This is a genomic window from Paenibacillus kribbensis, from assembly GCF_002240415.1.
Lineage (GTDB): Bacteria > Bacillota > Bacilli > Paenibacillales > Paenibacillaceae > Paenibacillus > Paenibacillus kribbensis.
This window is the reverse complement of sequence record NZ_CP020028.1, coordinates 5,018,472-5,076,142: the sequence shown is the minus strand read 5'-3', so window position 1 is coordinate 5,076,142 and position 57,671 is coordinate 5,018,472. Positions and strand designations below refer to the sequence as shown.

General features: G+C 47.0%; 54 protein-coding genes and 1 pseudogene (2 of these 55 cut by a window edge). 43 read left to right on the top strand and 12 right to left on the bottom strand.

The genetic code is table 11. The features are described from left to right. From B4V02_RS22600 to B4V02_RS26830, 4 genes and pseudogenes are all read left to right on the top strand, one after another. Window positions 1–797, top strand: the 3' portion of a protein-coding gene (locus B4V02_RS22600) for an IS3 family transposase (RefSeq protein ID WP_094156508.1). It extends 67 nt beyond the left edge of the window; the window shows 797 of its 864 coding nt (coding positions 68–864); the start codon falls outside the window, past its left edge; it ends in the stop codon at window positions 795–797. Window positions 798–914: 117 nt separating this feature from the next. Beyond that, a pseudogene (locus tag B4V02_RS26835) lies at window positions 915–1,055 on the top strand (fibronectin type III domain-containing protein); the annotation flags it as partial. A 351-nt stretch (window positions 1,056–1,406) separates the two neighbouring features. Beyond that, entirely contained in the window at window positions 1,407–2,288 is an 882-nt protein-coding gene (locus B4V02_RS22590) for a glycosyltransferase family 2 protein (protein WP_094156507.1), read from the top strand. Between the two features lie 272 nt (window positions 2,289–2,560). Next, window positions 2,561–2,935 (top strand): acyltransferase family protein, encoded by a 375-nt coding sequence (locus B4V02_RS26830; RefSeq protein WP_244188388.1) that lies wholly within the window; start codon window positions 2,561–2,563, stop codon window positions 2,933–2,935. Window positions 2,936–3,884: 949 nt separating this feature from the next. Here B4V02_RS26830 and B4V02_RS22580 read toward each other — a convergent pair. The 3 genes from B4V02_RS22580 to B4V02_RS22570 all read right to left on the bottom strand — a co-directional run bounded on the left by B4V02_RS22580 (window position 3,885) and on the right by B4V02_RS22570 (window position 7,714). Beyond that, window positions 3,885–4,745 (bottom strand): ran-binding protein 10, encoded by an 861-nt coding sequence (locus B4V02_RS22580; protein ID WP_167383778.1) that lies wholly within the window; start codon window positions 4,743–4,745, stop codon window positions 3,885–3,887. A 174-nt stretch (window positions 4,746–4,919) separates the two neighbouring features. Continuing rightward, window positions 4,920–6,116 (bottom strand): SPRY domain-containing protein, encoded by a 1,197-nt coding sequence (locus tag B4V02_RS22575; RefSeq protein ID WP_094156506.1) that lies wholly within the window; start codon window positions 6,114–6,116, stop codon window positions 4,920–4,922. A 521-nt stretch (window positions 6,117–6,637) separates the two neighbouring features. Further along, window positions 6,638–7,714: an SPRY domain-containing protein gene (locus B4V02_RS22570; protein WP_094156505.1), complete on the bottom strand. Its 1,077-nt coding sequence runs from the start codon at window positions 7,712–7,714 to the stop codon at window positions 6,638–6,640. A gap of 246 nt (window positions 7,715–7,960) precedes the next feature. Between B4V02_RS22570 and B4V02_RS22565 the strand changes: the two genes are divergently transcribed. From B4V02_RS22565 to B4V02_RS22515, 11 genes are all read left to right on the top strand, one after another. Then, the gene (locus B4V02_RS22565; RefSeq protein ID WP_425270778.1) at window positions 7,961–8,203 is read left to right on the top strand and encodes a hypothetical protein; all 243 of its coding nucleotides are present in this window, start codon (window positions 7,961–7,963) and stop codon (window positions 8,201–8,203) included. A gap of 300 nt (window positions 8,204–8,503) precedes the next feature. Beyond that, entirely contained in the window at window positions 8,504–9,115 is a 612-nt protein-coding gene (locus B4V02_RS22560; RefSeq protein WP_094156504.1) for a dienelactone hydrolase family protein, read from the top strand. A 68-nt stretch (window positions 9,116–9,183) separates the two neighbouring features. Beyond that, entirely contained in the window at window positions 9,184–10,923 is a 1,740-nt protein-coding gene (locus B4V02_RS22555; protein ID WP_244188387.1) for a sigma-54-dependent transcriptional regulator, read from the top strand. Between the two features lie 237 nt (window positions 10,924–11,160). Continuing rightward, entirely contained in the window at window positions 11,161–12,048 is an 888-nt protein-coding gene (dapA, locus tag B4V02_RS22550) for a 4-hydroxy-tetrahydrodipicolinate synthase (RefSeq protein ID WP_094156502.1), read from the top strand. A gap of 10 nt (window positions 12,049–12,058) precedes the next feature. Next, window positions 12,059–13,228: an iron-containing alcohol dehydrogenase gene (locus tag B4V02_RS22545; RefSeq protein ID WP_094156501.1), complete on the top strand. Its 1,170-nt coding sequence runs from the start codon at window positions 12,059–12,061 to the stop codon at window positions 13,226–13,228. 237 nt (window positions 13,229–13,465) lie between these two features. Next, the gene (locus tag B4V02_RS22540) at window positions 13,466–14,743 is read left to right on the top strand and encodes a four-carbon acid sugar kinase family protein (RefSeq protein ID WP_094156500.1); all 1,278 of its coding nucleotides are present in this window, start codon (window positions 13,466–13,468) and stop codon (window positions 14,741–14,743) included. A gap of 2 nt (window positions 14,744–14,745) precedes the next feature. Further along, on the top strand, window positions 14,746–15,741 hold the full coding sequence (pdxA, locus tag B4V02_RS22535; protein ID WP_094156499.1) for a 4-hydroxythreonine-4-phosphate dehydrogenase PdxA: 996 nt from the start codon (window positions 14,746–14,748) through the stop codon (window positions 15,739–15,741). A gap of 119 nt (window positions 15,742–15,860) precedes the next feature. Then, entirely contained in the window at window positions 15,861–17,279 is a 1,419-nt protein-coding gene (locus B4V02_RS22530; protein WP_094156498.1) for a sodium:solute symporter family protein, read from the top strand. Window positions 17,280–17,297: 18 nt separating this feature from the next. Continuing rightward, window positions 17,298–18,485: a sialidase family protein gene (locus B4V02_RS22525; RefSeq protein ID WP_094156497.1), complete on the top strand. Its 1,188-nt coding sequence runs from the start codon at window positions 17,298–17,300 to the stop codon at window positions 18,483–18,485. A gap of 27 nt (window positions 18,486–18,512) precedes the next feature. Then, window positions 18,513–18,971: a NanQ anomerase/TabA/YiaL family protein gene (locus B4V02_RS22520; RefSeq protein ID WP_094156496.1), complete on the top strand. Its 459-nt coding sequence runs from the start codon at window positions 18,513–18,515 to the stop codon at window positions 18,969–18,971. Between the two features lie 39 nt (window positions 18,972–19,010). Continuing rightward, window positions 19,011–19,760 carry an SDR family NAD(P)-dependent oxidoreductase gene (locus tag B4V02_RS22515; protein WP_094156495.1) on the top strand — a complete coding sequence of 250 codons (750 nt, stop codon included), beginning with the start codon at window positions 19,011–19,013 and terminating at the stop codon, window positions 19,758–19,760. Window positions 19,761–19,786: 26 nt separating this feature from the next. Here the strand turns inward: B4V02_RS22515 and B4V02_RS22510 are convergent, their stop codons facing one another. Then, entirely contained in the window at window positions 19,787–20,476 is a 690-nt protein-coding gene (locus B4V02_RS22510) for an ArsR/SmtB family transcription factor (RefSeq protein WP_094156494.1), read from the bottom strand. A 113-nt stretch (window positions 20,477–20,589) separates the two neighbouring features. Between B4V02_RS22510 and B4V02_RS22505 the strand changes: the two genes are divergently transcribed. From B4V02_RS22505 to B4V02_RS22495, 3 genes are all read left to right on the top strand, one after another. Further along, window positions 20,590–21,210, top strand: a complete 621-nt coding sequence (locus B4V02_RS22505) for a flavin reductase family protein (protein WP_094156493.1) — start codon at window positions 20,590–20,592, stop codon at window positions 21,208–21,210. 154 nt (window positions 21,211–21,364) lie between these two features. After that, entirely contained in the window at window positions 21,365–22,657 is a 1,293-nt protein-coding gene (locus tag B4V02_RS22500; protein ID WP_094156492.1) for a homocysteine synthase, read from the top strand. A gap of 157 nt (window positions 22,658–22,814) precedes the next feature. After that, window positions 22,815–24,482, top strand: a complete 1,668-nt coding sequence (locus B4V02_RS22495) for a CoA-disulfide reductase (protein WP_094156491.1) — start codon at window positions 22,815–22,817, stop codon at window positions 24,480–24,482. On the opposite strand, the gene B4V02_RS22490 is transcribed toward B4V02_RS22495, so the two are convergent. Further along, window positions 24,467–24,835, bottom strand: coding sequence for a VOC family protein (locus B4V02_RS22490; protein ID WP_007428547.1), 369 nt, complete (start codon window positions 24,833–24,835; stop codon window positions 24,467–24,469). The two genes, B4V02_RS22495 and B4V02_RS22490, sit on opposite strands and share 16 nt — an antisense overlap. Before the next feature lie 148 nt (window positions 24,836–24,983). Between B4V02_RS22490 and B4V02_RS22485 the strand changes: the two genes are divergently transcribed. From B4V02_RS22485 to B4V02_RS22460, 7 genes are all read left to right on the top strand, one after another. Beyond that, window positions 24,984–25,313: a hypothetical protein gene (locus B4V02_RS22485; RefSeq protein WP_043890715.1), complete on the top strand. Its 330-nt coding sequence runs from the start codon at window positions 24,984–24,986 to the stop codon at window positions 25,311–25,313. A 173-nt stretch (window positions 25,314–25,486) separates the two neighbouring features. Then, window positions 25,487–25,609, top strand: a complete 123-nt coding sequence (locus B4V02_RS27035; RefSeq protein WP_279628250.1) for a hypothetical protein — start codon at window positions 25,487–25,489, stop codon at window positions 25,607–25,609. A gap of 137 nt (window positions 25,610–25,746) precedes the next feature. Then, complete coding sequence (locus B4V02_RS22480) at window positions 25,747–26,055, top strand: hypothetical protein (protein WP_094156490.1); 309 nt, start codon at window positions 25,747–25,749, stop codon at window positions 26,053–26,055. 724 nt (window positions 26,056–26,779) lie between these two features. Continuing rightward, on the top strand, window positions 26,780–28,282 hold the full coding sequence (locus B4V02_RS22475) for an HD-GYP domain-containing protein (RefSeq protein ID WP_094156489.1): 1,503 nt from the start codon (window positions 26,780–26,782) through the stop codon (window positions 28,280–28,282). A 174-nt stretch (window positions 28,283–28,456) separates the two neighbouring features. After that, window positions 28,457–29,902 carry an ATP-binding protein gene (locus tag B4V02_RS22470; RefSeq protein WP_094156488.1) on the top strand — a complete coding sequence of 482 codons (1,446 nt, stop codon included), beginning with the start codon at window positions 28,457–28,459 and terminating at the stop codon, window positions 29,900–29,902. 43 nt (window positions 29,903–29,945) lie between these two features. Next, window positions 29,946–30,620, top strand: coding sequence for an NAD(P)H-binding protein (locus tag B4V02_RS22465; RefSeq protein ID WP_094156487.1), 675 nt, complete (start codon window positions 29,946–29,948; stop codon window positions 30,618–30,620). 115 nt (window positions 30,621–30,735) lie between these two features. Then, the gene (locus tag B4V02_RS22460; RefSeq protein ID WP_007428554.1) at window positions 30,736–31,116 is read left to right on the top strand and encodes a RidA family protein; all 381 of its coding nucleotides are present in this window, start codon (window positions 30,736–30,738) and stop codon (window positions 31,114–31,116) included. A gap of 96 nt (window positions 31,117–31,212) precedes the next feature. Here the strand turns inward: B4V02_RS22460 and B4V02_RS22455 are convergent, their stop codons facing one another. Next, the gene (locus B4V02_RS22455) at window positions 31,213–31,968 is read right to left on the bottom strand and encodes a hypothetical protein (protein ID WP_094156486.1); all 756 of its coding nucleotides are present in this window, start codon (window positions 31,966–31,968) and stop codon (window positions 31,213–31,215) included. Window positions 31,969–32,215: 247 nt separating this feature from the next. On the opposite strand from B4V02_RS22455, the gene B4V02_RS22450 reads away from it, so the two are divergent. From B4V02_RS22450 to B4V02_RS22440, 3 genes are all read left to right on the top strand, one after another. Next, window positions 32,216–33,166, top strand: coding sequence for a bile acid:sodium symporter family protein (locus tag B4V02_RS22450; protein ID WP_007428556.1), 951 nt, complete (start codon window positions 32,216–32,218; stop codon window positions 33,164–33,166). A 189-nt stretch (window positions 33,167–33,355) separates the two neighbouring features. Then, entirely contained in the window at window positions 33,356–34,480 is a 1,125-nt protein-coding gene (locus tag B4V02_RS22445; RefSeq protein ID WP_094156485.1) for an NADH-dependent flavin oxidoreductase, read from the top strand. A gap of 113 nt (window positions 34,481–34,593) precedes the next feature. Beyond that, window positions 34,594–35,181 (top strand): GNAT family N-acetyltransferase, encoded by a 588-nt coding sequence (locus B4V02_RS22440; protein WP_094156484.1) that lies wholly within the window; start codon window positions 34,594–34,596, stop codon window positions 35,179–35,181. Here B4V02_RS22440 and B4V02_RS22435 read toward each other — a convergent pair. After that, complete coding sequence (locus B4V02_RS22435) at window positions 35,147–36,772, bottom strand: response regulator transcription factor (RefSeq protein ID WP_094156483.1); 1,626 nt, start codon at window positions 36,770–36,772, stop codon at window positions 35,147–35,149. The genes B4V02_RS22440 and B4V02_RS22435 overlap by 35 nt on opposite strands. Window positions 36,773–36,778: 6 nt before the next feature. Next, window positions 36,779–38,593, bottom strand: a complete 1,815-nt coding sequence (locus tag B4V02_RS22430) for a sensor histidine kinase (RefSeq protein ID WP_094156482.1) — start codon at window positions 38,591–38,593, stop codon at window positions 36,779–36,781. Between the two features lie 206 nt (window positions 38,594–38,799). On the opposite strand from B4V02_RS22430, the gene B4V02_RS22425 reads away from it, so the two are divergent. The 3 genes from B4V02_RS22425 to B4V02_RS22415 are packed head-to-tail and all read left to right on the top strand — an operon-like array spanning window position 38,800 to window position 41,859. Further along, window positions 38,800–39,681 carry a carbohydrate ABC transporter permease gene (locus tag B4V02_RS22425; RefSeq protein ID WP_094156481.1) on the top strand — a complete coding sequence of 294 codons (882 nt, stop codon included), beginning with the start codon at window positions 38,800–38,802 and terminating at the stop codon, window positions 39,679–39,681. Then, complete coding sequence (locus B4V02_RS22420; protein ID WP_094156480.1) at window positions 39,682–40,518, top strand: carbohydrate ABC transporter permease; 837 nt, start codon at window positions 39,682–39,684, stop codon at window positions 40,516–40,518. Between the two features lie 42 nt (window positions 40,519–40,560). Continuing rightward, window positions 40,561–41,859 (top strand): ABC transporter substrate-binding protein, encoded by a 1,299-nt coding sequence (locus B4V02_RS22415; RefSeq protein ID WP_094156479.1) that lies wholly within the window; start codon window positions 40,561–40,563, stop codon window positions 41,857–41,859. Window positions 41,860–41,935: 76 nt separating this feature from the next. Here the strand turns inward: B4V02_RS22415 and B4V02_RS22410 are convergent, their stop codons facing one another. Continuing rightward, window positions 41,936–42,829 carry an AraC family transcriptional regulator gene (locus B4V02_RS22410; protein WP_094156478.1) on the bottom strand — a complete coding sequence of 298 codons (894 nt, stop codon included), beginning with the start codon at window positions 42,827–42,829 and terminating at the stop codon, window positions 41,936–41,938. A 156-nt stretch (window positions 42,830–42,985) separates the two neighbouring features. On the opposite strand from B4V02_RS22410, the gene B4V02_RS22405 reads away from it, so the two are divergent. After that, the gene (locus B4V02_RS22405) at window positions 42,986–43,918 is read left to right on the top strand and encodes a DMT family transporter (RefSeq protein ID WP_094156477.1); all 933 of its coding nucleotides are present in this window, start codon (window positions 42,986–42,988) and stop codon (window positions 43,916–43,918) included. A 12-nt stretch (window positions 43,919–43,930) separates the two neighbouring features. Continuing rightward, window positions 43,931–44,263 carry a chaperone CsaA gene (csaA, locus tag B4V02_RS22400; RefSeq protein WP_094156476.1) on the top strand — a complete coding sequence of 111 codons (333 nt, stop codon included), beginning with the start codon at window positions 43,931–43,933 and terminating at the stop codon, window positions 44,261–44,263. Between the two features lie 139 nt (window positions 44,264–44,402). Here csaA and B4V02_RS22395 read toward each other — a convergent pair whose 3' ends face one another. Further along, window positions 44,403–44,942 carry a dihydrofolate reductase family protein gene (locus B4V02_RS22395; RefSeq protein ID WP_094156475.1) on the bottom strand — a complete coding sequence of 180 codons (540 nt, stop codon included), beginning with the start codon at window positions 44,940–44,942 and terminating at the stop codon, window positions 44,403–44,405. A gap of 108 nt (window positions 44,943–45,050) precedes the next feature. On the opposite strand from B4V02_RS22395, the gene B4V02_RS22390 reads away from it, so the two are divergent. The 9 genes from B4V02_RS22390 to B4V02_RS22350 all read left to right on the top strand — a co-directional run bounded on the left by B4V02_RS22390 (window position 45,051) and on the right by B4V02_RS22350 (window position 55,354). Continuing rightward, window positions 45,051–45,995, top strand: a complete 945-nt coding sequence (locus B4V02_RS22390; protein WP_094156474.1) for a helix-turn-helix transcriptional regulator — start codon at window positions 45,051–45,053, stop codon at window positions 45,993–45,995. 143 nt (window positions 45,996–46,138) lie between these two features. Then, window positions 46,139–49,276 (top strand): DEAD/DEAH box helicase, encoded by a 3,138-nt coding sequence (locus B4V02_RS22385; RefSeq protein WP_094156473.1) that lies wholly within the window; start codon window positions 46,139–46,141, stop codon window positions 49,274–49,276. Between the two features lie 20 nt (window positions 49,277–49,296). Further along, on the top strand, window positions 49,297–50,010 hold the full coding sequence (locus B4V02_RS22380; RefSeq protein WP_094156472.1) for a phosphoribosylglycinamide synthetase: 714 nt from the start codon (window positions 49,297–49,299) through the stop codon (window positions 50,008–50,010). A 150-nt stretch (window positions 50,011–50,160) separates the two neighbouring features. Further along, the gene (locus B4V02_RS22375; RefSeq protein ID WP_094156471.1) at window positions 50,161–51,066 is read left to right on the top strand and encodes a M15 family metallopeptidase; all 906 of its coding nucleotides are present in this window, start codon (window positions 50,161–50,163) and stop codon (window positions 51,064–51,066) included. A 97-nt stretch (window positions 51,067–51,163) separates the two neighbouring features. After that, the gene (locus tag B4V02_RS26825; protein WP_244188385.1) at window positions 51,164–51,688 is read left to right on the top strand and encodes a hypothetical protein; all 525 of its coding nucleotides are present in this window, start codon (window positions 51,164–51,166) and stop codon (window positions 51,686–51,688) included. Continuing rightward, window positions 51,688–52,041 (top strand): hypothetical protein, encoded by a 354-nt coding sequence (locus tag B4V02_RS22365; RefSeq protein ID WP_094156470.1) that lies wholly within the window; start codon window positions 51,688–51,690, stop codon window positions 52,039–52,041. The genes B4V02_RS26825 and B4V02_RS22365 overlap by 1 nt, the downstream gene beginning before the upstream one ends. 1 nt (window position 52,042) lies before the next feature. Continuing rightward, window positions 52,043–53,503, top strand: a complete 1,461-nt coding sequence (locus B4V02_RS22360) for a glutathionylspermidine synthase family protein (protein WP_094156469.1) — start codon at window positions 52,043–52,045, stop codon at window positions 53,501–53,503. A 136-nt stretch (window positions 53,504–53,639) separates the two neighbouring features. Continuing rightward, the gene (locus tag B4V02_RS22355; protein ID WP_068504204.1) at window positions 53,640–54,053 is read left to right on the top strand and encodes a DUF350 domain-containing protein; all 414 of its coding nucleotides are present in this window, start codon (window positions 53,640–53,642) and stop codon (window positions 54,051–54,053) included. Window positions 54,054–54,277: 224 nt separating this feature from the next. Then, window positions 54,278–55,354, top strand: a complete 1,077-nt coding sequence (locus B4V02_RS22350) for a Gfo/Idh/MocA family protein (protein ID WP_094156468.1) — start codon at window positions 54,278–54,280, stop codon at window positions 55,352–55,354. Between the two features lie 16 nt (window positions 55,355–55,370). On the opposite strand, the gene B4V02_RS22345 is transcribed toward B4V02_RS22350, so the two are convergent. Next, window positions 55,371–56,837: an MFS transporter gene (locus tag B4V02_RS22345; RefSeq protein ID WP_094156467.1), complete on the bottom strand. Its 1,467-nt coding sequence runs from the start codon at window positions 56,835–56,837 to the stop codon at window positions 55,371–55,373. A gap of 163 nt (window positions 56,838–57,000) precedes the next feature. On the opposite strand from B4V02_RS22345, the gene B4V02_RS22340 reads away from it, so the two are divergent. After that, window positions 57,001–57,423: a MarR family winged helix-turn-helix transcriptional regulator gene (locus tag B4V02_RS22340; RefSeq protein ID WP_094156466.1), complete on the top strand. Its 423-nt coding sequence runs from the start codon at window positions 57,001–57,003 to the stop codon at window positions 57,421–57,423. 225 nt (window positions 57,424–57,648) lie between these two features. Here B4V02_RS22340 and B4V02_RS22335 read toward each other — a convergent pair whose 3' ends face one another. After that, window positions 57,649–57,671, bottom strand: the final stretch of a protein-coding gene (locus B4V02_RS22335) for a fibronectin type III domain-containing protein (RefSeq protein WP_157739768.1). Its footprint extends 3,127 nt past the window's final position; the window shows 23 of its 3,150 coding nt (coding positions 3,128–3,150); its start codon lies beyond the right edge, outside the window — the gene reads right to left on this strand; the stop codon is at window positions 57,649–57,651.

The following is a 57,671-nucleotide window of genomic DNA, read 5'->3' as shown; positions in this document are numbered from 1 at the left end:
AAATTGATGGAATCCCACGGTCAAGCTATTACAAGTGGCTCCATCGCAAGCCCGGTTCTCGTGAGCAGGAGAATGAGCAGCTTACGCATGTTATGATGTCTATTTATGAGAAAGTGGAGCGTACCTTTGGGTACCGTCAATTAACCCTGCATATGCGGGAGCAGACGAGAAAAACCATTAACCTCAAGCGCGTGTACCGTCTGATGAAGGTGAAAGGAATCCAGTCTGTCATCCGCAGGAAGAAAAAGAGATATGTACATTCCACTCCACAACAGGTAGCTGAGAACCTGTTAGACCGTAACTTCCATGCAGCCGCATCAAATGAGAAGTGGGTAACTGATGTGACTGAATTCAAGTATGGCAATGGTCAGAAAGCGTATTTAAGCGCGATTCTCGATCTTTATGATAAGTCCATTGTCTCCTATGTATTCGGGCACTCCAATAACAATCCGCTTGTGTTCCAGACGTTAAAACGGGCCTTGCAAGTGGCCCCAGGAAGCAAACCTATGCTTCATAGCGATCGTGGTTTCCAGTATACCTCGCTGGATTTCAAAACGATGCTCGATAAGTATAGAATGACCCAGAGCATGTCCCGGGTGGGACGGTGCATTGACAATGGTCCCATGGAATCTTTCTGGGGAACCTTAAAATGCGAAAAGTATTATTTGCATACATACCACACCTTTGAGGATCTCAAAAGGGATATCGAGGACTACATCCACTTTTATAATTACGAGCGTTTACAAGCGAAACTAAACGGCCTCAGTCCAATGAAATTCAGGAGCAAGGCCGCTTAACTCATTTTTATTTTTTGTACTGTCTACTTGACGGGGAGCAGTTCAAATTCTGGTTAGTCTTATAATACGAATAGACCGCTCTAGCGAGGATACGGTCTATTTCTGGATCAAACCTCAAATGCTAAAGATGCTGGTAGAGGCGCTTCATTCTTTGCCATTTACAATCATGACAACAATAAAGGCCCATTCAGCGGCCGCAAGGACTACATGCTGTATGATCGGATACTTACGTTTGAGGTGAGCGAATACTCTAAATAAAGCGAAATACGGATATCTGTAATACCTGACGGAACCTTATTTATTGTGGATAGGCTATAGGAGCCTTGTAAAACCCAGCAAAACTCTATTTCGACGCACTCGTAATGCGTAGCCCGGGGGGGTCAATTCCCTTCACCAGCATCCTTACAATCGTAAGCACAGCGCGGCTTCCAAGCTTATTGGAGGCCGCGCTTTTTTGTTACCGATTAGTCCTGTCTACCAGTAGTCCAAATACATATATTGTAGCGTGTCTAATAATATTTGTAGTTATCTTTCGCTAATGCGTAGAGACTTTTTCTCACAAATACTAAAATCGATCGTTATAAAATTACTAACTAGAGGGGGATTTTTATGCCACGAGCTTCAGTTATACTGCCAGTTTATAATAATGCGGCATTTGTTTTGGAGGCGATACACAGTATATTAATTCAAACCTATTCGGATTTCGAATTAATTCTGATTGATGATGGTTCCACAGATGGATCTGCTCATCTTATTTCACAAATAACAGATCCTAGGGTAATTAAGATCTTCCATAGTCCAAATAGAGGGTTGGTAGCCACGCTAAACGAAGGTTTAAATATGGCAACAGGCGATTACATCGTTCGAATGGATAGTGATGATATTTCTACGCCAGATCGGCTAGCTGTGCAAATATCATTTATGGATCAAAACCCCTCGATTGATCTATGCGGTAGCGCTTATACTACTTCAATAGGAGGAGTGACTAGATTTAATCCAGCCAGTCATGAAGAAATTAGAACATGGTTGCTCTTTCATTGCTGCATCTGCCATCCTGCTACAATAATACGCAATAGCATGATTCATCGGCTAGGCATCCAGTATGATAGTAATTATCCTCATGCGGAAGACTATGAGCTGTGGAACCGATTAGCGCCTCAAATACAAATGGCTAACCTTCCTATAAATTTATTGTATTATCGTCAACATAAAGGACAAGTGTCCATTCAGCACAGGGCAATACAAGACGTTACCGCCCGGAGAATTCGACAAAGACAGTTTAGCCAGATGGGCTTGGAATTATCAGATGAAGAAAATCAGATCATGCTGGATATTCTTCAGTTTAATGTGAATGCAAATGATTACAATAGTTACGTTAGAGCTTTGGGATTTGTGAATTGGGTGCTGGATCAAAACCGTAAGTATCCGGTTTACAATCAGGAACTATTAAACATGGCTTTTTCACGGTGCATATCTAAGATTCCATATTAATAACAAAGGTTCCAGTAGAATCCGAAAGCATGAAATGAACCATCTTTACAAACGTAAGCACAGCGCGGCTTCCAAGCTTATTGGAGGCCGTGATTTTTTGTTGAATGAGCGTTTTTCGTGCTTGACAGGAAATCCTTTTGTCTACAAGATTAATGACTTTGCTTTTATCTGCGGAAGGAAATAAGTCACTGTTCTTAACAAAATAATATTTTATAACTTTTGTTTGTGCTAATATATCTCTATTCAATTACAACTAGAAAAGGGGATATTTTGTGCACTATGACAGGGAATTAAAGCTTACAGAAACAAATATTGCAAAAGGTATTGCTGTAATACTGCTTCTGATTCATCATCTCTTTGCTTTTCCTGAAAGAATAAAGTATGACTATGTTTCGTTATTTAGTTTATTTCATGAACGAGGGGAGTTCTATGTAGGGCATTTTGGTCAAATAGCAATATCTATTTTTTTATTTTTAAGTGGTTATGGATTATATAAAAGCAATGTTCAAAGCCCAGATCATTTAATGCAAAAAAGCTACACAAGATTAAAAAAGATAATGATTAATTACTGGATTGTGTTTCTGCTTTTCATTCCTGTGGGGTTATATTTCTTTGGAAATTCCGACAGATTTCAAAATATTCGATAATGGATTTCTTACGGAATTTTATAGCATTATCGAGCTCATATAACGGTGAGTGGTGGTTTTTGTATGATTACATTCTGTTACTGCTCATTTTTCCAGTTGCCTTCCAGGCTTTTCAACGTAATGCATGGGTAACTCTATTGATTGCCGGTCTTGTTTTTTATAATTCATATTCACAAGGAAATTATTACAGTATTATGTATTGGCAATTGCCGTTCATGATAGGGTTGTTCTTTGCTAAATATAAATTATATTCATGGATTGGTAAAATTTATGGTTCCATCGTATTCAATAACATTATATTTGATATGATCATCATTGTAGTGCTATTTCGCTTTCGTACTACTAGTCAATTGTTTGAGAAGACAACGATTGATATCATAATCGCTCCATTATTTATCCTTGTTAGCATTCATTTGATGAGCAAATTAAAACTGTCAAGAGTTTTTGCCTACTTAGGTAAGAACTCGATGAATATTTGGTTAACCCATACCTTTTTTTGTTATTATTATTTTCAGAGTATCGTTTTTCTCCCTAAAGTATCTATTTTGATCTTGTTGTGGTTAGCGTTGTTAACGGTACTTACCTCTATTATCGTTAACAGCATTATTGGTCTTATTAACAACAAAGTGTACACTAAAGGTATTGATATAAGTACAAGCAAAGTTGGGGGTCAGGTATAGATTTCTTGTTGCTAGCTGATTGAAAAGACTATGGAACAGTCCTTTACGAACACCCGATTGAGATCATTTTGTGTACTCAAGCACAGCCTCCAAGCTTTTTGGAAGCTGTGTCTTTTGTTGAAATGGGGATTTTTAAAACGTTTGACATCCTTAGGTATAAGAAAGTGCAGTATCCTGTATATCAATTAAGGCGTGATTATTGGGCTTGGAGTGAATATAAAGAAGGACTTCATTGGTATGTAAGCCGATATGGAGTCCTTTCCAATTGTTTATTTAGTTGAATACTCGCTTACTTCAAACGTGAGTATTTTGTTAAAGATGACGTATTCCTTGCGGTTACTAAATGGTCCTTTGTTATTATTGTGCTTGTCAATGGCAAAGAATGAAGCACCTCTGCCAGCATCTTTGGCATCATACCAAGCGATGAATGCACTCAATTCTTTTTTGCTTAAATCGAATTCCTTATCCAAGCCATTGTCCATAGTTACAGTTAGAATAGCACGGTCGCCAGTTGGTTGTTCTGGTTCTGATGAGGGTTCCACTGGATCGGGTGTTACTTCAGAGGTGGCATAACCCCACATTTCCATTTCATGAATGGATAGATTGACATTTTTACCAGTTGCTCCATTATTATTAGTAATATTTATTTTATAAAATTTAAATTGATCTTTATTATTAAGTGAAAACTCATTAGCACCAGTAGTGAAAATATAATTCGTTTTATTATCAAGAACGGTCCAACTCAATCCATTATTAGACCCCTCAAAAGTCCAAGTATTAGGCATATCCTTACCAGCATCTGGTGGATTGCTAGTAGAGTATCCTCCGTAATAAAGAACATATTTGGTAACAATTTTTGGATTTGGAAACTCATAAGCAAGCCCCCCGTCCTTAGGCGGTGTGCCCCAATCGGTATAATTTCCAGCTGTGCTATAGTTCGCTTTTCCATCAAACGCTTTATATCCTTCGAGGCCACTGTATGCGGCATTATAGGTGACTTTACCTGAAGGGCTGGTATCTGATGTCATCTTAGGTATTAAGTTAGTTGCTTCTGATGTCGCAGCATGTGTTATTTGTGCGAACCAAGGAAGAAAGAATAAAGAAAGTAGAATCGGTAATAGTTTTCTCATCGTAAATTCCCTTTTTATTGTATTTGTTAAGTAATTATACAAAAGCGAAAAAAGGATTGTTTGGAATCCATAAAGATTTGACTGTCCATATTTCATCCGGAAAAAGTTTGAATTTGGGGTAAATATAACGAGGACTCCACTGGTATTTTAGCCGGATAGAGTCCTTCTTGTTGTTTATTTAGTTGAATACTCGCTTACTTCAAATGTAAGAATTTTGTTGAAGATGACGTAATCTTTTCGATTGCTGAATGGACCTTTGTTATTATTATGCTTATCAATGGCAAAGAATGAAGCACCTCTGCCAGCATCTTTAGCATCATACCAAGCGATGAATGCACTCAGTTCTTTTTTACTTAAATCGAATTCCTTATCAAATCCATTGTCCATTGTAACAGTCAGAATAGCGCGGTCACCAGTAGGTTGTGAGGACCCATCTGTATCCGACGAACCAGGCGTAGTAGACGAACCAGGTGTAGTAGACGAACCAGGTGTTGTAGATGGATCAGGCGTTGTAGATGAACCAGGTGTAGTAGACGAACCAGGTGTAGTAGACGAACCAGGTGTAGTAGACGAACCAGGTGTAGTAGACGAACCAGGTGTAGTAGACGAACCAGGTGTAGTAGACGAACCAGGTGTAGTAGACGAACCAGGTGTAGTAGACGAACCAGGCGTAGTAGACGAACCAGGTGTTGTAGATGAACCAGGTGTAGTAGACGACCCAGGTGTTGTAGATGGATCAGGCGTTGTAGATGAACCAGGCGTTGTAGACGAACCAGGTGTTGTAGATGTACCCGAATCTTGATAAGGTAAAAATCCTTCAGGGACTGGATATTTAAAAGCACTTGCTCCAAAATTAGCTTCGTAAGTCATTGTTCCGGATGTTCCATTCATGACCATCGGGAAAACCTGTGATCCTTCTAGTTCAGATGGTTTAACGGTGTTGGCTCCCAGGGAAACACCATTCTTATACCAAACAATTTTATCGTTATCTAAGTCCAGTGCAACACCGATAACATCATTAAGTCCAAACGTAGGACCGTAAGTTTTTCTCACGTCTGATGTAATATTATTTATAATGTCACCATATATACCGTAGTATCCTTGATATTTCGGACCAGATTCACCTGTTATTCCTACTAATAAAATACTGTAGCTAACCTTTACTTCCCAATACCATTTTCCTTTTGTTTTTCCCACTGTCGCTTTGTCGCTTTGTCCTGCGGCCCCAAGAGTAGTTGTTGTAGATCCATTCGTCCAAGTCACATTTGTAGTCTCAGCTTTTGTAACGGTAGGGAACAATGAGAATACTGAAGCTCCAATGAGTAGAGCTAACATCATAGTTCCTAGTTTTTTGAATATAATATTTTTCATGACTTCCTCCTAAATATATGTAATAACAAGTGAATTATAAAACTTGTTTACAGGAATGTCTAAACATTTATGTCTATATATTCAAATAAAAGGGTTATGATGGAATTAAAAATCTGGAGAGTAATAGAGCTTTAATGTTGTAGATACAAAAGAGCTTTACTCCAAATAAAGTCCAAATCCCCGTTAACCTCAATTTGGGTGACGGGGATTTTCATTGTGCTTAAAATGTTTTTTGGAGTGAGTTTGCAACATTGGTGATTCTAATAATTTCTTTCCATAAACGGAAATAGATCGCCCTTCGGACAAAGGTTAGCGGTCTATTTCTGATCATAAATCCAAGTCGACAGTTTTTATAGCGGTAGTTGTGTAGGGAGCGGTGATAGCCGTTCCCTTTTTCTATTCTTTTGTACATCTATTTTATTCAGCACAAAAGCGGCGAAGGCAAGCAGTTTACAAACCTTAGTCTAGTAATGTAAAAAGGACTCCACTGGCTTTTAGCCGGATAGAGTCCTTCTTGTTGTTTATTTCGTTGAATACTCGCTTACTTCGAACGTGAGTATTTTGTTGAAGATGACGTAGTCCTTACGATTGCTGAAAGGACCTTTGTTATTATTGTGCTTATCAATGGCAAAGAATGAAGCACCTCTGCCAGTATCTTTAGCGTCATACCAGGCGATAAAGGCATTCAATTCTTTTTTACTCAGATCAAATTCCTTATCAAATCCATTGTCCATTGTAACAGTCAAAATAGCGCGGTCACCAGTAGGTTGCGAGGCCCCATCTGTATCCGATGACCCAGGTGTTGTAGACGAACCAGGTGTTGTAGACGAACCAGGTGTTGTAGATGACCCAGGCGTTGTAGACGAACCAGGTGTTGTAGATGACCCAGGCGTTGTAGATGACCCAGGTGTTGTAGACGAACCAGGTGTTGTAGACGAACCAGGTGTTGTAGATGACCCAGGCGTTGTAGACGAACCAGGCGTTGTAGATGAATCAGGTGTTGTAGATGTACCCGAATCCTGATAAGGTAAAAATCCTTCAGGAATAGGATATTTAAAATCGCTTGCTCCAAAGTTAGCTTCAAAACCTATTTTCTGACCAGTTCCGCTTAAAACAACAGGGAAAATCTGGGTACCCTCTAGTTCAGATGGTTTAATGGAATTAGCTCCGCGTGAAACCCCATTAACGTACCAAACTATTTTATCGTTATCTAAGTCCAATGCAATGCCGATAACGTAACCAACTCCAAAACCATAATTGTAAGCTAGCTTTACTGGTGATTTGATGTTATTCCAAATTTCACCACTAGCCCCATAAAATGCTTGATATTGTTTGTCCGATTCACCTGTTATTCCTACGAATGAGGCAACATTGTTTACCTTTACTTCCCAATACCATTTCCCATTTGTTTTCCCTACTGTCGCTCTGTCCCTTGTTTCTCCCTTCTCACGATCAATAGTAGTTGTTGTAGATCCATTTGTCCAAGTTACGTTTGTAGTCTCAGCTTTTGTAACTGTAGGGAACAAGGAGAACACTGAAGCTCCAATGAGTAGAGCTAACATCATTGTTCCTAGTTTTTTGAATATAATATTTTTCATGACTTCCTCCTAAATATATGTAGTAACAAGTGGATTATAAAACCTACTTGCGGAGATTGTCTAAACATTATATCCTGTATTTTGAAAAATAAGATTTATAATGGAATTTAAATTTCGAGGAAACGTGGTCGTCGATAATTTATAAAGGTACTCGGTATTAAAATTGGGTGGAACAAGGGATAACATACACAGAAATGGCTAGCGTAGAAGGAATCCATATAGGGTTTACCGAATGGAATATTTGAGGTGATCGTTTTGAATCGCACATTTAAGGTATTGAAGACAGACATGGAATTGTTTGGAGCTGCTTTGGTTCAGTTGCATGTATACGTTGTGTCCGTTGATGAGGAGTTACGCGTGACATTTGAGGATTATGGGGGAATAGTAGAGAAGATTACGTCGGAATCGGTCAGGATTGCGGGTAAAATTTTCAGGCGAGACCAGCTTGAATTTCGTGTAGAACTAGGAGCAGGAAAAAACGCTGGATGATCTAATAACTCCGCTGGTTTATAGCCAGTACGGAGTTATTTTGTCGTACATCCTCTTTCACTCCCTTGTATCGATAAATTTCGATGCTAATCGCAACTGCATATGGTGCTATATTATTCGTGCTCATATTGTTGGATGAATGCCCCTTGAAAAAGTCATACAACGTAGTTTCTATATATACCACCATCACCGAAATCGATATAATGTTCCTATTGTAAGCATTGCTGATTGAAAAGATCTTTTGCGGAATTGATCCACACTACTTGTTTTCCCATATTCAAACCTGGTTAGGGGTGCAACATGATAAGCATGGATAAAAAGTCGGACACCGTAATCGTTGTGCTGCACGAGATTTACGGGATTAACCAGCATATGCAGCATATGTGCAAATTATTATCGGATCAGGGCTATGACGTTATTTGCCCAGATTTATTGGGAAGAGAAACCCCCTTTGACTATTCGCAAGAAGAAGCTGCCTATCTGAATTTCATGGAAAATGTAGGCTTTGCCCACGCTTCATCTCAAATTAAAAGCCTATTATTAAGTATTCGAGATCGCTATAAAAAAATATGTATCGTCGGGTTTAGTATAGGGGCAACGATTGCCTGGCTGTGTAGTGAAGAAAAAGGTATCGATGGAATTGTAGGATTTTATGGTTCACGTATTCGAAATTATTTGGAATTGACTCCACAATGTCCAACACTGCTGTTTTTCCCACAGGAGGAGCCATCATTTGATGTAGATGAGCTAATTTCAACTTTAGATCACCACCATAATGTCAGCGCATACCAATGTAACGGACAACATGGATTCAGTGACCCATACTCTTCACGATATCATGTCCATTCAGCACAAAAAACGTTAAACGAAATGCTGGAATTTTTTCGAGAGAAGGTGACGATTCATGAGTGATGGGGTATAACTTACAATAGCAAATATAATCTGTTAAACGAAGAAGAGAGAGTACTGGGGTGAACCAAATGAAAGTATTGGCAATTGCACCGTATGAAGGATTAAAAGAACTGATGATCGAACTGGCGGAAAAAGAGCAATTTGATCTGGAAATAGAGGTTGGGGATTTGCAGGCCGGACTGAGACTGGCCAAACAGGCTGTAGCAGACGGTGTAAATGTGATCATCAGCAGAGGCGGTACGGCTGAGATGATACAAAAGGAAGTTTTGGTGCCGGTAGTAGAGATTGAAATCTCGGGCTACGATATTTTACGGGTGCTGACACTGACTAAAAATTATAATGAAAAAACAGCGATTGTCGGTTTTCCGCCAATTGCGCACGGTGCAGCTGCGGTATGCGATGTCATGGATATGGATATATCCACTTACGTCACGGATAAAGATAGCGTTGAGGGATTACTGGTCCGCCTTAAAGCTGAGGGATACAGAATGATTATCGGTGATGTAGTGACTGTGGGCAAGGCTGAGCAGCTCGGACTAAGTGGTGTGCTCCTGACATCAGGAAGAGAAAGTGTGCTAAAGGCTTTTCAGAATGCGAAGAAGATACATGAATTGATGGAGAGATTGAAGGACGAATTTATAGTTCCGCATCGTATTGTCAAGGAGTCATCTACCGGGTTTGTGGTATTTGACGAGAACGGGAAAACTGTATTTGCCAATCATTCTGCTCCGAATCCAGCAGTCTTCGAACAGATGGTCCAGGAAAGGAATGCTTTTTCTGTACTAAAGGAAAAGGGCTTTTTCCAAGGGACATTCAGAACAGACCAGCAGAGCTGGCAAGTAGAGGGAGAGCGGCTGGACCAATCGGACCGCACGCTGTACAGCTTCCAGATCAAAAGCAGCAGTGACGTGAAATTCCGGGAAATACAAGGCGTTACGATGATCCTTCCATTTGAAAAGAATATGACCTATATGAATCATATGGATATGGTGAAGTCAGAGCCCATGAAGAAATTAATTGACGAGTCTCAGAAGCTATCGGAAATGGATGAACATTTTGAGATTCAAGGGCGAGTAGGCACGGAAAAGGAATTGATGGCTGAATATATCCATTTTAAAAGCCGACGTCACCATGCGCCGTTGCTGATCGTGGATGCCCTGCAAATTTCAGACCAGCAATGGAGCTGTTTATTTGAAGGAAATACTATACCGCCGGATGGAACTCTGTATATTAAAAATATAGATTGCACTACGTCGGAACAGCAGAAGATGCTACTGCAGTGGTTACTTGACTCTGCACCGAAAGCCAGGCTGATTACGTCCTGGGCAAAGACCCCCGAGAACGATATTCAGGAAGACAGCGTTCTTTATCCATTATATGAACTCTGTGGTCGGCTTCATGTCCGTATTCCGGACTTGAAGGAGAGGGGCGAGGATATGATTCGTCTTGCCAATCTTTTAATCCATGAATGCAATGAAAAATTCGGAAAGCAGATTGTTGGGCTGCGGCCAGAGGCAGAACAATTGCTCAGAGCATCCATGTGGCCGGGCAATGTGGATCAATTACGCAGAACTATGTACCAGTGTGTCATGCAGACGAATACAGCATATGTGGAAGCACATGATCTGGAGACTGAAATATATGCAGCCGACACTACGTATGAAACAGGGATAAATTTACAGGGAACGCTGGAGGAAATTGAACAGGACATCATCCGAAAGGTTTTTATAGAGGAAAACGAAAATCAGACGAATACCGCCAAAAGACTAGGCATTAACCGGACCACCTTATGGCGTAAATTAAAATAGTATACCAGGCTATACTTGCAGCCCCCTAAAGCCGGAACGAATTCGTTGGAAATTCATCCAATACGGCTTTAGGGGGTATTTTATTCGAAAAGGGTTTAACAACGCAATGGGATTGTTGCAATATGAAACATTATAAATTTATTTTTTGAATTCCAATAAATTTATGTTGCTAAATAGAACACTTTGAATTACAATTTCATTGTAAACGCTTAACAAACATTCGTCAGGGGGATATACATGCTACTTAACTTTGAGGGGATATACCCCGCTTTATTGACTCCTTTTACGAAAGAAGAAGCAGTGAACGAGCCTGTGTTGAGACAACTCATTCATCGATTGATTGATGCGAACGTACATGGAATTTTTGCCTTGGGCACCAACGGAGAGTTTCATGTGCTTACGACCGAACAAAAGCTGAAAGTAGCTGAAATTGTAGTGAAGGAAGCAGCCGGTAGAGTTCCTGTCATGGTGGGAAGCGGGGGCAATAGTACCAGGGAAGTGATTGAGCTTTCGCAGGCCATGGAGCAGTTGGGTGTTGATGCTCTGTCGGTCATTACACCTTACTTCATACCTCCGACGCAGGAGGAAGTTGAGGAACACTACACCAAAGTAGCGGCTTCGGTCTCCATTCCGGTACTGCTATATAACATCCCTTCTAAGACAGGGTTTTCCTTTACTCCGGAAACGGTAGCTCGTTTGGCCAAGGTTCCGAACATTATTGGCATCAAAGACAGCAGCGGCGATTTTAACAATATCAAGCAATACATTGATCATACACGTGATGAAAATTTTGCAGTCATCGCAGGGACAGATTCCCTTATTCTGCAAACGCTTCAAGAGGGCGGCACGGGTGCTGTGGCGGCTACTGCCAACCTGCTGCCGGAGACGGTCGTAGCGATTTATGAGCACTGGAAGGCCGGAGATAACGACAAGGCACAGGCCGCACAGCAGGAACTGCAACCCTTGCGTGACACGTTCGGGCTGACGAGTATACCCGCTTCATTGAAGAAGGCGGTCGAATTATCCGGCATTCCGGTAGGTCCACCCAAGGCACCTATTCAGGAGGCCAAAGGAGAGGCGCTTAAACAAATAGAAGCGGCTGTGAGATATTATCAATCCAAATAGGAGGCTCTCTATGCTAACAACTTACCAATTTCAGACAGCAGCCCGTATTCTGGCTGGTGAAAATACATTATTGCAACTGACGGACCATCTGGCAGCGATTCATCCTCATATTCAAAGAGCGCTCATTCTGACGCAGCCTGCACTCCAGGAAATGGGCTACACCAGCAGTATAGAGCAGCAATTGACGGACAAGGGCATTTTGTTCGATGTATGCACCACCATTTTACCGGAGCCGACGGAGCAGAATATTGAAGAAACGTTTGCGGCTTTTTCGGAGCACAAATATGAGCTGCTCATCGGCTTGGGCGGCGGCAGTGTGCTGGATGCGACCAAAATTTTATCTGTGCTTATGACCAATGACCAAAGGATCAAGGATATACTGGGCACGAATCTGGTCGAGCATCCCGGCATCCCGACGGTCTTGATTCCAACCACATCGGGTACAGGGTCCGAGGTGACACCCAATGCGATTGTTACCATCCCGGATCAGGAATTGAAAATCGGCATTGTCAGCTCCTATTTGCTTCCGCAGCTGGTGATTCTCGACCCAGTGCTGACATTGGGGCTGCCGAAGCCGATCACCGCTGCGACCGGAATGGATGCCTTTACCCATTCGATTGAGTCATTTATATCGAATAAAGCCAACTATTTCAGCGATATGTTCGCTTTGGAATCCATCCGGCTGATTTCCGCCAGCATTATTGAAGCCTATGAGAATGGCGCTTCTATCTCGGCCCGTGAAAAAATGCTGCTGGGGTCAACCTATGGGGGAATGGCGCTTACTGCCGCAGGCACGGCGGCTGTCCATGCTCTGGCTTACCCGCTGGGCGGCAAGTATGGGATTCCTCACGGGGTAGCCAATTCGATGCTGCTGCCGCATGTGATGGAATTTAATATGGACCATTGTGTAGACAGGCTGACACTCGTTGCCGAGCCGATGGGAATTGAGACAGCAGGGCTATCACCCGAAGACGCAGCTCTGCGTGTGATCGAACGAATCCGGGAATGGACAGCAAAACTGAACATTCCACAGGATCTAAAAGAGTACGGCGTGCAGGAGAAGGATCTGAAAGCCTTGGCACAGTCAGCTTCCGAGGTTACCAGGCTGCTAAACAACAATCCCAAGGTATTGAGTCTTGAGGATATGGAACAGATTTATCGCAAACTGCTTGACGTTTAAAGAGGTAGTTCAAAAAGTCGTCTTTTGATCACGAAGCAGGACAGGAAGTGGTCTCGACGTCGAATCTTGAATTCAGTTGGGCCTATAGCATATGCTTCCGAAGTATGTTTCCTACGGAAACATTTCAGTTGCTCACGTAGGCTTACCTACGCTCCGCTACTCAGTCCCTAGCTTCATCCAACCTTCTCGGTGCTGAAAAGCCGACTTTTTGAACACGCACTTAAAGGGAGGATTTATGTGAGAATTGCCATTGTCGCCGACGATCTTACAGGTGCAAATGATTGCGGGGGACAGTTGGTTCGTTACGGAATGAACGTTTCCGTCCAGATTAATCCGGTTTTTTCCGAAGAAACGGATTATGATGCCGTCGTGTTTAACACGGTCAGTCGCTCTCTTCCCGCAGATCAGGCATCAATCATTGTAAAAGAGATCAGTACGTACGTTAACGCTCAACATTTTGACATTATCTATAAAAAAATTGATAGCACGATGCGTGGCAATATTGGTACTGAGCTGAACGCCATGTATGAGGTCATACGACCCGATTTTGTTATGATCGCTCCCGGTTATCCCAAAAATGGCCGTCAAATTATTGAACGAATACACCACTTGAATGGCCGGAAGCTGCATCATACCGAAGTAAGCCGGGACCCCAAAACCCCTGTATTGAAGTCCGATGTTGTGGACCTGATTGCAGAGCAAACAGGCCACCGTGTCGGCCATTTGTCCAAAGCAGATCTGGATCAGGGCGAGGCTTATATTTCTCAGAAATTGCACGCGTTCAAAGAGCAGGGGCTTACGTATATTGTTTCCGATTCTGTAATTGAACAGGATTTGGAGATGCTGGTGAAGACGATTACAGCCCTGCCGTACAAAATTGTCTGGGTCGGCTCGGCTGGTATGATGAACCATTTGCCCAAAGCTTATCAGGTTCAGGAGAAGTCTGTGACCAAACCGATTCAGCTTACAGCACAGCCTGTTCTGTTAGTTATAGGCAGCGTTAGTAAAATGGGACGTGCTCAACTCCAACACTTGATGGATAGCGGTCGTGCAAGCCGAGTGGAGGTTCACTCGGAAAAGGTACTGTCAGAAGGTCATGAAAGACAACAAGAGATGGAACGTGTACACAGAGAAGCATCCATCAGCCTGTCCAACGGTAAAAATGTCGTCATTGTAGCGTCCGATAACATGAAAGAAACCAGAGCGATGGGAGCACAACTGGGTATGACTCCTATTCAGATCAGTGACGCGATTTCCAGTGTTCTGGGCAAATTAACAAAGAAATTGGTAGAAGAGCTTGAACTCAAGAAATTATTTCTTACAGGTGGTGATACGGCATACCAGGTATTGGAGCACTTGGATATCCAGGAGATTGAATTGGTGGAGGAACTGGAACCGGGTGTGCTGTTGGGCCAATCCATTGCCAACCAAATGTATGTGGTCACAAAAGCGGGGAATTTTGGTTCGGATAAGACTTTGGAAAATGTCATTGTCAAACTTCAAGGAGGTGTGTAAGCGTGGGCAAGCCAATTATCGGTATTACCATGGGGGATGCAGCAGGCGTGGGGCCGGAGATTATCGTCAAAGCACTCCTGCATGAGCAGGTCTATGAGCAGTGTAGACCGGTTGTCATCGGAGATGCCAAAAGCATGCTTCGGGCTATCAATCAGACGGGTGCAGCACTTGTACTCAACAAGGTGAACAGTATAGAGGAATGTCAATTTACACGCGGTGTCATCGATTGTTATGATCTGGATTTGCTGCCGGATCATCTGAAGCAAGGGGAGGTTTCGGCAGAAGCAGGAGATGCGGCTTTTCAATTTATTCAGAAGGCAGTTGAGCTGGCTCTGTCCAATCAATTGCAGGCCGTGTGTACGGCTCCGTTAAATAAAGAAGCCTTGCATAAAGGAGGCCATTTATATCCCGGTCACACTGAAATTTTTGCCGAACTGACGGATACCCAAAATTACTCCATGATGCTGTCGTCTCCCAAGCTCAAGGTTATTCATTTGACCACTCATGTGGGCTTGAAAAAGGCGATTGATACCATCACACCGGAGCGAACCTACAATGTTATTCGCCTGGCGCATGATACGCTGGTACGGGCTGGCTATGAAAACCCTCGGATTGCTGTGTGCGGTATTAATCCACATGCCGGGGAAAACGGTCTGTTCGGTGAAGGGGAAGAAGAAGAGAAGCTGATTCCGGGCATTGAAAGAGCGATACAGGAAGGGATCAATGCCAGCGGCCCACATCCGGCAGATACACTGTTCTTCCGTGCTGTACGTGGAGATTTCGATATCGTTATCGCTTGTTATCATGACCAGGGGCACGTCCCGATCAAGGTGCTGGGGCTGGAAGAAGGCGTCAATATCACAGTCGGACTAAAAGGCGGTTTCATCCGCACTTCGGTGGATCATGGTACGGCATTTGATATTGCCGGCAAAAATGTTGCTGACGAAAGAAGTATGCTGGCTGCCATAGCGTCAGCTGTAGAGCTATCGCCCAAATAATATGAGTACGAGAGATGCGAATAGGACCTGATGATCCGGCTGCTGCCGGTTCATTTCAGGAATTGTAAGCGCTTATAATTTAACTTTTAAGTATTTTGGAGCATGAAGGGAGCTTTCAGATGGAAAATTTAAGCGCAGGTACGATACTTTTTATATTGATCGTAATTGCTGTCTATATCGTTCTTACAACCATATTGACTTTTAAAATGCGTAGTAAATCCAGTTCTGAGTTTAATAATGCAGCCAAATCTTTACCCGCTATTGTCGTTGGTGTCTTGATGATGTCCGAGTTTATCGGAACCAAATCGACGATAGGCACTGCAGAATCCGCATTTACACATGGTATAGCTTCTTCATGGTCACTTTTGGCGGGATCTATCGGTTTTTTTCTATTCGCTTTCTTTCTGGTCAGCAGGTTTTATAATACAGGCCATTACACCATTTCCGGGATCGTGCGTGAGAAGTTTGGCGCATCCACCAAAACGGTCGTATCCATTATTATGATTGTGTCCCTGCTGGTCGTTAATTTGGGCAATTATCTGAGCGGGGCAGCGGCTATTTCTACTATTTTGGGAATTCCGATTATGGCCTGCGCCATCATTACGATGATTATCAGCACCATCTACTTTACGTTTGGCGGGATGAAGGGCGTGGCATGGATCACCATGATCCATTCGGCCTTCAAATATGCGGGCATTTTGCTTACTGCCTTTATTGCGCTGTATTTGACAGGTGGTTTGAAGCCGATGCAACTCGCGTTGCCTGAACACTATTTTACATGGGACGGCACCATCGGAACGAGCAAAATTATCGCATGGATCATCGGTACGATGGGGGCGATCTTTTCAACCCAATTTATTATTCAGGCCGTTACGTCTGCCAAAAATGCCAAAGCGGCCAAGCGTGCTACCATCTATGCCGGTCTGCTGTTTCTTCCGCTTGGTTTGGCTGTAGCCATCATCGGTGTATGTGCGCGCTATTTGTACCCGGATATTGATCCGATTTACGCGTTTCCCGTGTTCTTGCAGCATATGAATCCGATACTCAGTGCGATTGTTGCCACTTCACTGGTAGCTTCCATTTTTGTAGGCGTGTCAACCGTAGCCCTTTCTACGACAACGTTGTTAATGGATGATTTTGTACTCCCGAGAATGAAAGAGGTTACTCCGGAAAAGCAATTGAAAATGACGCGGATCATCTGTATTGTGGTAGGAATCATTCCGTTGCTGGGCGTGGCTTTTGCCCCGGAATTACTGTCCCTTTCCTTCTTTACCCGCGCGTTGCGTGCATCGATTGCCGTTGTTGCAGGAATGGGCTTCTTCCTGCCAATGTACAGCTCCAATCGTGGAGCAACCATTGGGCTTTCCATGTCCGCTTTAGGCACAACCATATGGTACTTGCTGGGTGATCCTTACGGAATCGATAATATGTACATTGCTGTTGTGACACCGCTGATTGTGATGCTGATTGATCGGTTCATCGGTAAACCCAAGCCAAGCGAAAAGACTCCTAAGACGGAAATTATAAAAGAGAATTAGAAACAGGGAGGATTCAAAATGAATAACGAGCAGGAAACAGCTACCTTTCATTATAAAGTTACGCAGACGGCTGGCGAAACATATCGTAAAGACGCTTTCATTCCTTCGGATGCCGTACAAAATCATGCGGCCAATCTGCTGCCTCTAGATAACGGCGACTTGTTATGTGTATGGTTTGCCGGTACCCAGGAAGGAATACCTGATATTTCTATCTATCTTTCCAGATTGAATAAAGGAGCGGAGGAGTGGACGGAGCCTGTTAAACTATCTGACGATCCGACGCGTTCGGAACAGAATCCGGTTCTCTTTTCCGCCCCTGACGGCAAGCTGTGGCTGTTATATACAGCGCAAAAATCCGGCAACCAGGACACGGCAATTATCCGTTACCGGATCTCCGAGGACGAAGGCTACACTTGGGGAGATATCGGTACGTTGTTCGATACGCCCGGTACTTTTATTAGACAGCCGATCACGGTGCTGGACAATGGAGACTGGCTATTGCCTATCTGGTATTGCTATACCAATCCCGGCGAGAAGTGGACGGGAAATAAAGATGTAAGCGCGGTGAAAATTTCCTCCGATCAAGGTCGAACCTGGACAGAGGTCAGCGTGCCGGACAGCTTGGGTTGTGTCCATATGAATATTGAAAAATTGGATGACGGCAGGCTGATTGCACTTTTCCGCAGCCGCTGGGCTGATTATATCTACCAAAGTGAGTCCGTGGATCACGGAAGAACATGGAGCAGTCCGCAGCCGACCTCACTGCCCAACAACAATTCGTCAATTCAATTTACGAAACTGGACAACGGCCATCTGGCGCTAGTTTTTAATAACATCAGTGCGAATGAATCCATGGAGCGCAGAGCTTCGTTGTATGATGAAATTGAAGATGAGGAGGAGGGAGCAGTTGTTGAGCCTGTCACTGTTCCGGCAGCCGAGGAGCGTCAGGCCTTCTGGGGAGCACCGAGAGCGCCAATGACCGTTGCCATATCCCAAGATAACGGGCTTACCTGGTCGGAAGTCAAAAATATTGAGGTAGGGGACGGCTATGCCATGACGAATAACTCCAGGGAAAAGCTGAACCGGGAATATTCCTACCCTTCTATCAAGCAATCCAAAGACGGGAAGATTCATATCGCATTTACCTACTTCCGGCAGGCCATCAAGTACGTTGTTATTACTGAGCCATTTGTAGAGAGCAGATAATCACGTGCAGCAAAGGAGGTTGTTCCCGTGATCGTGGCTACATTGGAAGAGGAGGAGCGATACCGTCGTATCCATCCGCAGTTTGAGCAGGCTTTCTTGTTTCTGCAGCACACGCCGCTGGCAGAGCTTGCAGAAGGGAAATATGAGATAAACGGTCAGCAGGTTTATGTGCTGGTGCAAGAGTATGATACTAAGCCCGAGGCAGAATGCCGCTGGGAAAGTCACCGTGAATATATCGACATCCAATATATAGTGTCAGGCAGGGAACAAATTAATTATGCACCGCTTGATCAGCTCACGGGGGGTTCTGATTATGTAGCGGATAAGGATAAGATCAACTACGAATCCCCAGTGAGTCGGGGCAGCTCATTGCAGCTAGGTGCAGGTCAGTTTGCTGTGTTTTTCCCCGAAGATGGCCATCAGGCATGTATTCGTTCCGGCCAGACCGAGCACGTCAAAAAAATGGTTATTAAGGTGAAAATTTAACCTTGTTAAAACATAGAAATGGAAAGGGAGGAGTGGCCCATGATGCTCTTGGAGGGGCGTATAGCAGTTGTGACCGGAGCCAGCAGAGGGATCGGCAGGTCTATAGCACTCACACTAGCCGAACAGGGGGCCTCCCTGGTTATTAACGGGACCCGCGAAGACCTGCTGCTTGATCTGGCGGCGGAAGTGAATGCGCTGGGTCAGACATGCGTCATCTGTACAGGAGATGTCTCGGATCAAGAGACTGCCCATAAAGTGGCCCATACTGCTATTGAACATTTTGGTTGTATAGATATCCTGGTGAATAATGCCGGGATCAACATGCGTACCTCAACCCTGGAAATGGATACTAAGGATTGGCAAAAAGTGCTGGATGTGAATCTGAACGGTACGTTATATTTGTGCATGGCTGTATTGCCCCATATGATTGAAAAAAATTATGGGAAAATTGTAAATGTGACTTCTACGACCGCCAAAACGCCCCATCGGAATGCGGCACCGTCGTACGGAGCATCTAAAGCGGGAGTGAATTATTTAACCCAGCATTTGGCGCTGGAGATGGCCAAGCACAATATTTACGTAAATGCCGTGTGTCCCGGTCCGATTGATACCGATATGAGCAAACAATGGACACAGGAATATCGTCAGCAAGCCATCGCCCGGATACCGCTTGGGAAGCTGGGGACTCCCGAAAACGTAGCTGATACGGTATTATTTTTAGCTTCGAAGATGTCAGATTTTATAACCGGGGAATCGATAAATATGAATGGTGGCACTTATATGAATTGATAGCTCTCCATAGAGCTTATCTAACTCTAGCCGATCTCTATCGAAAACACCTCTTTAAACCCCCTTTTACCATCTGCTGTAATGCGGATCGCCCGGGTGGTGGGCAGACGTTCAATCCAGTGTAATGTCAATAATCTGTCCAAAAGGGCACTCCCCAGGGCTCCGGCTAAATGGTGGCGCCGTTCACTCCAATCCAGGCATTTATGGGAGAAGGAGCGGCGCCTTTGTTTTATTTGTGTAAGGTTAACCTGAAAGTCTGCAAAGAAAGCCTCTCCTTTCTCCGTGACATAAAGTCCGTTCTGATCCTCGGAAAGCATCCCCTTATTAATCAAGGAATCCATAATTTGCACGCCTAAATGACCCGCAAGATGATCGTAGCAGGTTCTTGCCAGCCGTATGGCCTCGTTTTCAGAGGCTTGCTTGAAGGATTTAATTTGAACAGGCGGAGCTATGGACAAAAGTGACTCCATCACCCGGGCGACTTCAGGATTTTGTATGCCAAAATAGCGGTGCCGTCCTTGTTTTTCTACAGTAACGACCTGTGCGTCAGTCATTTTAGCTAAATGAAAGCTGGCAGTTTGCGGTTTAATACCAGCCATATGGGCCAATTCGCTTGCCGTATGGAACCTGCCGTCCAATAAAACGGTAAGTATCGCAGCACGGGAAGGCTCGCTTACGAGAGAAGCAATCATGGCTACATTTGATTTGGTGCTCATGGCACAGGTGTCCCCCTTTGTAACTCATACTTTTGTAATCCATACTTCGATGAAGGTTGAAATGTTTACATTTTACAATAAGGAGGCAGATATGAACAGAAGGAGAAGGGACGATGTACCCAATGAATCATAATCAAGACATGAAAACGATCAAGCCAAGTATTTTATATTACGGCACGCCTGTGATTCTACTCAATACGCTGAATGAGGATGGAACGACGAATATTAGCCCCATATCCTCCTCATGGGCATTGGGTGACTGCCTGGTACTAGGCATTGGAATAGGCGGGAAAGCGTTTGAAAATATGAAACGGCATCCTGAATGCGTGATCAACGTTCCGGGACCTTCCATGTGGGAGAATGTAGAACGGTTGGCTCCATACACAGGCAAACATCCTGTACCGGCGGAAAAGCAGCAAAATGGATTTACCTATCAAAAGGATAAGTATGCGATCAGTGGACTAACTTCGGTCGACTCCAAGTCGGTCAAGCCTGCTCGAATCAGGGAATGTCCTATTCAGATTGAAGCTGAGGTGAGGGATATACGCGTACCTGAACATGCTCCTTATTTTGCGATCGTCGAAACCCAGGCTGTACAGGTACATGTTCACCAGGATATGATCCTCGGAGAGAATCATATTGATCCGACCAAGTGGAGCCCGCTCATCTATAATTTTCGTCATTATTTCGGTTTGGGCGACCATTTGGGCAAAACCTTCCGAGCTGAAACCTGATTACTAAACAAAATAATAATATTTCCTACCCGAATAATGAGAATTATCTTCCCAAAAGGTTCTTTTTGTGCGAGAATGATTGAAAAATCATCTATGACTACGCATACAGGAAGAGACGATTCATACAGCACGTATAACAAGGGAGGAAATAACCATGTCAGAAGAACGCAAGCTGTCATTTGAAACTCTCGCTGTCCATGCCGGACAACAAATTGATCCTACTACTTTTGCTCGTGCCGTTCCGTTATATCAAACGACTTCGTATGGATTTCGGGATGCCGGGCATGCGGCTGATTTGTTCTCGCTCAAAGAGTTCGGCAACATCTATACGCGTCTGATGAATCCGACCACGGATGTGTTCGAGCAACGGATTGCAGCTCTGGAAGGAGGAGCTGGCGCGCTCGCGACGGCTTCGGGAGCAGCAGCGATTTCCTTTTCCATCCTGAACATTGCGGGAGCAGGAGATGAAATTGTATCGGCCTCCAGCCTGTATGGCGGTACATATAATCTATTTTCTACCACACTGCCGAAATTGGGCATTAAGGTGCATTTTGTCGATTCGGATGACCCGGAAAACTTCCGCAAAGCCATTACAGATAAAACGAAGGCCATATTTGCTGAAACGATTGGCAACCCGCAGGGCAATGTGCTGGATGTGGAGGCGGTGGCGGCGATTGCACACGAATATGGCATTCCGCTGATTGTGGATAACACGTTTCCAAGCCCATATTTGTTGCGGCCTATCGAATATGGGGCGGACATTGTTGTGCATTCGGCAACGAAATTTATCGGTGGACACGGCACATCTATTGGCGGTGTGATCGTGGACAGCGGCAAGTTTGACTGGAAAGCGAGCGGTCGTTTCCCGGGACTGACCGAGCCGGACCCAAGCTACCACGGGATTGTGTATACCGAGGCGGTGGGAGCCATCGCGTATATTATCAAAGCGCGAGTGCAATTGCTGCGCGACCTGGGAGCGGCTATTTCACCGTTCAACTCGTGGCTGCTGCTGCAGGGCTTGGAGACACTCCATCTGCGGCTGGAGAGACATAGTCAGAACGCACTGAAGGTAGCGCAATATCTCGAAAGCCACAAGGATGTGGAGTGGGTCAGCTACTCCGGATTGCCAAGCCATCCATCCTACGAGTTAGCCCAAAAATATTTGCCTAAAGGGCAAGGAGCGATCCTGACCTTTGGCATCAAAGGCGGGAGTCAGGCGGGAAGCAAGCTGATTGCGAATGTGAAGCTATTTTCTCATCTGGCTAATGTAGGCGATTCCAAGTCTTTGATCATTCATCCGGCGAGCACTACGCACCAGCAGCTTAGTGCGGAGGAACAGGTTGCTGCCGGAGTCAAACCGGAGCTGTTGCGTCTATCCGTTGGGACAGAAGCGATTGAAGATATTTTGTACGATTTGGAGCAAGCGATCGCGGCCAGTCAGCAGTAGACAGTGATCGTTATGGGCTGGATAGATGATTGTGATGGCATTTGTGCAGGATTCAGTGGTTGATCAGGTGGGGGATATCCTCTACCTTTTTTTGCGTTGACAACATACCCCTATAGGTATATATTATACCCTGTAGGGTATATAAGGGGGCGAAGGAATGGGCAGAAAAATAGTTGTTATTGGCGGGGTAGCAGGTGGGGCTTCTGCTGCTGCGAGATTGCGCAGATGGAATGAGGAAGACGAGATTATTTTGTTTGAACGCGGAGAGCATGTTTCTTTTGCGAACTGCGGTCTTCCTTACTATATTGGCGGGACGATTCAGGCGCGTGAGAAGCTGTTTGTCCAGACACCCCAAGGGATTAGAGAACGCTTTAATATAGATGTGCGGGTACTGAACGAAGTGGTGCAAATCGACCGCGAGCATAAGCTCGTCCGCTTCCGTGACATGACGACAGGAGAGACGGGTGAGCAGCCGTATGACATTGTGGTATTGTCGCCGGGAGCCAAGCCGATGATACCGGACATTCCCGGATTGCATGAAGCTGCGAATGTATTTACACTAAGAAATATTCATGATACGGATGTCATTAAGACGTATGTAGATGAAAGCCAGCCCAAACATGCCACGGTGATCGGTGCCGGATTTATCGGGCTGGAGATGGCCGACAATTTGCGGGAACGCGGCCTTGCGGTGACCCTTGTTGACATGGGACAGCAAGTCCTTAATCCGCTAGATCCTGAAATGGCCAAGTTGGTAGAGCAGCATATGAAGCTGAACGGGGTGGAGATACGTTTGGAGGAAGGAGTTGCGGCTTTTGAAGGCCAGGGTACACGGCTCCGTTTGACCTCCGGTGATATGCTTCAGACAGACATGGTTATTCTGGCAATTGGTGTGGTTCCTGAAAATGAGCTGGCCAAGCAAAGCGGATTGGAGCTTGGTTTTCGCGGGGCTATTCAGGTTAATGCCCAGCTGCAAACCAGCGACCCGGCCATTTATGCGGTAGGGGACGCCATCCAGGTCAAAGACCGCAATCACGGGTTTGCAACCATGGTGCCGCTGGCTTGGGGAGCTAATCGCCAGGGGCGTTTGGCGGCAGATCACATTAATGGTCAGGCGATTTCCTATGATGGCGCGCTCGGAACATCCGTCATTAAGGTCTTTGCATTGACCGCAGCCTCTACAGGAAATAACGAAAAAACATTGTCACGGCTGGGCGTTCCCTATAAAGCGATTCATATTCATCCCGGTTCGCATGCAGGTTATTATCCCGGGGCATCGCCCATTGCGATCAAGCTGCTTTTTAATCCAGAGACTGGCGTGATATACGGAGCCCAGACGGTTGGAGCTGATGGAGCAGACAAAAGGATTGATGTCATTGCGACAGCTATTCGCGGCAATATGAATGTCCGTGATCTGGCTGACCTTGAGCTTGCTTATGCGCCTCCTTATTCTTCGGCAAAAGATCCTGTGAATATGGCTGGTTACGTGGCTTCCAATATCATGGATGGGCTGGTCCAAACGTTACAGTGGCATGAAGTTGACGATTTTCACCGCAATGGCGGTGTCATTATAGATGTCAGGGATAAGGTGGAGCTGCAGGCTGGAGCCATTCCAGGTTCTATTCATATTCCTTTGGCTGAGCTTAGAGATCGAATGTCGGAAATCCCTCTTGATCGGGAGATCGCGGTATCTTGTCAGGTCGGCTTGCGCGGCTATCTGGCGGCCAGAATTTTGACTCAACATGGTTATTCGGTGAGAAATGTTGATGGCGGCTACAAGACATATTCGGTCATGGCCGCTGAACGTGCTCATCTCTTGAAATAGTTCATTACCCATTCAATCTGATTCAGGTGATCCGTTACTTGGCCGTGCAGCGCACCAAAGAAGGTATCCTGCAGTTCCACGGTGATCGTCCCTTTTTCGGCCAATGCGTGGTAAGCGTGCTTAAGCTCCTCCTCACTCTCACAGTCGAGAATGATTTGTACATGCTGTGCTTTCAGCGGCTTACCGTAGGAATCGGAAAAATGGATAAGACTGTTGCCCAAGTGAAGCTCTGCGTGTAAAAGCTTGCCTTCATGCTTGTTCAGCACTTTGATTTCTCCACCAAAAACAGATTGATAATAATCAACCGTCTGCTGTACATCGTTTACAATGATATAAGGGCTTGCACTTCTCATGGGATCATTTCCTTTCATGTCTTTGATAGAGGACTTCTACTCTACTACTATACATTATTTACGTTGTCCGTGGGAATTACCCCTTCTCTTATCAAAAATGGCTTGGTTCACTGTGTGACGTCTGTTACAATAGAAGAGACATTTATGAATGGATAGAAAAGAGGTTGAACAGGTGGGCACTTCAATGATTTGGGAAGCGGCTATATATTGGATAATCCTGGTGATCGCCGCACTGTGTGTGATCGCAGTATCGGGTAGCCGAAAGACGGCAAGCACGATTATTTTGGCGCCCGTTGTTTTATTTTGTACCATATTTATGATGCAGGGCTCGATGTTAAATGTAATGAAGCACCCGACGATGGGGGCGAATGTCGGTTTGGGTATGGCATTTCTGACAACATGGGTGGTCAGCGGAATATTGTTTGCCGTAGCGCTTGTGATTGCTTTTATTAGATACAGCAAGAGGAATAAGGCGTAATTCAGCCTGAGGACTTCAGATGAATAAAGGCTTTCGGTGATATGCCGAAAGCCTTTTTTGTTTTGCAGGCAGATATTTAATGTCGCGAATTTGGTAAAAATAGAGCGGAAGGCCAAAAAGAGGTTTACAGTCTTAGCTGGAAAGTGTATACATAAAATAAGGAGGCGATTGCTATGAGTGATCGTGCATTTCATTTATTCTACATTATTTCCCTGACGGTTTTGGCATTGGGAAGCGTTGGGGGAATCGGCTGGTGGCTGCGCTCGGTCAGCCGCGAAGAGAAGGAAAAAAATTGAATTTGGCATGGGCATACAAGCCCAAATGCATCTTCCAGTAGGAGGATGCATTTTTATATGCTATAATGAGAACATATGTTCTTTATGATAATCATCTCGGTCAATGGCTGGCCGGGAACTGAAAGGGAGGAAAGATGATGCTGCCTGATTTGGAACGAAAGCTGCTACGTATTTTGTATAACTATTTTGCCCAGCATCGCCATATGCCAACGATGACGGAATTAACCGTCAAAACGGGCAAGCGAGATACTGAAATTACAGCCGCGTTGCGACATATGGAACAAGAGCGCTATATCACATGGGAAAATAGCACAGGCACCCAACATGTAATTTTACTGGAAGGATGGGAGCGGCCTTCGGTCCATAGCCGTACTCCAATGGAGACAGGGCGTTCCAATACACCAACGACACCGCCGGACAACACAGAATATTGGACGAATTATTAGAAGGTGAAGAGTTAACAAAATTCTCAGATATTTTAAACTGGAAAATTAATGAGTTTTTAAGGTGCATATCATTTAATTTTAAGAAAGAGAGACTATAATGACCGTATTAACCCCTTTTTGATCAAGCTATAGGCCCTGCCGATGTATCGGCAGGGCCACTTTTTTGTTCATACACAGGCTCATCAATATAAAAAATCCCCCGGGGATCATCCGGAGGATTGGGTGCAGTCTACGTATACTGCATGGCCTGTTCAAACTTCATCGTTTGACGGCATAATATATATTCAACCCCTGCTGCCTTGCATAATATGGTCAGCATGTTCATAAGGGGCAGTCTGATTCCACTGTTCATTTTCCAAACGACAAAAGCCCTACCTCTCTTTCGTCCTTGCGGCTCCGATGACCGCGCCAGTGTGAATGTGAAAATCTTTTGGCAAAAGCTCAAAATTCTACATTAGGGTTATACATAAAATTTGGAGAAGCTCCATGCGGTGATTAGGAGTGTAGCCTATTGCGCGGAATCCTATGGGGTTAATACATACTTTTACAGTATAGCAAGAATGATTCTAAAACACAAGGGGTCTTATTGGTAATCACGACAACCGCGTATCATCGGATATGTGGTTGTTTTGTTGGTGAAGAAGGTTAACTTTTGATGGTTGGACTCCGATATTGAATAAACAAGATATTATATGAGCGTACGGATGAAAAGAGGGGTAGCAATTTGCCGATCTATAAGCGCTTTATTCAGCATGTTATCCTGAACTATGTTATAGGTTCGTTTACCGCTGTATTATTGGTAGGTGCGATTTTTGTATTTTCCAAGCTAAATGTAGCCCAGTATGAATTACTCGGACTTGTGAAAATTATTGTAATTTCCAGTGCCATTATGATTGGCTGTGAAGTCATGGCGTTTCAGATGCATTTGAGACCGGTTCGTCGTTTTTTTTACGGTAAATCCACAACATTCAAGGATGCAGAAGCGGTGTATGTACGAATTCACCATCTGCCTAATTTGTCGGTTTTACGTATTATTGGGCCGCATTTGTTGGGGTTTTCCATTCCGGCAGCAGGCTTAGCCCTATGGATGATACATACCGGACAGCTTACCTTTCCTTTTTATTACGTAGTAATTGCTTGTATCGGGGCTTGTTTGGTTGCTTCTATGCACGCACTGGTTGAATTTTTCCTGACGATGAGAGCGATCCGGCCACTGCTGGAGGAGCTTCGAGAACAAACCCATCAGCATTATGGACTGAACCTGTCACTTCGGGGACGTGTGCTGCTATCACTGCGGCATAAATTTCAGTTGAGCGCCACGTTAATCGGTGCTTTTCCGTTGTTTTTATTTTGTCTGGCTACGCAGATTCGGTTGGAGCGATCGAATGCGACGCATTCCAGCTCCTATTGGCTATGGGCGGGAACGATTTTAATTTTTGGCGTGGCCTTTGCCTATTTGGGAGGCAGGTTGCTGACACGTGAGATCGAGCAGCCGATTCATCACCTGCTGGAGAAAATGAACGAAGTAAAGGAAGGCCGATTGAACAGTAATGCCAGCGACTTGTATTCCGACGAATTTGCGGAGTTGGTCGAAGGCTTTAACATGATGATCGAGGGCCTCAAGGAGCGGGAAGAAAAAAATGGCCAGCTCTTGGAAAGTTATTTTGTTACCTTGGCGGCAGCACTGGATGCGCGGGATGCGTATACCGCGGGACATTCTTTGCGTGTGGCGGAGTACTCTGTACTCATTGGGCGAAAGGGTGGCTTGAACGAGACGGATCTCGATTTGTTGCGTAAAACAGCCTTACTGCATGATATCGGTAAAATCGGCGTGCCTGATGCTGTATTGCTCAAGGATGGCAAGCTGACGGACGAGGAATTTGACCAGATTAAAATGCACCCAGTCATGGGAGAAAGCATTCTCCGCCGGGTCGAGCCTGCTTATGCGATGGCCCCTTATTTGCCCGGCGTGCGTTCGCACCACGAGCGCTATGACGGCAAGGGATACCCTGACCAGCTTTCCGGGGAAGATATCCCGCTTTTTGGACGGATTATTGCCGTAGCAGATGCATTTGATGCGATGACATCGGATCGCCCATACCGAAAAGGTATGAAGGAAGAAAAGGCGGTTATGATATTGGAGGAAGGCAAAGGGACTCAGTGGGACCCTTATTTTGCCGAATTATTTGTCCAGGAATGGCACCGGAATAAAGGCATTATAAGCTAAAATCAGAGATACCTTCACGAGGGCGAGCCGCTGCGGTTCGCTTTTTTTTGTGCACCCATGGAGTGCCTTTGGGGCATGTCGAAAGATGAGGCTTCATGTTATGATTACAAGAAAGGCAAGGGCGGTTAGCATAGGCGTGGCATCCAATTTTTTGTGCTATGGGAGTGTGAGTCCATGCAATTTTCAATAATGTTTGTAATCAATTTGGGGATGCTGATAGCTGTTGCTTATGTGGCAAACGTGATTTATAAATATGGCTTAAGCCGAACCTCTTCGCGGTTCAAATATATCAGCTCAGTACTGCTGATGGTATTTGGCGGATGGATCAGCTCTTGCTTTGGTTTTAATTTTAGTGAGACAGTGATCTTTGATCTGCGCTTCGTTCCGTTGATTATTTCGGCGTTGGTGTATCCGCGTTCCTATACGCTTATTATCATTGGGGTAGCGATTGGACTTACGAGATTTACCTTCGGTTTGAATATGGCGGCGTGGGCCGGCTTCCTGAATATGAGTATTCTGGGCGTGCTGTGCGCTGGATTGAACTATTGGATGCGTCGGTCCACCTGGCGTCTAATTATTAAGGCGTCGGTGACCATTTTAGCGGTTAATATCGTCAATACGATAAATATTTCCATCCTCGGCGTCATTCCCTGGCGCTATTATGTAGCGGAAGTTGTTCCTCTTACACTGCCTATCGGCGTGGTCCTCAGCTTCTTGTTTGCTCTGATTTTGCGTGATTTTCAGATGGAGCAATTGCGTAATTATCAGATTAAAAAGGCAAACCAGCTACTATCGAAGCAGCGCAATGAGTTGCAGAAGGCGAAGGTTGTTTTGGAGGAACGTGCCAAGCAGCTTATGATGGCCTCTCAATATAAATCGGATTTTATGGCAACGATGTCGCATGAGTTGCGTACACCTCTGAACAGCATTATTAATCTGGCGCAGATTATCAACGAGCAGGGGAAGGAACTGGATGAGGACGAGCTATACCAGTATAGCGAACTGATCTATGCCTCAGGGCATGATTTGCTCCAATTGATCAATGACATTCTGGATCTGTCCAAGGTCGAGGCCGGGCGCATGGAAATTGTAAATGAACCGGTCAATGTACTCGAGATTGCGCAGGTAATGATGATGCATTTTGAAGTCACTGCCAAGGAAAAAAATCTTGAATTCAGCCTGAAGGTACATGAAAATATACCGGATGAAATTCGGTCCGATCCCAAACGTGTACAGCAAATTTTGCGTAATCTATTGTCCAACGCCTTTAAGTTCACTCATGAAGGACGTGTATTGCTGGAAATCAGCACACAGCATCTGGATCGAAAGGGACAGGAGGGGGATTGGGTTGTCATTGCGGTAAAAGATACGGGTATCGGTATTTCAGAGCTTCAGCAGCATATTATTTTTGAAGCATTTCAGCAAGCGAACGGTTCCATTAATCGCAAATATGGAGGAACCGGGTTGGGGCTGTCCATTAGCCGCGATTTTTCGCGCTTGCTGGGCGGTTTTATTCGTCTGGAGAGTGAAGAAGGCAAGGGAAGCACCTTTTCCCTATACCTGCCTATGTGTCCGTCCGAAAGCAAGGAGGCAGACGAACAGGAGTTTAAATTAACCTGATGCATCATGGCAGGAGCACTAGGGTGGAGAAAGGAGGTTTATCATGGAACGTAAAGCGGTCGTTGTAGGGGCAACGGGGCTTGTCGGGGGATATGTTGTGCGGGAGCTGCTGGTGCAAAAGGAGTATAACCGCGTCATGGTTATGGGCAGACGTCCGCTGGAAATCAAGCATCCCAAGCTTGAGCAGGCACTTATCGACTGGAAGCAGCCGCAGAAGGCTGCGTTTGCCTTTGAAGGGGCTGATGATGTTTTTTGCTGTCTTGGGACGACGATGAAAAAGGCTGGCTCCAGGGAGCAGTTTCGCAGGGTAGATCTGGACTACCCGGTTCAGACTGCCCGTTTGGGGAAAGAAGCTGGTGCAATGCAAATGCTCGCTATTTCTGCAATGGGTGCCGACCCGGATTCACGTGTGTTTTACAATCGTACCAAAGGCGAGGCGGAAGAGGCGCTTGCCGCTATTGGATTGCCGGCGCTCCATTTGTTCCGTCCGTCGCTCATTTTGGGTGCGAGGCCAGAACGACGTCTTGGCGAAGCCGTTGCCGCTGTTGTCATGAAGGCGCTGGATGGCATGATGACGGGCAAGCTCGCTCCATACCGTGCCATCCCGGCTTCGGTCATCGCACGAGCCATGGTGCGAATTGCCCTCGCGCAGGCAAGCGGCGTACATATTTATCCGAATGATATTATTCGAGTTATCGGTGCGGATGACCATGTGTAAGACCACGTTCGGGATACGGTAATCCATAAGTGCGGGCATGAGTGCGGAATAGTGGCATTAAGCTTCCCGTGCTATAATACGGTAAACCAGTATCAGGAAGGAGAATCCAACAGATATGAAGAAAACAATTGCAACTGAAAAAGCACCCGGCGCTATTGGTCCTTACAGTCAAGCGGTAGAGGCGGGCGGGTTTATTTACACCTCAGGACAGCTTGGACTGAATCCGGCGACAGGTGAGTTCGGTAAAGACGTACAGGAGCAGGCACGCCTGTCCCTGAGCAACGTACAAGCCATTCTGGAAGCGGCAGGCAGCAGCATGAACCAGGTTGTGAAAGCGACTGTATTCCTGAAGGATATGAACGATTTTGTCAGCGTCAATGAAGTGTACAGCTCTTTCTTCGAGCAGCCGTATCCGGCTCGCAGTGCGGTGGAGGTAGCCCGCCTGCCTAAGGATGCGCTGGTGGAGATTGAAGTCATTGCATGGAAGGGCGAATAGGTCCAATAGACTCGTTAGAATAAAAATGACACGCCAAACGGGCGCCTCTGCAATAGGGGCACCCGTTTGCGCTTGTTAGTGAATGATCTTGATTCCTTAATCCCGATCACGGTTGCGGGCCAAGAATAGCCATAGCGCGTACACCAGAATAATTGCCGCCAGAATCCATGCGGCCAGCCGTATCTTCTCATGGTCTGGATGCCCGATGGCGATGGCGACGTAGGCCCAGACGAATACGAGGGGATAAATGCTGTCACGATAAGGGAAGCTGACCATGATGGCTAACGCGGTGCCGATAAGCAGGATGATGATTGCCCATGTAGTTTTATGGAGTCCCCAGGTGCTCCATTCATTTTTTTTCAGGGCACCCGCGATGTTGATAATGGCAGCAACGGATACCCAACCGAGATTCAGGCTGAATGGTAGCTTGACGAACCACATTTCCCCGCGAGTGGGTTGTGGCGTGCGGGTACGTACGTATACGACGCTTAGGGAGAGTAGGTATAAAATCATGACGATGACGCACAGCTCTACATATATATACTGCCACAGGAGAATCCAGATGATGTTGAAGAGACAGCTTAGAATAAAGAAAATACCGATGGATTGAACACTTCTCTTGGCTTGCCCTGCAGGTGTGGCTTGATACACGACAAAGCAGGCGAGCAGCAGGTAGATAAGCGACCAGATGGAAAAGGCATAGCCTGCTGGTGTTGCCAAAGTGGGATACATTTTGGATACAGCATTTGTGTTCTTGCCGCCGATGGGAAGCGTAGAAGCCAAGATATTAACGACGATCACAGCGATGAATGCAAGGATATTCCACCATGTATATGGATGTCTTCGTGACATAGAGATATTTCCTCCTAGTCGAGTGATGAACAAAAATGACCAGTTGGTCACAAACTTTTATTATGAATATACCCATTTTGCTACCCAATATGTCCGAACAGGAGAAAGCCGCATAATCCAAATAAATTCATAAAAAGTTGTATGTATATGCAGTCATATGTAGTACAATGATAAAAATTTGAACCACTATATGCTGGATTGAGAATTCCTGAAATTCAGCTTATATAGGAGTGAGGAGATAAGTAGAATGAATGGCTTGGAAAGAATAGGGAAATTCGTAGGAGGAACCTTTTCGATTTGGGTACTTTTATTTGCATGTCTGGGATTTTTCTTTCCTGCGGCGTTTATAGGGTTGAAAGGATACATACAGCTATTTCTTGGTATCGTCATGTTCGGCATGGGACTGACCCTATCCTCGGCAGATTTCCGTGAAGTATTCCGGCGTCCGGTGGATGTAGCTATTGGTGTGGTCGGGCATTATCTGATTATGCCGTTTCTCGCGTATGTATTGGCGTTGGTACTACAGCTGCCACCGGATATTGCGGTGGGAGTTATTCTGGTAGGTTGTTGCCCAAGCGGAACCGCGTCCAACGTAATGACTCTTTTATCAAAGGGTGACGTGGCGCTCGGTGTGTCGATTGCTTCAGTGTCGACGCTGATTGCTCCGCTGGCGACCCCGGCTATGATTAGCCTTCTTGCCGGGCGCTGGATGAATATTGACGCCAAGTCGCTGATTATGGATATTCTGATCGTGGTCATCGTACCGATTGTGCTGGGCGTTATCGTCAAATCGCTATTCCGCAAACAGGCGGATGCGAGTGTCAAGGCACTGCCGCTTGTATCGACGCTGGCGATTGTACTGATCGTGGCGATTGTGGTTGCAGGCAGCAAGGGCAAGATTTTGGAAACTGGTCCGATTATTTTTGCGGTAGTCATTTTGCATAATGGTATCGGGTTCCTGCTCGGGTATTGGTTTGCCAAGCTGTTCGGCATGAATCTTTCCAAACGTAAAGCCGTTACATTGGAAACGGGGATGCAAAATTCCGGATTAGGCGCTGCGCTGGCAGCCGCTCATTTTAATCCGATTGCTGCTGTACCGAGCGCGATTTTCAGTGTGTGGCACAATATTTCCGGCTCGTTGCTCGCCACCTGGTTTTCCCGCCGGGAGGAGAAGAATAGCACAGGTGGGAGCAATTAAGGTTCAGGTTTTCCGGACATTTAAGGAAGGTCAGAAAGGTTGGATTTGACTTTATAGAGGTGGATCATTATACTGTGGTTATTATAACCACTGTATTTAAGTGAGCGGTAGTATACAGGCTTTATCCATGGAAGTAAAGTAAGATCGAATTCATATCTGATTTGACCTAAACTGAAGGAGAGAGAACGAATGAACCCGAAATATAACCCTCTATTTGATACTTTTACCCTGCCATCTGGGGTTACGTTGAAAAACCGTATCACGATGGCTCCTATGACTAATTTTGCTTCCCATGAAAATGGCGAGGTTAGTGACCAGGAGCTGGCGTACTATCGTGAACGTTCTGGCGGGGTGGGCGCAGTTATTACGGCTTGCGTGTATGTAACTCCAGACGGCAAGGGCTTCGTGAATGAGTTTGGTGCGGACAAGGACGAAATGATTCCGAGCCTGCGTCGTCTGGCTGACACGATTCATGGGGAGGGTGCGAAAGCGATCCTGCAAATTTATCATGGCGGCCGCCTCTGTCCACCGGATCAAATTCCGGACGGACAGCCGATCAGTGCCAGCGCAGTAGCCGAGGAAAAAGAGGGCGCACCTGTGCCGCGTGAAATGACATCCGACGATATTCACCGTGTCATCCGCGCTTATGGCGAAGCGACTCGCCGCGCGATTGAAGCGGGTTATGACGGTGTAGAGCTTCACGGCGCGAACGGTTATCTGGTGCAGCAGTTCTTCTCCCCGCATTCCAACATTCGTACCGATGAGTGGGGAGGAAGCCTTGAAAAACGTATGGCCTTCCCGCTGGCGATTGTCCATGAGGTGAAAAAAGTGATCGCTGCACATGCCAAGCAACCGTTCATCTTCGGGTACCGTTTGTCTCCTGAGGAAGGACACACGCCAGGCATTACGCTGGACGACACGATGGTACTCGTAGATCGTTTGGCAGACGAAGGACTGGATTACCTGCACATTTCCGTAAACCATTTCTTCGGCGGTTCGTTCCGTGACCGTAGCGACGAACGTTCACGTACCGTTCTCATCCATGAGAAGGTTGGAAACCGTGTGCCGATTATAGGAGTTGGGTCGTTGAATACACCGGACGAGGCGCTTGCAGCACTGGAGACAGGTGTGCCGCTTGTTTCGCTGGGACGTCCGCTTTTGATGGAGCCGCAATGGGTTCAGAAAGTGCAAAACGGCACAGAAGATACCATTCGTACGACATTGTCCAAGCAAGCCCAACAGGAGCTGGTCATTCCGGACTACCTGTGGGGGGCGTTGACGACGGTTCCCGGCTGGTTGCCTGTTACGGATTAAATTTTGAATGGATCGAAATACCCTGGGTCGCTTCCATGCATCCGGGGTATTTTCTTGTTCTGTATTCCATGACTACAATGCATATCAATAACAGAGAAAGAAGGAGGCTGAAAATGTTACATGAAGCCAATGGCTCGACTTCGATAAAGTCCACCCATCCCGGGCTGCAAATTCGGCTTTTACAAGTAAGTGATGCAGAACGACTATTAGAGATCAGACGTGCAAATTTTGATTTTTTCAAGCCGTTTGAGCCGGAACGAGCTGAGGCTTACTTTACGCTGGAAGAACAGGCGCGTCTGATTTCCGTCGGTCTTGAGGCTGCACAAGCGGGACAAGGATATACGTTTGGACTATTTTTGCCGGAAAATGATAAGCTGATCGGCAGAATGGAGCTGTCGGGCATAGCTAGAGGCCCTTTTCAAAACGCGAATCTGGGCTACTTTGTAGACCCTGCCTATCACGGACAAGGCTATGCCACCTCCGCCGTGAAAGACATTGTACGCTATGCCTTGAGTGAGCTGGGATTGCATCGTATTCAGGCCGGGGTCATGCCGAGGAATACGCCGTCTATTCGAGTGATGGAAAAGGCCGGATTCCGCCAGGAAGGGCTGGCACTACACTATTTGAAGATTAATGGTGTCTGGGAAGATCATGTGCTGTATGCGATTACGGATGAGGATTTGCAGAATGGCGTTTTCTGAATTCGCCAGGCGTGACCCCCTCCAGTTTTTTGAACACCTTGCCAAAATATTTTTCATCCTGATACCCGACCATACCAGCTATATGATGAAGTCGCAGCTTGTCATTCAGCAGCAGCAGCTTCGCCTTGTCCATCCTGATTCGGCACAGATAGTCGGACAGATTCACGCCGTATTCCTGCTTGAATTTGCGAGAGATATATTCCCGGCTGAGGTAAAAACGGCTAGCCATATCCTGTAGAGAAATATCCTCGTTATAGTGGGCAACCAGATAGCGGGCAATATTATGGATCGTCGGGTTATTGGGACTATGGCTTGGTGTAAGTGCCTGACCGGCTGCCAGCATTCGGTTTTCGATCTGCTTTCTCCATAAGGGCAGGGATAGCAGTCCACGATTATCGATGGGCAGGGCCGGAATGGAGCCAGCTCCATCGGTCAGTTCCTCGCCTTCGGTATCTCCGGGCCTGTCATTCAGCCAACGGGCCAGCATCCAATCCAGCTCCTGATTCCAGACGGCAAGCTGCTCCACCGTAATCGAAGGCAACTCGGCAACTGCTGCTATCCAGCGGCCTACCGTTACAGCTACACGACTGGCATTGCAGCTAAGCGCGCTAAGTCGCAGCTCCTCTTCTATCTCGGGCAGTAGGGGGAGACGTACGGACTGTCGTGCAAGAGAGTTATGGTGCAGCCAAGCGGTGGCCTGCAACACATCTCTCTTCCACAATGCTTGCCTAGCCTCATGGTAGGCTGTAGCTGCCGCCACGGGAAAGGCACCGAAAGAGCCAACCCCGATATGCATATAGCAGCGCAATGCTGTTCTGATCCCTGCATGGATATCCTGAAGCAGCAGCGGCCAACGGGACGGCTCGCCCCAATACAGCAAAATAATTTCGTCCATGCGCTCCAGATGGCGGAATGCAATTCCGGTTTGGGAGGCCATGAGAAACTCATTGCAGATGTTAATCAGGGAAAAGCTCAGCAGCGGACGCCGCGTTTTGTATTTATCCAGCATATCGGCATCCAGTTGAGCAATGCTCATCACGGCTGCATTGCACATTTGAATCACCGCGGGAAGACCTAGCTCCTCGCGCAAGGGCGTGATGGAAAGAGCGGTATTCGTCGTACCGGACACCAGCTCAGTCAAGAGCTTATCCGCATAGTGCGGCCTCATCCGGTTTACTTCGATGGCTTGCATTGTCTGCCTGCGCCGATCTTGCTCCGCTGTTCGCCAGGCCTTGGTGGCTTTGGATAGAGCCTCGTTAATCTCTACAGGGTCTACAGGCTTGAGAATGTAGTCCATGCCTCCCCGGCGGATAGCCTGTCGGACCAAATCAAAATCGTCATGGCCGCTTACCACCACGACTCTGGTCGCGGGGGAATGGACCTGAATCCACTCCATCAGAGCTACTCCATCTTTGCCGGGCATCCGCATATCTGTGAGTACAACAGGTGGGGAAAGGGCGGTGATAACCTCAATCGCCTGATCGCCCGACTCGGCTTCGATTACCTCGGTCACGCCGCAAGCCTCCCAATGTACGAGCATCCGAATGGCATGGCGCACATGCTTTTCATCATCTACAATCAGGACTTTCATGACAGATCACTCTCCCTTAATATGAATTCCGGTATGAGCTTCGGTACGAATTTCGAGTGTATAACGAACGCCATGGGGCAAAATATTGTCTACAGACAGGGTGTTAGAACCGTCCTCCGAATGAAGCTGAATACGCAATAGAACATTGCGGAGTCCGATGGAATCCTGTTCGCTGGTGTTCGGCTCCTCGTAGGCTTTCAGCGGACGTTTCAGCATATGCTGAAGCTGCTCCAACTCGGCCTGCGGAATGGATGCTCCGTTATTTTCCACTGCAATTCTTACAATTCCTTCGCGAATTCGGCAGCCTGTCATGTGAATTTTACCGGGACCCAGTCGGGGATCAGCACCGTGTTTGAAGTAGTTTTCGACTAACGGCTGGAGAATCATTTTAGGCACGCGGTCATTCAGCACCTCATCATCCCACTGGTAAGTCACCTCTAATTGCTCCCCAAAGCGTTCTTTTTGCAAATCAAGATATTGCCTTACATGCTCGGCCTCCTCCTTGAGTGCAACGACTGTATGATCCCGCATGTTATAGCGCAGCATTTTGGCGAGGGAGGAAAGCAGAGAATAGATTCGCGGCACCTCATGCTGCAGAGCCAGCGTTCCGATAGACTGTAGCGTATTATATAAAAAGTGAGGATTAATCTGTGCTTGAAGCGCTTTCAATTGATGTGTCTTGTTTGCCAGCTCCAGCTTATATTCCCGCAAGATGAGGTTGTTGATGGTATCCATCATCTGTCTGAAGCTGCGTGATAGCACCCCGATCTCATCGTTGCTCATGGCCTGAATGTCTACATCGAGCTGACCCGACTGGATCTGGTTGATGTAGCGAGTCAGTCGCTTGATGGGCTCCGTAATTTTTATGGAAATCCATAGCGTGGCGACAATGACTAGCAGCAACGCTGTGCTTGCAATAACTACATTGATCTGGGTCAGGCGAGTGGCCCGTAAATAAAGCGTTCGATTAGGGATTTTCTTAACGAGCGTCCAGCCTGACAGGCTGGCATCCAGCTTGCCGTACACGTGTAGTGCCGTATCATCCTCGATTACTCCGTGCTCGCCTTCATTAGAAATTCGCTTGAGCAGGCCAGATTCCTTCCAGCGTGTTCCAATTGCCGCTTCATTTCCGCTATATATGATTGTTCCGTGCCGATCGACCAAGAACAGCTCTTCTGTATCTGCATTATACAATTGACGGCAAATGCTGCGTAGCGACTCCAGACGAACATCTATGGCCAGTACCCCAAGCGTCTCTGAGGAAGGAATGTTCCGAATCGCCCGATGGAGTGTAAATACCTGCCGCTGTGTGTCGTGTTCTGCATAGGAAACCGCGGAAAAGCCGTACAAATGCTTTTTATGCGATGGCTGTATGAATAATCCGGAGGAACCGTAATGAACAGAGCCGGGGAAGGCCTCCAGCCGGGATTCCCGAAGAGGGACCGTACTGGTAATCAGGGTAGATTCCGCTGCCTGAAAAGAGTGCAAATACACCTGATCGATGCCTGGCGAAGCATTCAGCATCGTTTGCAGCGTCGTGTAAATTTCGGCGACAGCCCGGTAATCATCGGGAATTTTGGCCAGATTGCGCAGAAAGTGAGGGTCATTATAGACCCCGATCGATGCCCGATTCAATCCCTGTAAATAGTTATCCAAATTCGTGATTCCCTGAAAAATAAGCCGTTCATTTTCTTGTGTGGCTTGCTCTCGCAGAGATTGCTTGGTGAGAAGGAAGGTCATGGTCATCGACAGCAGCAGCGGCAGGGTGACTGCAATGAGCAGAAACCAGATCAGACGGGAACGAATGCTATGAAATTTCATACAGATGGCTCCTTTCACGATTCAAGACAAGCCAGAGGTCAATAATTTCCCCCTAATGGTTCACGATCTTGCGTGTTCTCCAGAGCGCTTATTCGACATAATGAAGATGTGAACCGCCAGACATACGGTCAAAGCGTCCGTGCTACTTGCTGAGGAAGCCGTAGGAGCGTTCCAGACACCAACAGACAACAAAGGGGGGGATCGGTTTGAACCGCGCCAAGTCGTCGCAATGGCTTCAGCAATGGATTTTTGTAGGGCCGTCGACGTTATTTTTCGTTATCATTATTGTAATCCCTTTCATCCTGGGAATGTACTATTCTTTTACAGAGTGGAATGGGGTTGCCAATCAGGCGAAATGGGTCGGGTTGGATAATTTCTATCACATTTTATGGGATGATGACAAATTTAGGACAGCGTTCTGGTTTACGATCCGTTTTACGGTGATTGGAGTGGTGGCTGCGAATGTTTTGGGCTTTCTGCTGGCATATTTTCTAACCAAGCCGCTAAAAACGAAAAATGTGCTAAGGACTATTTTTTTCATGCCTAATGTGATCGGGGGGCTGCTGCTCGGTTTTATCTGGCAGTTTATTTTCGTCAAGGGCTTTGCTGCGATTGGGGAAAGTACGGATTGGTCTTTCTTTAATCTATCCTGGCTGGGAGACGAGATTACAGCCTTTTGGGGCATTGTGATCGTGTTTATCTGGCAAACTGCCGGGTATTTGATGGTCATTTATATTTCTTCCCTGACCAATGTGCCTCGGGATATGCTGGAAGCAGCCGAAATCGATGGAGCGAGCCGCATGCAAATATTAAGGTTGATTATATTGCCCTTGATCATACCTGCCGTTACAGTATGTCTTTTCCTCGCGATATCATGGTCGTTTAAAATGTTCGATCTTAATTTGTCATTGACCAAGGGCGGGCCCTTCGGGTCTACGGAGTCGGTGGCACTCAATATTTATAATGAAGCGTTTGTGAATAATCGTTATGGATTGGGGACGGCCAAAGCGCTCATCTTCTTTATTATAGTTGCGCTTGTTACGAGCCTTCAGGTGCGCCTGACGAAAAGCCGGGAGGTGGAGGCGTAAATGGAAACAAGCAAGCGCTACCGGTTCGGAACATGGACGACTGAGCTGGTCATGATCCTCGTCGCCTTGTTATTCCTCGTTCCGTTTTACTTTTTGTTCGTGAATTCGGTCAAAAGCTTTGGTGACCTGCTCACCGATTCCGCGGCCTGGCCACAAACTTTTGTATGGAGCAACTATGCCAGGGCGTGGAGCATTACACGTTTTCCCGAAGCCTTATGGAACTCGCTTGTGGTGACGGTAGTCAGCAATTTGCTGCTCGTGCTGATCAGCTCGATGGCTGCTTACCGGATGGTTCGGCATCCGACGCGTTATAACCGGGTATTATTCAGCCTGTTCGTGGCTGCGATGGTCATTCCTTTTCAATCGGTGATGATCCCTCTAGTCAAGGTCGTAAGTACGCTGGATTTAATGAACAGCATCGGTGGGCTGGTGATCTGTTATCTGGGCTTCGGTGCGCCTATGTCTATCTTTCTCTTTCACGGGTTCGTCAAAGGCGTGCCGGTCGAGGTGGAGGAGGCAGCTACGGTGGACGGCTGTACGCCTTACGGCGTGTTTTTCCGCATAGTGTATCCGTTGATGCTGCCGATGATGGTGACGGTTATTATTTTAAATACGCTCTGGATCTGGAATGACTATCTCTTGCCGTCCCTGGTGCTGCAAAAGGCTGAGCTGCGCACGATTCCGATTGCTACCTATGCCTTTTTCGGACAATACACGAAGCAGTGGGATTTGGCACTGCCTGCTCTGGTTCTGGGCATTCTGCCCGTCATCGTATTCTTTCTGGCCATGCAAAAATATATTATTCAAGGTATTATGGCTGGTTCGGTCAAAGGCTGAGTGAGGGATGAACTGAAATTGAAAATAGAAGGGAACATGAATATGAAAACATATTCTTTTAAAAGGAAAGTCCGGGCGTTGGTTCTGCTTCTCGCCGCTTTTACCCTCGTTTTGGCAGGTTGTAACAGCAGTGGCAGCGAACAAAACGCAGGCAAAGAGGAAGTGAAGGAAAAGACGATTCATATTTTCCAATTCAAGGTGGAGATTGCAGAAGCGCTAAATCGCATGAAGGCGGAATATGAAGCGACTCATCCGGGGATCAAGCTCGACATTCAGACAGTGGGCGGAGGCAGTGACTATGGGGCTGCGTTAAAGGCGAAGTTCGCCGCTGGCGAACAGCCGGATATTTTTAACGTCGGAGGTTACCGTGAGCTGGATACGTGGCTGGAATATCTGGAGGATTTGTCCGATCAGCCTTGGGTCGGTGATGTGGTCGATGTCGCCAAAGAGCCGATGACCAAAGACGGCAAGCTGTACGGTCAGCCGATGAACCTGGAGGGGTACGGCTTTATTTATAACAAGGATTTGTTCAAAAAGGCGGGGATCACCGAGACCCCTAAAACGCTGTCCGAGCTGGAGGGAGCGGCTCAAAAGCTGCAAGCCGCAGGGATTACACCTTTTTCGAATGGATATCAGGAGTTCTGGGTGCTGGGCAATCACTTGCTGAACGTGGCATTTGCCAATCAGACGGACCCGGCAGCCTTCGTTAAGGGATTGAATGATGGAACCGCGAAAATTCCGGGCAATGCTGTATTCGCCGAGTGGATGAAGCTGTTCGATCTGACGCTCAAGTATGGCAATGCAAAGCCGCTGACGACTGATTATAATACGCAGGTAACGAATTTTGCCACCGGCAAGGCAGCAATGATGCAACAGGGGAACTGGACGCAGGTCCAAATTGACGGGATTAATCCGAAGCTGAATCTGGGCATTCTGCCTATGCCGATTGGTGAGGACGCCGCCGCTGGAGATAAGCTGTTTGTAGGTGTTGCCAACAACTGGGTGGTTAATAAAAATTCTGCTGTTAAAGCAGAAGCCAAGGAATTCTTGAACTGGATGGTGACATCCGAGCAGGGGAAACAGTATATCACGAAGGAGTTCAAATTCATTCCGGCGTTCAAAAGCATCAAAGGGGCCGAGGCCGATATGGGCCAATTGGGTGCCGAAGTAGTAAAATATAGTCAGGAGAACAAGCTGCTGGGCTGGTTCTTTAACCGCTATCCTGAAGGAGCGCAGCAGGAATTCGGAAGTCAGATGCAAGCCTATGTGGCAGGCAAATCGGATGTCGCGAAGCTGCTGGAGGATTTCCAGAGCACGTGGGATAATTTGAAAAGCAAATAGTTGGAACGAAATCGGGGACTCATGCAATCCATGTTTCGTTGCCTGTCGAAGTTTAACTCGACAGGCTTTATTTATTTTAATCATTGATTTTATTGCTTGATTTTCGGAAATTGTTGGGGGTTATATGATGATGGTTTTTAAAAGACTGAATGAAGTGATTTACATGATTGAAACCAACTCTGTGGGCTATCTCGGTTATTGTATAATCTGTTGAATTTAATAATTCGCTGCCTTTCTTGATGCGGTACTTAATTAAGTAGTCGTAAGGTGTCATATGAATGGTTCTCTTAAAACTGCGAGTGCATTCCGAAACACTTAGATGCGCTGCATCAGCAATCTCTTGCAGTGTTATATTATTGGGGTAGTTCTGATGGATGAAGCTGAGCATTAATTGAAGTCTTTCTTGTTGCAGCTTTAAGTATTTAGGTGCTTCCTCAGAAGGCAGCAAAATGTTGGAGATTAAGGTGAACCATAATTGTACAGTTTTGATAGCAACCTCATATTCCCATCCCCAGTTTTTTTCCGTATCAAATCTTTTTTTCATATCCCAAAGCATTTCCAGTACTTTACTTTGCCATTCAACATCCCCCTTGATTACTAGTGACAATAAGAGAGAGTTTGTAAAAGGCAGCACATAATTTTTTTCCATCGCACTATCTGCATAAAAGGCCAACAGCTTCTCAGGAAAATTAAAACTCACGTATTGACCGTTATGTGTCAGGTGTGTAGTAACATGCAGGACCCCCTTATTAATTAAAATGGCCTGACCTGTTTCTAATTCATGATTAATCCCATTAACTTGTATAACTAGTTTTCCTTTCGTAACCAAAGTGATCTGTAGTTCTTCATGCCAATGTAAATCGTTAAATCCTCTACCTTCAGGAGTACTTTCATGAATAGTATGGGTGTACATAATGTATGGAAATGAAACATCCGGATAGAAAATAGTCTCGTGCAATGGTTTAGACATGATAGAAGTCCTTTCCGATGATGATATTTCTATATAATTCAATGATATTATTGCACAAAAAAAGGAGTACTGGTGATATTATTATATCCGATCTTTCATTTATCAAACTGTCCTGTGCACAGACAATGGGGTAAAACATCTTGGAGGCATAATAAGGTGAAAATAAAGAAAACAAAGTTAGCGTTTCATCCGTATATTCTACTTTTTATCAGCATATTGTCTGTTTCTGTCTCTTCCATCATGATCAAATCTTCGGATACTCCCACCTCAGTGGCTGGCATGTACCGATTATACATGGCAGTAATCATCATGCTTCCTTTTGTACCCTGGAAAAAGGTACGATCCTTGCAATTAGGTAAAAAAGATTGGGGTACCATTTTTTTAGCTGGCCTGTTTCTCGGGTTACACTTCTTATTTTGGATGGAATCATTGGTATATACCTCTGTTGCAAGCTCGATGGTCATATTAGCATTACAACCTTTGTTTGTAATGATTGGTTCATACTTCCTGTTCAATGAACGATCCAATATATTAACCATTCTTTGTTTGATAGCTGCCCTTTTCGGTTCAGTCATCATAGCTTGGGGAGACATAGGGATTTCAAGGGAAGCGTTAATAGGTGATGGATTATCTTTATTAGGAACAATCTTCATTTCAGCATATATGTTGGCAGGACAAAAGGTCAGTCATAAAATAGGGACCAATTTGTACAGTGTTATTGTTTTCTTTATTGGCGGAAGCGTCATGTTGGTCTATAGTTTGTTAAAACATTATTCAGTGACAGAATATGACTCTGTTGATTGGACATATTTTTTGTTACTTGCAGTAATCCCAACTATTTTTGGACAATATATTTTTAATCAGTTATTAAAGTCTTTAGGCGCAACCACTGTTTCTGTAGGTATTATTGGAGAACCTGTTCTCGCTATAATCCTTGCCTATTTATTTTTGGGTGAAACAACCTCTATATTCCAATTCATTGGAGGGTTTATGACGCTCTTGGGTATGGGAGGATTTTTTTGGACAAAATCTATGAACTATACAACTGCTAAAAATACAGTAGCTAAGAATACAGTAGCTAAAAATTAAGGAGAATTCTAAATGGCAACGATTGATGATTTTTTGAAACTGGATATTCGTGTTGGAACCATTGTTAAGGCTGAGTTTTTCGCAGAAGCAAAAATACCAGCTATCAAACTTGAGATTGATTTTGGACAAGAGATCGGAATTAAAACGTCTAGTGCACAAATTACTAAACGATATGAAGCTGAAGAAATAATAGGGAAACAAGTCATCGGGGTGGTCAACTTCCCTCCGCGACGTATAGCCGGATTTAATTCAGAGGTTTTAGTTCTTGGTGGATTGCCGGATAAAGGGGACGTGGTTCTCTTACAACCGGATGCTAAGCTGCCTGATGGAACACCGATTGGATAAATAGTACTGAAGTTGGTGACGTTCGGAATAACGATAAAGCATGCAATAGAGCCCTCGTATTTCAGGTAGAGATATGGTCCTGAAATTACGAGGGCTTTTTCCGCCTACTCCGTTTTTATGTTCATTTTTCGAATTCGGCTTATATTTGATAATGAAGCAAAACGATGTCCCCGCGGCGTTCTATTTCTTTGAGTTCAAACGTACTAGGCAGCGTGCCTTTCGGAAATAGCGGTATTCCTTGTCCGAGCACTTTGGGAATAATCGCAATGATAGCCTTATCCAGCAGTCCCTCTTGGATGAAGGCTTGAACTAACTGGCCGCCACCTACCAGCCATACCGCTCCTTCCGCTTGCTCCTGCAGACGTGGAACAAGCTCAGTCATAGCCTCGTCCGTAAACGTAACATGCGGTGCTTGTTCATGCTTCGCTAATGACCGGGTGAGTACATAACAAGGCTTGCCAGCATAGAGGAAATCATCGGAGAGCTTCAATACCTCTTCATACGTCAGCCTGCCCATCAGTACCGTGCCTACAGTGTCGTAAAAGTCGGCATATCCATTGTCGCCACCATCCCCTTTGACATCAAACAGCCAGTCCACCGAGCCATCCGGTAGCGCAATATACCCGTCAAGACTCACGGCAATATACAATACGACTTCGTTGGATTTTATAGCATCCATGGTTCATCACTCCTTTCTATCACCTATGTTACAATATATTTATGACATACTTTGTCGTAGTTAAGACATCGTTTGAAATTAACTTCTAATCGGTCAAAGGAGTACTTTATGAACGAACGCAGAATTGCTCTTATGAGAATACTGGATTCCCGGAAAAAATACACGGCACGTGAACTGGCCGAGCGTTTTGGCGTCTCCGTCAGGACGATACAAAGAGATCTTGATTATTTGCAGCAGACCGGATTACCTCTGTATACCGAAACCGGACCTCATGGCGGCTATCGGGCACTTCCCAATCGACTTCTCCCTCCCCTTCATCTTGCCCGCGATGAGGCATTTGGTCTTTTTCTCATGCTGCAACTGCTGGAAAACATTCCGGATGTCCCTTTCGGATCGGTGCGGGAGCATCTGTCCGAGCATTATTATGCCGAGCTACCCCAGGATGTGCAGGACAGCATTGATCAATTAAAGGATCATATCGCTTTTCGCATGCTGCCCACTCACGCAGAATCACCCTATACCTCGCTCATTTTGGAGGCTGCGCTGAATAAACGCCGGGTGAACATGCTTTACCGCTCCGCTTCCGGGGACAAATGGACTGAAGTATATCCGGTGGGGCTCTATTTTGATCATGGATATTGGTACATGCCTGCGTATAGCAGAGATCGGATTATTTTGTACCGCTCAGATAGAGTGATTACAATGACCATACTGGAAGACACCTTATCCGGCCTTCCCACCCTTAAGGAATGGTTGGCTGCGGAGGATTCACGTACGGGAATTCCGTCAAAAATAAAATTCACACCATTGGGTGTTCGGCTGGCGGAATCAGACCCTATCTTCCAAAGTGTTTCTCGTAAGGAATGGCGGGGCCAGGAATGGCAGGGACATATTCCAGCCGAAGAGTTTAAATATGTATCCAGACTTCTGTTAAAATACGGACCGGAGGCCGAGGTCATATATCCGAAAGAGCTGCGGCTGCGGGTCAAGCAGCTGCTGCAAGACAGCCTGAATCCTTATCTGAAGGATGAAAAGGCGGATGATGAAAAATAAGTCTATTAATCGTTAATCACATAATTATTTAAGGTTATGAATGGATGGCCTCCCGTATTTATTTTTGCGATAAAGTTTTGAAAAGAGTCGATTTTCGTATATGATGAAGAGTAATAATTCAAAAGGCTGGACGGGAGACAGATATGAATCAACCGCTTTATGGAATATGGCTCGGAGATGTGTTTTTTTGCTTTTCTGGCGAGACCTCAGAACCACGTATAGATGCGTGGAGCAGTGTAATCCGCAGGCTGACGCTGAAGGGAGACCTCCGGCCGTTTCGGCAGGCTGCGTTGCGTCTTGCCGAGGTACGGATACCGAACACTGCTCGTGTGGAGACTGCAGGCAGAGGCGGCAAAAGACGCTCCATGCTGGGGCGCACGCTGGAGGGCTTGGCGCTGGAACCGCGCGAGACGATGGCTTTGCTGACCCGCATGGACGAGAAGGGCTGCGCCGCGTCAGGCATTGCACTGGGCGAGGAAATGCAATATTGGCAAAAGGCCGCCTATTTTGCGTTGGAGCTGATGCAGCGGGGCGAAATCGTGCCATCGCTTACAGAGGCGCGTCCCTCTGGACCACGCCGTCGTGGCCCGGAGGCGGCGGTCGGGGTGTGGATTCCTCGGCTGCGCCAGGAGGAGGACATCCGCCGCTTTCATGAGCTGGCTGCTGCGATGCCAGCTGTCTGTATGGCAGCTCCCGCTGTCTTCGCGGGCAAGGAGCCGGAAACACGAGAGGATGCAGCTGGAATCGTGCTATATTCCTTCCTGCGCGCGGTCGTCCATGCGGAAACGACCGCGGTGCTGGCTGCCTCGGAGCGTGAGCTGGGCAGATATCGCGCCGAATATCGGCGCGGAGGATCGCCGCTGGCGGAGCTGTGGTGGAACAGTCTGCTGACAGGCTCACGCCAGGTTGCAATTCAGGGAACGCCTGTCGAGATGGAGGAGCTGGTTCTTCAAGCGTCCTCTCTTGAGGGAAGCGCGATGCCTGTCACGGAGCGGGAGGAGCAGGAACCGATAGAAGGACAGCTGCGTTTGTGCCTTCGTTTGGAGCCTGCCCTGGAGGAGAATGTGAAGGAATGGCGCATCACCTTTTGGGTGGAAAGCGATGCTGAGCCGGGCCTGCGACTGCCTGCTCTGACGCTGTGGGCGCATCCTGAACGTGATTTGATTCGCCGTGGAATCGTATATCGCCAAGTGCAGGCACAGCTGTTGATGCGGCTCGGGCAGGCGGCTGATGCGGCACCTATACTGCTGGAAGCGTTGAATCGTCCTTATCCCGAAGGGCTCATACTGGAGCCCGAGATGTTCTTCCGCTTCCTGACGGAAGCTGTACCCGCTCTGCAAAAGAACGGCATCACGGTGCAAATGCCTTCACGCTGGAGCCGGGAAGGCCGGAGACGTGCAGGCTTGCGACTCAAAATGCGTTCGACGGAGCGGGGCGCAAAGCCGGATGGCGTGATCACCGATACGTCGTCGGTCGGCATTAACCGCATGATTTCCTTTGATGCCGAGGCTGTGCTGGGCGATACGACCTTGACGATGGAGGAATTGGAAAGCATTGTCGCGGCGAATTTGCCGTATGTACGTCTCGGAGGGGAATGGATCGAGGTCGATCCCAAGGAAATCCGTCAGGTGCTGCGCTTTATCAAGCGCGGGGAAGACGGCGAAATGACCTTGTCCGAATGGATGCATCTGGCCGCGGAAAATGAAGGCGCAGGCGAGGCCTCATGGAAAGGTCTGTCCATATTCGGCGCAGAATCCGTCGGATTGCTGGCGTCTTTGGCTGAGGGCGGCGTGCTCCGTTCCGTGGAGCCGCGACCTGTGCCGGAGACGCTGCACGGCGCATTACGGCCCTATCAGGAGCGCGGCTTTCAATGGCTGGCTGCGATGCGCGGTTTGGGCTTTGGCGTCTGCCTTGCCGACGACATGGGGCTTGGCAAGACGATTCAGGTCATCACCTGCCTGCTCGATGGGGGGATTGGCGCTGTGGATCAGAGCCCGGCGTTGATCATTTGTCCGACGTCTCTGCTTGGCAACTGGCAGCGGGAGCTGAAGCGTTTTTCACCGGATTTGTCGCTGTATATTCATCATGGTAACCAGCGACTCCACGGAGAGTCGTTTCAGGAAAGTGTACGCGAGTATGATATCGTCCTCACCACCTATCATCTGGCGGGCCGGGACGGCAGTGATTTATCTGCGGTCTATTGGTCCTCCATCGTACTGGATGAGGCGCAATATATCAAAAATGCACGAACCAAGCAGGCTCAAAGTGTGATGAAGCTGTCTGCACCGCACCGGATCGCCATGACGGGTACTCCGGTAGAGAATCGGTTAAGCGAGCTGTGGTCTATTTTCCAATTCCTGAATCCAGGCTATCTCGGTACAGCGTCTTCGTTTCGTCAGCGGTACAGTACTCCGGGGAGTACTACAGGAGAGGAACGCGGGTCTGCGCTGCGTGAGCTGCATCGGCTTGTCTCCCCGTTCATGCTGCGTCGACTCAAAAGCGACCCGGATATACGCAAGGATCTGCCGGAGAAGTTAGAGTTGAAGTCCTATTGCGTACTGACACCGGAGCAGGCCGGATTGTATCGCGGTGTGGTGGATCAGTTGCTGGGAACACTGGAGGGGCAGATCGGCATGGCCCGCAAGGGGCTTGTTTTGTCTTCGCTGACCAAGCTGAAGCAAATTTGTGACCATCCGGGTCTGATCGTCCCGGGACGGGCTGATGCCGGTAAAACCGAAAACTCGGGCAAAATGGAGCGACTGCTGGAATTGGTGGAGACCATTCGCGAAAATGGTGAATCGGCGCTGATTTTCACCCAATATGTGTCGATGGGAGAATTGCTAGTATCGCGTTTGGCCAAAATCTTTGGCGAAGAGCCGTATTTTCTGCATGGAGGACTGGCGAAAACCAGACGGGACGAAATTGTTCATAACTTTCAAAAGGGAGAAGGCCCGGATATATTTGTGCTTTCCCTGCGCGCAGGCGGTGTAGGTCTGAATCTGACGCGTGCCAGCCATGTTATCCACTATGATCGCTGGTGGAATCCCGCGGTGGAAAATCAGGCGACAGACCGGGTATTCCGTATCGGCCAAAGCCGCAATGTACAGGTGCATAAGCTGATTTGCCAAGGAACGCTGGAGGAACGGATTGACGAATTGATTGAGAGCAAAAGGGCGCTTTCCGAGCAGGTTGTAGGCTCTGGTGAACACTGGCTGACCGAAATGTCCGACGATGAACTGCGTGGTCTAATCGCGCTGCAAAACGATGTATGGATTGATTAAGTAAAGAAAGGATGAAGGCGATGACAAGGCCGCGAGTGAAGCTGAAAGTAGCTGACAGTCAATGGGTAGCAGAAGTAGACGTGGACGGGACGGAAGGCAGCTCGGCGGCTGTAGCTGCCCGTTGGACGGGTTCCGTACCTGTACTGAACCCGGAACAGCGGACGGCATGGCTGGAGCAGCTCAAAGCGGAGCCATGGGACATATACCGTTTCTTGCAGGGGGAGGCCTGTCTCTCACTGGAAGATGTCGTGCAGGCAGCAGCCGGAACAGCCGTTTCCAGCCTGAAGGATGGCATGGATACAGCTGACGATGTAAAGAAAGCTCTGCAGGCCGGATTGAAAAGCGAGCCACACTTCTGCCTGGAGCTGATCGGAATGACGCGGGAAGAGCTGCTGGAGTACGTATTCAGCGCTTGGGCCGGAGAGCTGTCCCATGTGCGAGGGACATCCCCCGTACTTGAGCCAAGCTCGCGGTCAGAGGGCGGACGCAGCGGATCGGCGGCGATTAGCGAATGGATTGCTGAATCTGCCGCCGAGGGAGCATTGCACCGCCCTGGTGCGGGTTTTCATGCGATTGAGATTCGTCTGCCGCAGAAGCTTGCTTCAAAGAATGAAGCGGATATTACGGCTTTGCTGCCGGGATTACCCCGCGCGAAAGAGGCATTGAAGCTCATACGTGAGCGTGTAGCTGAGCGCGCCCGGGCCGCAATCCCGCAAAAACGTCATACTCCGTAACAATTCGGGTCTATACTTCCTTTTTCGGGCCTATTCACCTGCATTGAACTGGATAACGGCTTCGAAGAGTGTCGAAAGTTCGGTTACAATAGGGGAACGGAAAGTGATAGCAAGTCATGCATCAATTGCGATATTGGAGGAGATACCAGCATGAAACGACATATGCAACAAACTCGCCCCCCTCAGCGCTGGACGAAGGCGCTCATTCCGGGGCTGATCCTGCCGGGACTCCTGCTGGCGGCTTGTCAGCAGGGAGGCTCAGGTGGACAGGAAAGCGAGCCGTTGAAGTCATCTACTACGGTACAGGAAAATGCACAACCTTTCACCCAGCCGGAGGCGGACAACAGCAGCGCTGGCACGGGACAAGCTTCCGCAGGTACAGAAAGCGGACAGGCTGACTCTGTGATGGTACTGCGAAGCCAGAGTGCGCTGCAGGCCACGGTTAAGGAAGAGGGTGGAACCGCGATTGTTACCAATGCGACGTCTGACACGGTCGTTGTTAACAAACAGCGCAGTTTGCCTGAGGGCTATGCTCCAGACGATCTGGTAGAGCCGCAGGTGCCTTTTTCTTTCGACGGGCCGCATGAGAAACGGCATATGCGCAAGGAAGCGGCAGAGGCCTTGGAGAAATTATTCGACGGTGCCAAGAAGGACGGTATAGAGCTGCGTGCAGTATCGGGATACCGTTCCTATAAGCGCCAGGTTTCTATTTTCAACAACAACGTAAAGACCAAGGGAGAGGCATATGCCTCTCAGGTCAGCGCCGTTCCGGGCACGAGTGAGCATCAGACGGGGTTGGCGATTGACGTATCCAGCCCGAGCGTAGGCAATGTGCTGGAGCAATCCTTTGGGGCTTCCAAGGAAGGCGAATGGCTGGAGAAGCATGCGCCGGAATATGGATTTATTATTCGTTATATGAAAGACAAGCAAGATATCACTGGCTATGTGTACGAGCCTTGGCATATCCGTTATGTGGGAAAAGACATTGCGGAGGATGTAGCCAAGCAAGGGCTGACGTTGGAGGAATATTTCGACGATAAGAATATCAAACTGTAGCAGCCAAAAAATAAAGAAAGCCGTAATCCTGTGGGATTGCGGCTTTTTTACATATTTTTCTTCCAAATTGAACCTTTCCAAGGTAGAATCTCGTATAGTGAATGACGACAGAAGCGTACAGGAAGGGAAGGGAATCATCATTTATTATTCATTAACGTACCGGGAATGGTCAGAAGAGACACAAAAGGAACTGCGCAGCCTGACACGGGAATCCGTATCAGGAGATGAGCTGTTTTTGCGCAAGCTTGTAGACGCCACGCGTCTCCATGACAAACTATGGGCGCATACCTCGAATGAAAGTGAGGATTACACAGAGCATTCCGTCTATGTGACCGAGTTTACAGGGGAACGTGCAAAGCCTTACGGTGCGTCGATTACGGACCTCGTGCTGGCAAGTGAGGGGAGTTACACCTCCACGTTCAGCGCAGTTTACTGGGTATGGCATGAGCCTGCGTTCCGTAGTATGGAGCACCGGGAAGGATCGGTATTTACGTTGGAGCTAGCCCAGCGTCTATTGGACCACTTTACGGTGCTGAATGGCACAACATATGAATTTATTTATTCAGTGCTGGACCCGCAGCTGAAAAAGGTACATCTGTTTGTGAAGGAGGTCGATCTGTGATGGAGCACTCTTGGGAGAACATCAAATCCAAGCCCGGCTCTCGTACACGGATGGCGGCCTTTGCTCTGATGCTGGCTGTGCCAGCCGCCCTGACGGGCTGTGGTGACGACGAGTATTATGACTGTGATGAGCTTCCTGTATCGGAGCAAACAGCGTGTCGGGATGCAGGCAGCAGCGGATATTACTATGGCGGCTCGACCTATTATAGTGGGTATAGTGGAAGTGGAGGCTCCTCCTATAATAGCAGTCGTTCTTCTTCAAGCTCTTATCGCAAGAGCTCATCTTCATCTTCCGGCTCACACAGCGGCTTTGGCAGCAGCGGCTCGCGTAGCGGCTTTTTCTCTGGAGGTTAAGATGAGTATGCGTACCATTCGGCAACTGCCCTATGATCATGACGAGCTTTTTAACGGTGAAATCAGCCGAAGGATTCCGTACCATCGCATGTACGGTAAATCCTATTGTGTGCCCGCATTAACGATGTATGAGGAAACCGAATTGACAGAGCTTCAGGCTGCGGCTGAGGCGGTACATAGCATTTATCGCAAGGTTCAGCACTTCGTTCAGCGTTATATGCCGGATGAGTATCTGGTGGAACGATTGGGTATCCATCCGGGCTTGCTGCGTGCTGCGCGCATGGAGGCCGCGCCGGATGGAATTACCCGACAGGATTGGATTGTAGGAGAAGCGGGTATCAAGTGTATTGAGAACAATACGGACACCCCGACTGGAATCCCCGAGGCAGCCTATCTCGAAGGGAAGCTGCTGGAGATACTGAATGAGGACGGAGGATCACGGGAAGATACTGTCCTAGTGGGACCGTCTTCTGGAATGGATGAAGCGATTCGGTGTGCGATGACTGATTTGATTCATTTTTATAGCCGCAGGGGATTAGGCACAAAAGTGTATTTTACTTGCTATGACTGGCATATCGAGGATCAGACAAACACGAAATATATCATGCGCTTGTGTGAACAAGCCGGGTTTGAAGTGGTTTATGCGCCTTTGGAAGAATTGGAAATTATACCGGGCGAAGGATTGTATCACCGGGGAGAACCAATACATATCCTTTATCGTCTGTATCCGCTGGAATATTTGATTAATGACCGGGAAGAAGACACGGGGCTAGAGGTGGGACAAGCCTTAATGGATATGGTAGCGGACGGTAAAATAGGATTAATCAATCCGCCGCAGCATATGATTACCCAAAGCAAGGGGTTCACCGCAACTGTATGGTCGCTGTATGAGCGCAATGAGCAGACACCAGAGTTCTGTGGCTTTCGTTTGTTTGACGATCGGGAGCTGGAGGTGATACGAACCTACCTGCTGCCCACGTATTTTGAACCCACGGTGTTTGTGCAAAATAAAGAGCCTTATGTGGCCAAAGGCATATGGGGCCGGGAAGGAAAAGGGACGCATCTGATTGAGCCTGCCGATACCGAAAATAAGCTGGAAGTTCCAGCTCTGACGGAACCAGCTCTCACGGAACAATGGGCGAAGCTTGCCCCATCTAACGACTCTGACGACCCTAATGAAGCAGATGCCCCGCTAACGCCTGAGCAGGAGGAGGCCGCACATATTGCCGCTTATTACGAAGGCCAACCCAAGATTTATCAGCGACTATGGCCTATGCAGAGCGCAGAGGTGCAGACTGAAGAAGGGCTATACCATGGCTACGTGCTGACAGGCGTATTCGTCATCGGCGGAAGGTTTGCGGGCATCCTGCCACGGATCGGGGAAAAGGTTACCGGCGATATGGCCTATTATTGCGCAGCCGCCGTACCGACCGCATCTCATGAGTCATCTGGGCGTTCTTAGCCTTTTCACGTGATTAATAAGTATTTGAACATAGCTATTTATAGTGTTAAGTATGCATATGCTTAAGTGTCTCCAGGATTAAATATCCATAATATTAAGTATCCATATGGTTAAGTATCTATAAGGAGGAAGAAGATTGGACTCACATATCAGCTTAGGCAACGCATTGGGCAATGTAGGCATCGGCCTGCTTATCCTGTTTGCCATCTTAATCGTAGGTTATTTTGTGTTCAGCTTGCTGACGCGTTATAACGATAATCAAGAAATTGCACGCGGCAATGAGGCGGCAGGCATCTATATGGGGGCAAAGCTGCTGGGACTGTGTATTATCGTGGGCATGGTGTCATACAGCAGCCACTCATGGCTCGATATGCTGATTTGGTCAGCCGTAGGCATAGTGGTGCTGTGTCTGGTCTATATTATTTTTGATCTGTTGACCCCGCGTACCAAAGTGTGCGAGGAAATTGCCAAAGGCAATGTGGCTCTGGCGCAACTGCTGCGCTCGATCATCGTCGGGGTGTCTTTTGTGGTAGGCACATTTTTGATGTAGCCCTGTATAGAGATCGGTACAGAGAATCGGTATAGAGAATTGGTATAGAGAAGGTATAAAAGGATCTGCAAAACCGGACAGCGGAATTGCAGATTTTTTTATTTTTATAGATATCTGTCGCTTCTGCAGGGACTATTCTGCAAGGCTACGGGTGATACTGCATAGCAAAAAGGAAATTTGCTGCAGGCATAAAGCCAAATTGCAGAGAAGGGAATCCAGATAACATGAATACCTCCATCTCCCCAACCAAACTCATTCGCATAGGTGTCATCGGCCTTGGCCTGATCGCTGAATATCACATTAGATCATTATATACGATCTCGGGAGTTTCTATTGCAGCCATCAGTGATGTGGACTCCAATCGCCTTCAGCTGCTGGGTAAGCAATTGCAACTTCCTGCTGCCAAGCAATATCCCCATTATGAAGCCTTAATCCGTGACCCGGAGGTGGATGCGATTCTGTCGCTGACACCCAACGATGTGCATTTTGACATTATTCGGATTGCGCTGGAAGAACACAAAGCCATCCTGGCGGAAAAACCGTTGACACTCACGTGGCAGGAAGCAGATCAATTGAAAAAGCTGTATACAGCGAATCCGGTGCCTTTTCTGGTTCATTATAAGCATCGTTACGGCGCTGCCTTCCAATATGCCAAGCAATTGCTGGATGAACACAAGCTGGGCAACATCTATAACATTCAATTCCGGTATCTGATGGATGCATTCTCACCCTATCGTCAACATCCGTATACATGGCGCCATAATTCAGCCAAGGCAGGCTCCGGGGTTGTGGGCGATACAGCCTCACATATTATTGACCTGGCTCGTTTTCTGGTAGGTGAATTTAAAAGTGTCGCAGCGCTGCTGCATACGATTACACCCGAGCGTCCCGATCTGGCCACAGGTTTGCCTGTAAAGGTGGATGTGGAAGACTTCGCTTCCTTTCATGGGATTGTGGGCGATAACACGGTTGGTACATTCATCACCCACAAAAATGCCATTGGCAAACGTCACGATATCGAAGTGGATATCTACGGCGAACTGGGTGCGCTGCACGCCAGTCTCAACAACCGGGAAAATATCCGCATTGTGCTGCGTGACCCCGAGCATCCGGATGCCGAATACGAGACTTGGGCTGTCCCTGCAATCTATGACCACACGGCCTATGAAGACTTCGTGAAGCTGGCAAGGGGAGAGTCCGTGGATCGTGCCCCATTGTTCGAGGACGGGTACAAAAACCAGTGGGTCCTTGAAAAAATACTGCAATCCTGGAGAGAGAACGGGCGTTTAGTGGAAGTGTAGGAGACTAGCATTCTTATTATTTTCCCTCCTGTACCTTTGCCCGTTTAGCCCCGATCAACCGCCAGCATGTCAGCAGGGCTCCCACGAGACAGATGGACGCGGAAGTCATGAAAACCACATGCATCCCGGCCAGAAAGATCTCCGGGTGACCCGGAATTAATCCGGTTACGCGATAACCAGCCTCTTTGCTCATGATATAAAACAGGATGGACGTGGCCAAAGTGATTCCCACCACCATACCAACGTTACGTACCAGCGAGTTGACACTTCCGGCTGAGCCGAGCTGTGTACGAGGGACCTTGGACATAATCAACGAATTGTTGGGCGATTGGAATAGACCACTGCCGATGCCCAGCATGGCGATCCACAGACCTACGAACGGAACGGGACTGCCTGCATGGAGTCGGGCCAAGCCAATCTGGGCAATTGCCATGACCACAAGCCCGGCAAATGTGAGCAGTTCAGACCCGATTTTATCGGAAAGCGCACCACTGAGGGGGGCCACGATAACCATGGAGATAGGAAACAGCATCAGCAGGAACCCGGCATAAAAAGGCGACAAATTCAGCATATTCTGCGCATAAAAGGGCGAAATGATGTTAAAGCAGAAGTTAGCGACGAAGACGAGAAAAGCGCACAATATACTGAGCGAAAACAACGGATTTTTGAATAGACCAAGCTGTAATAGCGGCTGTGGACGGCGAATTTCCAAGCGAATGAACACGACAAAAGCAATCACAGCGACCACCAGCGAAGCGATAATACGGTTGTCTCCATATCCGACCTGCTGCCCCAGCAGCAATCCGGCGAATAAAGCGAGAATAAAAACAGCAAACATCAAGCTGCCGGGAACGTCGATCTTGCCTTTTACCTTGATCAGGTCCTTCGGCAGAAGCTTCCAGCCCAGAAGGACAGCCACCAATCCTATCGGCACATTGACCCAGAAAATGTACTGCCAGCCCAGCGAGGAGACAATAATGCCACCCAAGCTCGGTCCGGCAATGCTGCCCAGGGATACGAAGGTTCCGATTAAGCCCAGCGCTTTGCCTCGTTCATAGGACGGAAAGATATCCGTCACGATCCCTTGGCTGTTGGCCATGGTCATGGAGGCCCCAATCGCCTGAATGATACGTGAGATCAGAAGCATGGGCAGCGAAGAACTAAGACCACACAACAGTGAGCCGAGAATGAACACGATCGTACCGATCTTGAATATTTTGATTTTACCGATCATATCTCCGAGCTTGCCAAAAAATAAAATGGCTGTACATATAGCCATCAAATAGGCGGTTGTCACCCATTCAATCTGGGCTACGGGTAAATGTAACGTGCGTGACAACACGGGGAGAGCAATATTGACGATGCTTCCATCCAGCGTAGACATAAACGTAAACAGATTCAATACAATCAAAATCATCCAACGTTTCTTTTGGATTTCGCTATTTTCCTGATATGTTGCTGTGGTTGTAGCGGTTGAATTCATGTTTAGCACCTCTTCATCGTTGAGCATTACTATTTAGTTGCGCTCGCAACTAATTGACGTTTCTAGTTTACAGCAAATTAGTTGCGTGCGCAACAATATTATTGTAAACTTGGCTTTGTCCCATCTGCGGATTCGAAATTTGTAAGCCGATGAGGTGTATTTGATGAGAAAAGAACCGATTGGAAAGTTGATTTCCCACCTACAGCGCCGAAATCAAAAAATATTGTCCAAAAAATTGGTTCCGTACGGAATCGGCAGTGGCGGCCAGCACAGCTTTTTAAAGCTTATTCTGCAGCGTCCGGGCATTACACAGGAACAATTGACGAATGAACTTAAATTTGACAAGGCAACCACAGCACGTTCGGTGAGGCACTTGGAGGAATCCGGCTACATTGAGCGGCGAACGGACCCGAATGACCGCCGTTCCCATCTTTTGTCCCCAACGGCCAAGGCATTAGAATTTTCTCCTGTCCTGCAAGGAATCCTGGATGAGCTCAATGTCGGTCTTGTCCGCAATTTATCTGACGAGGAAGAAGATCTTCTCATCGATTTATTGCAAAGAATTAGTGCAGAGCCCGACGAATAAAGAGAAGAAGAGAACTAGCTTGGGGCAGAGCAGTAAAAAGAAAAAGCAGCTATGACAGAGAATACTCTGCAATAACTGCTTTCCGGATCTCAGTACCAATCTTTAAGCTGCAAGTCTTGTAGATTGGATTAATGGAGGCGAACCGCGGCTCAGCAAATCCACAATCCGCCGCCTGTTAGCAAACTCCGGTTTGCTCGCAAGAGGTGACCGTTACTCCAGCGACAGCTACCTTGTAACACTTGCATCAG

What these genes read in the sequence shown, in the direction of transcription:
- B4V02_RS22590 (WP_094156507.1), top strand. Translation starts at nt 1,407, where the DNA reads ATGCCACGAGCTTCAGTTATACTGCCAGTTTATAATAATGCGGCATTT.
- B4V02_RS22580 (WP_167383778.1), bottom strand. Translation starts at nt 4,745, where the DNA reads ATGAGAAAACTATTACCGATTCTACTTTCTTTATTCTTTCTTCCTTGG.
- B4V02_RS22575 (WP_094156506.1), bottom strand. Translation starts at nt 6,116, where the DNA reads ATGAAAAATATTATATTCAAAAAACTAGGAACTATGATGTTAGCTCTA.
- B4V02_RS22570 (WP_094156505.1), bottom strand. Translation starts at nt 7,714, where the DNA reads ATGAAAAATATTATATTCAAAAAACTAGGAACAATGATGTTAGCTCTA.
- B4V02_RS22560 (WP_094156504.1), top strand. Translation starts at nt 8,504, where the DNA reads ATGATAAGCATGGATAAAAAGTCGGACACCGTAATCGTTGTGCTGCAC.
- B4V02_RS22555 (WP_244188387.1), top strand. Translation starts at nt 9,184, where the DNA reads ATGAAAGTATTGGCAATTGCACCGTATGAAGGATTAAAAGAACTGATG.
- dapA (WP_094156502.1), top strand. Translation starts at nt 11,161, where the DNA reads ATGCTACTTAACTTTGAGGGGATATACCCCGCTTTATTGACTCCTTTT.
- B4V02_RS22545 (WP_094156501.1), top strand. Translation starts at nt 12,059, where the DNA reads ATGCTAACAACTTACCAATTTCAGACAGCAGCCCGTATTCTGGCTGGT.
- B4V02_RS22530 (WP_094156498.1), top strand. Translation starts at nt 15,861, where the DNA reads ATGGAAAATTTAAGCGCAGGTACGATACTTTTTATATTGATCGTAATT.
- B4V02_RS22525 (WP_094156497.1), top strand. Translation starts at nt 17,298, where the DNA reads ATGAATAACGAGCAGGAAACAGCTACCTTTCATTATAAAGTTACGCAG.
- B4V02_RS22515 (WP_094156495.1), top strand. Translation starts at nt 19,011, where the DNA reads ATGATGCTCTTGGAGGGGCGTATAGCAGTTGTGACCGGAGCCAGCAGA.
- B4V02_RS22510 (WP_094156494.1), bottom strand. Translation starts at nt 20,476, where the DNA reads ATGAGCACCAAATCAAATGTAGCCATGATTGCTTCTCTCGTAAGCGAG.
- B4V02_RS22505 (WP_094156493.1), top strand. Translation starts at nt 20,590, where the DNA reads ATGTACCCAATGAATCATAATCAAGACATGAAAACGATCAAGCCAAGT.
- B4V02_RS22500 (WP_094156492.1), top strand. Translation starts at nt 21,365, where the DNA reads ATGTCAGAAGAACGCAAGCTGTCATTTGAAACTCTCGCTGTCCATGCC.
- B4V02_RS22495 (WP_094156491.1), top strand. Translation starts at nt 22,815, where the DNA reads ATGGGCAGAAAAATAGTTGTTATTGGCGGGGTAGCAGGTGGGGCTTCT.
- B4V02_RS22490 (WP_007428547.1), bottom strand. Translation starts at nt 24,835, where the DNA reads ATGAGAAGTGCAAGCCCTTATATCATTGTAAACGATGTACAGCAGACG.
- B4V02_RS22485 (WP_043890715.1), top strand. Translation starts at nt 24,984, where the DNA reads ATGGATAGAAAAGAGGTTGAACAGGTGGGCACTTCAATGATTTGGGAA.
- B4V02_RS27035 (WP_279628250.1), top strand. Translation starts at nt 25,487, where the DNA reads ATGAGTGATCGTGCATTTCATTTATTCTACATTATTTCCCTGACGGTT.
- B4V02_RS22480 (WP_094156490.1), top strand. Translation starts at nt 25,747, where the DNA reads ATGCTGCCTGATTTGGAACGAAAGCTGCTACGTATTTTGTATAACTAT.
- B4V02_RS22470 (WP_094156488.1), top strand. Translation starts at nt 28,457, where the DNA reads ATGCAATTTTCAATAATGTTTGTAATCAATTTGGGGATGCTGATAGCT.
- B4V02_RS22465 (WP_094156487.1), top strand. Translation starts at nt 29,946, where the DNA reads ATGGAACGTAAAGCGGTCGTTGTAGGGGCAACGGGGCTTGTCGGGGGA.
- B4V02_RS22460 (WP_007428554.1), top strand. Translation starts at nt 30,736, where the DNA reads ATGAAGAAAACAATTGCAACTGAAAAAGCACCCGGCGCTATTGGTCCT.
- B4V02_RS22455 (WP_094156486.1), bottom strand. Translation starts at nt 31,968, where the DNA reads ATGTCACGAAGACATCCATATACATGGTGGAATATCCTTGCATTCATC.
- B4V02_RS22450 (WP_007428556.1), top strand. Translation starts at nt 32,216, where the DNA reads ATGAATGGCTTGGAAAGAATAGGGAAATTCGTAGGAGGAACCTTTTCG.
- B4V02_RS22445 (WP_094156485.1), top strand. Translation starts at nt 33,356, where the DNA reads ATGAACCCGAAATATAACCCTCTATTTGATACTTTTACCCTGCCATCT.
- B4V02_RS22440 (WP_094156484.1), top strand. Translation starts at nt 34,594, where the DNA reads ATGTTACATGAAGCCAATGGCTCGACTTCGATAAAGTCCACCCATCCC.
- B4V02_RS22435 (WP_094156483.1), bottom strand. Translation starts at nt 36,772, where the DNA reads ATGAAAGTCCTGATTGTAGATGATGAAAAGCATGTGCGCCATGCCATT.
- B4V02_RS22430 (WP_094156482.1), bottom strand. Translation starts at nt 38,593, where the DNA reads ATGAAATTTCATAGCATTCGTTCCCGTCTGATCTGGTTTCTGCTCATT.
- B4V02_RS22420 (WP_094156480.1), top strand. Translation starts at nt 39,682, where the DNA reads ATGGAAACAAGCAAGCGCTACCGGTTCGGAACATGGACGACTGAGCTG.
- B4V02_RS22415 (WP_094156479.1), top strand. Translation starts at nt 40,561, where the DNA reads ATGAAAACATATTCTTTTAAAAGGAAAGTCCGGGCGTTGGTTCTGCTT.
- B4V02_RS22410 (WP_094156478.1), bottom strand. Translation starts at nt 42,829, where the DNA reads ATGTCTAAACCATTGCACGAGACTATTTTCTATCCGGATGTTTCATTT.
- csaA (WP_094156476.1), top strand. Translation starts at nt 43,931, where the DNA reads ATGGCAACGATTGATGATTTTTTGAAACTGGATATTCGTGTTGGAACC.
- B4V02_RS22395 (WP_094156475.1), bottom strand. Translation starts at nt 44,942, where the DNA reads ATGGATGCTATAAAATCCAACGAAGTCGTATTGTATATTGCCGTGAGT.
- B4V02_RS22390 (WP_094156474.1), top strand. Translation starts at nt 45,051, where the DNA reads ATGAACGAACGCAGAATTGCTCTTATGAGAATACTGGATTCCCGGAAA.
- B4V02_RS22385 (WP_094156473.1), top strand. Translation starts at nt 46,139, where the DNA reads ATGAATCAACCGCTTTATGGAATATGGCTCGGAGATGTGTTTTTTTGC.
- B4V02_RS22380 (WP_094156472.1), top strand. Translation starts at nt 49,297, where the DNA reads ATGACAAGGCCGCGAGTGAAGCTGAAAGTAGCTGACAGTCAATGGGTA.
- B4V02_RS22375 (WP_094156471.1), top strand. Translation starts at nt 50,161, where the DNA reads ATGAAACGACATATGCAACAAACTCGCCCCCCTCAGCGCTGGACGAAG.
- B4V02_RS22365 (WP_094156470.1), top strand. Translation starts at nt 51,688, where the DNA reads ATGGAGCACTCTTGGGAGAACATCAAATCCAAGCCCGGCTCTCGTACA.
- B4V02_RS22360 (WP_094156469.1), top strand. Translation starts at nt 52,043, where the DNA reads ATGAGTATGCGTACCATTCGGCAACTGCCCTATGATCATGACGAGCTT.
- B4V02_RS22350 (WP_094156468.1), top strand. Translation starts at nt 54,278, where the DNA reads ATGAATACCTCCATCTCCCCAACCAAACTCATTCGCATAGGTGTCATC.
- B4V02_RS22345 (WP_094156467.1), bottom strand. Translation starts at nt 56,837, where the DNA reads ATGAATTCAACCGCTACAACCACAGCAACATATCAGGAAAATAGCGAA.
- B4V02_RS22340 (WP_094156466.1), top strand. Translation starts at nt 57,001, where the DNA reads ATGAGAAAAGAACCGATTGGAAAGTTGATTTCCCACCTACAGCGCCGA.